Origin of the sequence: Polyangium jinanense, assembly GCF_028435265.1 — a bacterium.
GTDB classification, from domain to species: domain Bacteria; phylum Myxococcota_A; class Polyangia; order Polyangiales; family Polyangiaceae; genus Polyangium; species Polyangium jinanense.
The window spans coordinates 1-57,671 of record NZ_JAGTJK010000022.1; the positions used below are offsets into that span (position 1 = coordinate 1).

Below are 57,671 nucleotides of genomic sequence, written 5' to 3' on the forward strand. Positions count from 1 at the left end.
GCCAGCGCTGCCGGCTTGATGGGCAGGGTCGTCGTTGGTCTTGACCTGGCCTGTTCGATGAACTGCGCATCGCGCAGTTCATCGACCCCGAGTCCAGCGCTTGCGCTGGTCCGGGTCCCGGGGCGGATAGCCCCGGGTGGGGCCTGGGGCAAAGCCCCAGCGCAGCGCCTCCCAGATGAGACCAATGCTCAGGCGCGCCGCTGCGCGCGATACCACGCAATCGCATCCCGCAACGTTTCGTCGAGCGGGCGTACGCCTGCTGCGAAGCGCGTCGTGCCCATCGGCGGGCCCATCGCATACGCGTCGAGCACGAGCAGGAGCGCGAGCGACGGGAGCGGCGAAGGCCGACCGCCAAGCGAAAGCGCCGCCTCCATCCAGAACGCGCCCGTCGCGGAGAGCCGGGCCGAAGCGCGCAAAAGCGGAGGCCGCACGCCCGCGAGCTCGCAGATACGCGCGGCGAGCACGTCGGTGGAAACGTCGTGCCCCGTGATCGGAATCGGCGTGCCGAACGCCTCGGCTTCCAGCGCGCCGCGGATTGCCGAGGCCGCGTCGCGGATGTCGACCACATTGACGACGCGGCGCACCGTGGCCGGGACCTGGCCCGAGAGGAGCTGCGGGACGAGCGCGAGCTCCTGGGGCTTGTCGTCCCAGGGGCCGAGGAACGCCGTGGGATTGGCGAGGACGGCGGGCAGGCCGTGGCGCGCGGCATCGAGGACCATACCCTCCATGTGCGCCTTGACCGTGAAGTACGGATGGCTCTGCCGGCGGAAGTTCGTTTCGAGCGTGGCAAGGCCTGCTTCGTGGCGAGGCAACGTGGTGAAGGAGCCGATGTACACGAGGCGCGCCCCGCTCCGGAATGCAGCGTCGAGGACCGCGCGCGTGCGCGTCACGGCATACCGAAGAGGATCCCGCTCGGCCGAGGATTGCGGGGCGAAGCGGTGGACCGGATAAGGCGCTGCGGCGTCGACGAGCACGTCGTGCCCGCGGGCCCACGCGTCGATCTGGCCCGGCGCGTCCGCGTCGCCGACGGCGAGGTCGACCTCGAGGCCGGCGAGGTTCGGGGGGCTTTTCCTTCGCGTCGCGGCGGTCACCTGGTAGCCGTGCGCGAGCAGTTCGCGGACCATCGCCTGTCCGATATGCCCCGTGGCGCCGAGGACGAGGGCACGGGCGCGGGCGCCGCTCGGTTGCATCGAGCGCGGAAACCATGCCGGCTCGGCGGCGTCAAGCACCCACGCGTCCTATGCGGAGACCCTTCGCGATGAGACTACCCAGGCGGCGGCGCCCTGCGTTACGATGGTCGGCCTCATGCGCGCGGTCAGCCTCAACATCCCCGTGGGCCTTCGACTGGACGAGCCACGGGAGCTCTACAAGTTCGCCACGATGGCGAGCATCGCTTGCGGAGGCCCCGGCGTCGACGAGCGGTCGATCAAGCGCGCGATCCAGCAGGCGAAGGAGTCGTGGGCGAAGATCGTCGCGCTCGTCTCGTTCCCCGCGCACGGCGGGCCGATCGGACCTTCCGTCGAGCCGGAAGAGGTGCGGAGCGTGGTGCGTGATCAGTGTACCGCGATGCTGCGCGTGGCCGAGTGGCAAGGCGCGCGGATCTTCGCGGTGAAGGCGACGGATCCGCTGCTCTTCGCGGCGACGGCGAACCAGCGCGTGGCCGACGCGATCCTCGACGGCGCGTTCGAAGGGTTGTCGATGGACGTGCCCGTGATCGGCCCGTTCGAGGGTCCGATGCTCGACTACGTGCGCACCGGCGGGCTCGATTATCTGCGGGAGGCGTACGCGGATCGGGGCTACCGCGCGGATGGAAGCCTGATCCCGGAAGGCGAGCCGGGCGCGATGGTCGAGAGCGCCGCAGCCGCCGCGGAGAACGCGCTCAGGCTCGCGAGGACGAGTCGGTTCGACGCGATCGGGGTGCACGGAGAAGGTCCGCTCGCGGTGGAGATCGCGGGGGCGGTACGGACGGCGCTGGAGAGTCAGGGGCTCTTGTCGCGGTAGGCGGCGCGCTTCGCGAGATACAGCGGTCGCTCTGCGAGTTACAGCGGTCGCTTCGCGAGTTACAGCGGTCGCTCTGCGAGCTACAGCGGTCGCTTCGCGAGTTACAGCGGTCGTGTCACGAGCCGCAGCGGTCGCTCTGCGAGTTACAGCGGTCGCTTCGCGAGCTACAGCGGTCGTGTCACGAGCCGCAGCGGTCGCTCTGCGACGTACAGCGGTGGCTCCGCGACGTACAGCGGTGATGCCGCGACGCGCAGCGGTGGCTCCGGGGCAGGACGAGGTGACGACCGGACGGACGCAGGTGGTTTCGTGATGCCCCGAAGTTCGTTAGGCTACGCCGCATGCCCATCAATACCGACACAATCCCGAAGACGCGCCGGCTCACGCTCATTCGATTGGGCGAGCAGTTCGGCTCGCAGGACACGCTGGATCAAGCAAACCAGACGCTCGGCGCCTACGAAAAACACGCGCCGCTGCTCAGGATGTCGGGCTTCGGCGCGAAACACGCGGCGGAGCTCGCAGGAGCGCGCGACGGGCTGGTCGAAGCGGGCGTGGGGCGCGAGGCGGCCAAAGGCAAAAAGAAGGTGACGGGCGAGGCCTACGTCAAGGCGTACAACCAGGCGGCGACGGCGCGGATCAACGCGCGCACGGTGCTCGCGGGGGTCAAGGAGGACCTGGAGGCGAGCGGGGAGGCCGAAGAGGCCGCGGCGACCGTTGCGGCGGCGTTGCGGCAGACGCGGTCGGCCGCGAAGAAGGCGGAGCCGCTGGCGCAACAACTCGCGCTGCTCGGCGATACGCTGAAGCACCCGGTGGTGGCGCCGGTGGCGGCGGATCAGGGCGGGCCCGAGGCGCTGGCGGACGTTCAAGCGTCGATCCCGGCGCTGCGAAAAGCCGACCAGGAAGACGTGGGCGGGCGCGGGACGCCCGTGGAGACAGAGACGCTCGACCTGCTCGACGGGATCATCGTGCAGCTCGTGCGAAGGGCGCGGCGGGCGGCGTTGGCAGCGTCGAAGCGGCTCGGGAACCCGGCGATGGCGGAGGCGTTCAAGCTCGACAGGTTGTACCGGTCGAAGGGCGGGAGCGGCGCGGAGGAGGAGGCCGGCGAGGACGAGGACGCGGAGGAAGTCAAGGGGTAAGTGGGGGACGTGGGATGATTCGCCTGCGCCTCGGGCGCGTGGTTCGAGCGACGAGGAGGGTGGGCGCCGCGGCGTTGGCGGCGCTCGCCCACGCCCGCGTCGTCCCTGACGGTACTCAGGTCGATGGCTCGGCGCCCTTGCGCGCTGCTTCGAGCTTGTCCCGGAGCTCGCCCAGGGACTTGATCCATTGTCGGTAGAACCTCGGGGACGGCCCATGGCGGGGGGGTTCGAGCTTCGCGCGGGCTTCGCTCCGTCGCGCGAGCCCTGCTTCGAGCCCACGCTGGAGCTCAGCAAGGAAAGGTTCGAGCACGGCGAGGCCCTCCTCGGGCTTCTGGTTCTCCCCGCAGGACTCCGCGTAGTACGTCGTTTTCCAGCATCGTTCCGAGATGCTCGTGAAGCCCACGCGAACGAGATCGTTCCAGGCCTCCCGGCAGACCTCGAAGGGCTGTTTGAGCCAACAGGCTGCCTGGAGAATATCTTCGGCGATGCGCTGCCTCACGTTGAGCACGAAGGCCTGGAACGCTTGGCCTTCGCCTGCGCGCGCCACAGTGTCCGCCTCGATCCGTTTGTAATCGGCGGCGACCTCGGCGAAGCTTCGATCCTGCGATCGTGCAAAGCTTTTGAAGACGGCCCTGCACGCTTTCCTGAGCTCGTCGTCGATCTCGTCGATTTTCTCTTTTTCCGGGGCCGGCTGGGACGCCTCGTCCATACGCCGCGTCCTTCGGCTCGGGCTGAGCTGGCCCCTTTGCTGGGCCAGGAGCTCGTCACGGAGGTCCCCGTACCGCTCAAGCTCCTCTTCGTAGAAATCCGTGGGGCGCTGCGCCGCCCTGGCTTCTTCGAGCCCGCGCTCGAGTTCGGCGAGGAGGGGTTCGACCACGGCGAGCCCCTCCTCGGGCTGCTCATCATACGCGCAGCAATCTAAATAAGACCAGGTCGTCAGGCACCTTATCCAGATATTCGTAAAGCCGAGGCGAATCAGCTCGTTCCAGGCCCCCCGGCAGACCTCGAAGCGGGGCGCCTTATCCCGTGCTGCGGAGAGAACGTGTTCGGCGATGCGTCTCCTCACCTCGAGCGCGCTGCGTTCGTCGTCGCCTGCACGCGCCACAAACTCGGCTTCGAGCCCGCGGTAGTCGTCGACGACCTCAGCGAACGTTCGGGTCCGCTCCGTCGCTTTCAAGTAAATGGCAACGCTCGCCTCCGCAAACGCCGATAAGAGCTCGTTGTCTTCTTCTACTATTTCTTCGTCCGTGCTCATCACGTCCCACTGTTGCTAATTGGATTTGTAAACACAACTTGCCCATCTGCCGTTCGTAAACCGAACTCCTTTGGGCCATTCTTGCTCAGCCTTACACTTCTCGTGGCACATGAGGCATCTCTTTGAGCCATAGACGGACCCCGGGTCGCTCTGTCTAGACGAATCCAGGCAAGCGTTCAGGTGCTTACCGCATTCTTTCTCCCACTCTTCCTTCTCTCGAACCGTCACCGCAATATCCTTGCTGAGCTCCAGCTCGGCGGCCATCACGATGATGACGGGGCCTACTTCGATGATGAGGTCGGCGAGGGCGATCGCCACGGCCACGAGCACCCCGGGGTTGCCGACGAGGCCACGCTCGGCCGGCGTTTGCCCGTTCGCAGGCGCGGTCGACTCGGACAGGCGCAGCTTGCGCAGCCCGAGTAGCTCCTCGGGGATGGTCATGCCTCGCAGCGCGATCCGCGTACACGCCGCGAGATCCGCGTGGGGCACGCCCTTCGACGCCACATCGACCACGCGGCCCTCTTCATCGACCGTCACCGTGTAGTCGAACGTGTAGTACCCCCGGTGAAGGTCGCCACCGAACTCATCCACGCATTCGCGTAGGCGCTCCGCGGTGGCGTCCGGCACACGCGGGCGGTCGTCCTGCTGCGCCAGTTGTCTGACCGTGGCCCCGCAGCCGAGCGGCACGACCGCCATCGTCGCGCAACCGAGGAACCCGAAGGAGAGGAGGGTGCGCAGGCGCGAAAACTTCATTCTCGGGATGCAATCAGGAAACCTCAAATCCTGGCAAGGATGATCCTCACCCCTTCCCCGCCGCCCGCCGCGCTCGCTCCGCCTCGGCCATGAGCCGCCCATAATCGAGTCGTTCGAGCGCCGCGCGCGCCTCGGCCAGGCTCTCCCCCGCGACGGATGCGCCGAGCCCGAGGACGAGCCTACGCGCGAGCTCCTCGCGGCGCAGCGGGCTGCCGCGCAAAAGATCGAGCGTCACGAGGCTCGATCCCCGCGCGACATCAAAAAGCCCTTCCCGCGCCGCAGTGCGCGCGCGACCTTCGAAGATGCGCTTCAGCAGAGCCTCGGGAATCCCGCGCCGTTCGAGCACGAGCACGAGCAGCGCGAGCCGCTCGATCGCGCCGCGATCAAGCTCTGCGGCGATTGGATCGAGCTCCAGCGGATCGACGGGCTCGATCGCGAGATCCCGGCAGAGGTCCGCGAGTTTGGCCCGCGCGACGTCGACATCCAGCGCGGCGGGCTCGATCTCCGCGAGGACCTGGCCGAGCGCGGCCAGGATCGGCGCGAGGTCGAGAGGCACACTTTCCGGCAGGAGCCGGGCGTCTTGCGTGGCCGGCGCGGTCGTAGGCTTCGCGGTCCAGTTTTTCAGGAAAGACATGGCTCTATCCGCTGGGGTGGGTCGTGCCCGGGTCGTCGAACAAGGAGAAGGCGAGCTCGGCCGCGACACGCGGGAAATCGCCGAGCGCGCGCACGGCGACGACACGCGCCCCGGCCTGCTCGTAGCGACGCACCTTTTCGCGATTCGGCGCGTGCAGGAGGAGCACGAACGCCGGTGAGCGTTCGGCCGCACGCGCAAAGATGGTCGCGTTTTGCCGGTGCGCGTCGTAGTTCGCGTCGAAGTCGCTGTCGGTGATGACAACGCGGATCGGCTGCTCGGAGCGGGTCTCTTCGACGGACGCCGCGAGGACGTCGAATGGGAACTGCGTGCCGCCGCCGATATAGCGCATGAGAAACCTCGAAAGCACACGCTCGGAGCGGCAGAAGTCCCACGCTTTTTCGTGGCCCACCGAATAGACGAGTGCGCGCGCCGCGCCGCCCGCGCGGATCGTGCCGGTCGCGAGGATCTGCGCGGCGAGGGTCATCGCGTTGAGGGCGCGCTTCGGGTCGGGCATGGATCCGCTCACATCGAGGTAAATCTCGGTGCGACCGAGAAACGACGGCGTGCTCTGGCCCTCCTCGTCGGCAATGCGCTCGCGGAGCAGCGGCATCGCGGCGCCGAGGGTCTCGCCGCGGCGGAGGAGCGTGGCGACCCAGTCGATATCGGCGACCGGATCGCCGGGCTCCCATTCGAGGTGCGTGGTGGGCACGAGCGCGTCGGCAAAGACGCGGGCAGGCGGCGGACGAAAAAGGTATTTTTCGGCCTCGCGGCGGTAATGGGCCGCCATGGCCGTCGTGAGCAGCTCGGATTTGCCCGCGCCGTCGCCCGGCATCGCCCCCGCGCGGCGTTCGAGGCTCTGATCGGCGAGTTTTTCCGCGAGGTCCTTCGAAAAAAAACCTTCGCGGATCGCCCGCTCGATTGCCGCTTTTTCGCTCTTCTTCGGCACGAGCGCCGCGGCGAGATCCTCGGCCGAGAGCTCACCTTCGGCGCAGTCGCCTTCGCCCGCGTGTTTTTGCGCGGGGCTCGCCATCGCGTATCGCCAGGCGATGGAGGCGAAATAAAGGTACTGGAGCGTGACGTCGGGCGCGAACGCGAAGAGGTGTTCCGCGACGAGCTTCGCGTCGAGGCGGTGGTCCGGAAAAGCGCGCGCGAAGGCGGCGGCATTTTTCCCGAGCAACTCCCCTTCCCTTCGTTGCCAGAGCTCTTCAATCACGGCGCGCTGGAACGTGAAGAGCACGTCGTCAGGCGCACGCGCGCCGCGCGCCACGAGGATGCGGCAGAGGTCGTCCTCGATCGAGGGCAAACCCTGGCCGAGCCGCTCGTCGACGAGCAGGTCGTAAAACGGGCCCGTGAGCGAGCGCGGCAGGCGCGGCAAAAACGTGCGTTCGAGCAGGAGGAGGCGCGCGTGCTCGACGGGATGGCCCGGGAACGCGACGTGGTGGCCGAGCTCGTGGGCGATCAGCGCTTCGAGCGCGTCTTCGAGTGAAGCCTCGGCAATGGGGCGCGCGCCGAGGCGGATCGTGCGCGAGGCGAGGTCGATGCGGGCGAACGTTTCGCCATCCGGGTCCACGACGGGTTCGCCGATCAGGAGATACGGCGAGTAACGCGCGAGCGCGCGAGGGAAGGCGCGCGCCGCAAGGGATGCAATGCGCTCCTCGGCGCTCAAGGGCTCTCCACGAGCCAGAGGCGTTGCGAGTCGAGCGCGGTCGCGACCACGAGGCCCGCGCGCGAGGCAGCCACGCTGTGCCCGCGTTTCCAGTGCGGAAGTGGGACGCGCGCGTCGCTCACGTACAGGACGGCCTGCCCGAGCGTGACCGTGGGCAAGCTCGGATCGGGCTCGACCTTGTCGGCGAGGCACGGCGAGCGGAACGCGAGGTTCGGGGCGCCACGCGCGCCGAGGAGCACGCCCGCGGAGAGATCGGGCCGCTTGCGATCGTGGACGCAGACGAGCGTGGGCGCGCCGAAATGCACGCGGCCCGGCAAGAACGCGGATTCGACCTCGCGCAGATCGATGGTCCGCACCACGAACGGTCCTTTCCACGTGGAGCGGGCGCGCGGCGCGAGCGCGGCGTCGAGGATACGGAGGAGTCGGCCTTCGAGGTCGAACCGCGCGCCGGCGCTCGCGGAGGCGCTCGGCGCGGCCATCGCGGAAGCGACGCAGAGGTTCAGCCACGGCGGCTCGCCGAACAGGCCTTCGCCGAGGTTCCATGCCTTCGCGAGCAGGCCCATGCGCGCCTCGATCGGGACGGTGGGAAGGGTGTCCGGGAGCATGTCCACGAACAGCCATTCCACGAGGTTTTCCGGCCTGCGCACGCGTGGCGCGTCGCCTTCGCCCACGACGCCGGGCCGGATGTATCCGAGCCCGATCGCCTCGACCACGAGGCCGAGCCAAGCCTCGAACGCGCGAAGCGAGCTCTCGGACCCGTCGAGGCCCGCCGCGAGCCGCTTGCCTGGCCCAGCGAGGAGCGCTTCGAACAGCGCGGCGTCCCAGCGGGAGAACCGGCGTTCTCCCTCCCGTACATGGTGCGTCGCCAGCGCTTCGAGATCACTCACGGGCCCCTCCTTCCAGTCGCTCGGCAGCGGCGAGCCTGCGCTGGTAGGACTCGTGGAGGCTCTTCAGGAGCACGAGATCCTCGTAGATCGGCCCCGACAAATCGGCGCGCTTGAGCAGCTCCTCCATCGCGCGCTGCACCTTGCCGACGCGGCGCTTGAGCTCGGCCGTGGTGGCGCCGAGCGCGGTCGCCTCGGCCTCGGCCTGAAGCTCGCGCACGCTCGCGCGGAGCGGCGCGTAGGCCGCGTGCTGCACGGCCGCTTGATCGAAGAGGCGCGTGATCCACGTGGCCCGATCGAGCAAAAGAACGCGGCTCTCGGCCTTCTGGAAGAACGCGCTCTGCAGGTTCGGCCGGAGTTTTTCGAAGAGCGTGAACGGCAGGACGAGGCGCACGTCGGTCACGGAGACTTCGCTCTTGCCGCGGAAATACGCGAGGGCCTTGGCGAAGAGCAGGATGGCCTGGAGCGCGCGCGCCGAGACGCCATTTTCAGTCTGCGTGCAGACGTGGACGTTCTTGTCGAGCGGGCAATCCTCGTTGCAGACGTGCGCGACCTTCTTGCCCGCGAGGTGGAGCGTGTCCTTGTTGCGGTATTCGAGGACGTCCGAGGCCCTGCGGCAAAAATCGAGCTGGCCCGCGAAAAACCCGAGCACGTCGAGCACACTCTCGGGGACCGGGACGGCGCGGATCTCGGCCTCGGCTTGATCGAGCTCCTCCGCGGAGAAGACGACGTCGGCCGGGATGCGCGTCTCGGGCGGTCGCGCGGTGGCGACACGCTCGGCGAGGGCATCGAGCGAGCGGGCGTGGAACGGCGGCGCGCGGACGACGACGTCGATGCGATCCTTGAGGGCCTCGATGACCTGGAACGTGCCGCCGCCGGAGTCCTCGTTCGCCGTGAGATACCAGGCGGATTTGCCGGCGAGCGCGACCTGCTCGAAACTCTCGGCGTAGCCCTCGGCGAGGAGCGAGAGGAGCGCGGACTGGGTCTTCGTGGGGATGCGGTTGTACTCGTCGATGATCTTGACGCGCTTGCCGATCCAGCGGCGCCACTCGACACGGATCTCACGGGATTCCTCGGCCTTGACGAGGCTACCGGGCAAGGGGCTGCCGAGCAGATCGGCCGTGGTGAGCTGGGGATGGCCGTGCTGGACGATGCGGCGGATCTCGCCCTCCGGGATGCCCGCGAGCGCGGCCATGATCGTGGCCATGGTGGTCTTGCCGCGGCCCGGAGCGCCAACGAAGAGCAGGCGCTGCGAGGTGACGAGGCAAAGGAGCGGCAAGAGGACGTACGAGGCGTGCGCCGCGCGGCCGAGATCGACGCGCGCTTCGCCCTTGCCGAGCGTCGTCGATTCGCCGAGCTCCATGTCGAGGTACGGGCACACGAGAGCTTGCGTGGCGATCCACGTGTAGGCGCGGCGGAGCTTGCCCGAGAGGCCCGCGCTCCTACGCGGCCCGAGGACGAGCGCGCCGTCCTTTTCGACGCGGGCGCGGCCGTCGAGCCACGAAGCGACGAGGCGATGGGGATCCATTCGTGCTCGCGACTATGCCAGAGCTTGTGGCGGGAGCGGGAGGCCAATCGAGCCTCCCGTCGTCGTCGCGCTGAGGATTGGTCTCTTCTTGGGGGCGCCGCGCCGGGGCGCTGCCCCGGGCCCCGCGGGGGCTGTTCGCCCCTCGACCCGAACCAGGGCAAGCCCTGGACTCGTGGTGGAAGAACTGCGCTCCGCGCAGTTCTTCCAACGGGCCGGTGTGGCAAGACCAGGGACAACGTTGCCGGTTGAAATGGCAGCGCGGCTCTCTTGATTGGCAGGGTCGCTCTTGGTCTTGACTCGGCCTGTTCGATGAACTGCGCATCGCGCAGTTCATCGACCCCGGGTCCAGCGCTTGCGCTGGTCCAGGTCCAGGGGCGGATAGCCCCTGGTGGGGCCTGGGGCAACGCCCCAGCGAAGCGCCTCCCAGAGGAGACCCATGGTTTCCCTCCTCGATGGCCGGATCCTGGCCATCCACTGACCACCTGCGGCCATCCGAGAGGATGCCGTTCGTCTAGAGTCGACCTCGGAAGGCCCGGAAGCAACGAATCACCGGCGCTCGAAGCCGGGCGTGGAGGGAAACCATGAAGCAAGGGAGCCTTGGCTTACCCATTTCGCGCGCAGGTCGATGCGCGTTCCTTTTGCTGAGCGCGGTGCTCGGCGGTTGCTCGGACGAAGCGGCGCCGGCTGGCCCGCCCGAGATCTTCGAGAACCCGCCGGAGCTCGCGCCGAACGCGGCGGGGGTCCACGAGCTGCGCCTCGCGCCGAGCGAGGTGACGATCGGCGGAAAGAGGTATTGCCTGCGGACGTACAATGGATCGATCCCGGGGCCGACGATCCGCGTTCCTTCGGGGACCGACCGCAAGGTGCGGGTCAATCTGCACAACGACTTCAAGCGCTCCGATTATCGGCTCGTGGCCGGGGCCGCGAACACGTCCGCCGTCACGTGCCACGATTTCAACCTGACGAACCTGCACGCGCACGGCGCGCACGTCCAGCCGAACTACGCGACGCCCGCGGCGGGGGATCCATGCGAGGGCTCGGGCTGCGGGCCAGACGCGCGGTACCACGCCGACGACGTGCTGCACGAGGTGCCGCCCGGCGAGATGGCGCAATACCGCTGGGATCTCGACGAGGACGGGACGCACCACGCGGGCTTCAACTGGTATCACCCGCACATCCACGGTTCGACGGCCATTCAGGTGACGAACGGCGCCGCAGGCGCGCTCATCTTCGAGGGGGATCTCGACGAGGTTCCCGGGATCGCCAAGGCGAACGAGCGGATCATGGTGCTCGGCGGCGTGCCCATCAACGTCGAATCGACGCGACCGCTCGCGGATGGAGAAGCTTGCTCCGAGGACACGCTGTCGGCGAACGATTTCGAGGCTGCGGAGAACGATACGAAGCCGACGCTCGTGAGCGGCAAGCTCTTGCCGCACATCAAGACGTCGCCGAATCAGGTCGAGCGTCTCCGGATCGTGCACGCCGGCACCCCGAACGAGCTCGGAATGAAGCTCCACCCCTCGGAGGATCCGACTTGCGAATCGTTCGACGTCCTCCATCCGATCGAGATCACGCAGATCGCCCGCGACGGCATCACGCTGCCGAAGTTTTACGTGAGCGATACGATATGGGTATCACCCGGATATCGTATCGAGGCGGTGGTGAAGATGCCCGCCGAGAAGACGACGCTTTGCCTCGTGGGGCGGCGCCCGGCCGATCCGCTCGGGAGTCTCGTGGCGATCTTCGACGTGGATCCGGCGAACGGCGAGCCGACCGAGACGAACATGCCGGAGGAGTCGGCCCTCGCGGCCATCGCGCCGCCGACGACGTTCATGGGCAAAGTCGACGGCCAGACGATGGAAGCGAGCTGCGAATCGGTCGAAAAGGTCCACCAGAAGATCGCGCTGCTCGTCCCCACGCCGGGCGAGGAGCCCGACCCGGAAAAACCCTCCGAGCTCGGCTCGTGCAGTCCGAACGACCACATGCACGGCATCGATCCGGACGCGCCGACGTGCCTCTGCCCCGCCCCGAACATCAGTTGCCGGCGCTTCGACGATCGGCGCGCCTGGGGATATCGCAGCGACCGGGTAATGGAGGTCGGCACGACGGAGAAATGGGAGATCCGCGCGTTCGACGGGCACCCGTTCCACATTCACATCAATCCGTACCTCGTCTGCGCGAACGATTCGAACAAGGAGCCGAATTTCCCGCACTGGCGTGACACGTTCTGGGTGCAGGCGGAGGACGGGCCGCGGCAGATCCTGACGAACTTTCGCAAGTTCACGGGTCAATTCGTGCTGCATTGCCACAAGCTGAACCACGAGGACATGGGCATGATGGAGCTCGTCGAGATCTGCCCTGAGGGCGATACGGCCTGCCTTTGCCAAGGCACGGACGCCGCCGGCAATTGCATCAGCCAGGCCGGGTGCAAGACCGAGGATCTCCAGTGCCAGTTCGCCAAGGAAGCGACGGACGCGTTCCCACTCCCGCCCGCGCCGAATCCCGCACTCTGCGGTCCGTGATCCTCAGCACCCGCGACGTCAGCCCCGGCGCGCCGTATCCCCCACGCGCCGGGCCAGCGCGTCGACCTGGGCGTCCATCTCCTGCCGCTTCTGCATGCCGCGCTTGGTGCTTCGCACCATGAAGACGATCGACAGGACGAACGTCCCGAGGAACGAGAGCCACATCTCGGTGCGCGTGACCTCGGGCCCCTCGGGACGCCCGATGGCGATGACCGTGACCATAGCGGCGAGGATGCCGAAGAACACGAGGAACACCGAAACGCCGACGAGGCGATCCCCGGCGTTCGCAGCCCGATCGTAGCTCTGCGCTTGCTCTCTGTCCGCGCGGTCTTTCGAGGCGCGCGCCTCGCCGAGCAGGCTCGCGGCGAGCGCAAAGGGGACGAGGAGGCGGCTCCGGCAATGCTTGCAATCGGAGACGGCCTCGCCCGCGCGGAACGAATGCATGGCGCCGCACCCGTCGCAGCGGACGATCCCCGTCGCGGCGAGGGTCTCGATGTCCGGAATGTCGTACATGACGCCCCAGCCGCGCGTGAAGGCGGCGAGGGACAAGACCCAGCCGCCGAACAAGATCCCGAAATAGAGAAGCGGCAGGCCCATGTTGACCTCCCCCGTGATGAGCCCCGCGACGAAGGCGAACGTGAGGAACGTGGCGAAGCCAATCACCCCGAAGATGACCGGTTTGGCGGCCTTCGCGTTTTGCTCGTAAAACGCCGCGACGAACCGCGCCTGGAGCTCTTTCTTGGCCACGGCGACGACGTCGCCGACGTAGGCGAGCATGGCCCTGCGGAGCCCTTCGTCGAGGGGCGTGACGGCGCCGCAATGGCGGCAGCGCACGCGGGCGTCGCCGAGCTCGATGGGCAAGGGCGCGCCGCACGCCGGGCAAGTGGGCGCGCGTCCGTGGATGGGCTCCTTGGCTTGCGACGTCATTATGCTGGTTTGGCGTATCACGCAGGTCGCGAGGAGAGCAAGCCGCCTCGTCCCCTACCCTTCCCGCTCGTTCTGGCGTACGCTGGGGCATGCGCCGGATCGGATTCGTTTCGCTCGTGCTCCTCGCCGCGGCCTGCGCCGAGCCGATGGGAGAGCCGGGGACCCCGAGTGTTTTCCAGGAGCCGCCCTGGCTCGTCGTCCGCGTCGACACGGTGGAGGTGACCCCGCTCCGGCCAGGCACGCAGGTGCCCTGGGACGACATCGAGCCCCAGCCGACCGACGGCACGGCGTGCGGCATGCTCGGCCGCATGATGGCCACGACCGATCCGATCACGGGAAAAGGCGCCGAGGCCCTCTGCCCCATCGATCCGCGCCCGCGGCCCGCAAACGCCGACGCGCGGCTGCCCGATCTCGTGGTGCTGCTCGGCGTGGGCAGCGCGGCCCATTACCAGACGCCGACCGCGCACGATACGATGCAAACCACGTTCAACGGCGAATTCGTGATTCCAACGAATTCGATCCCGGCCGAGGGCATCACGCTTGCCGTGGTGGATCGGGACGGCGCCGGGGCGGAGGTGATCGGCGGGGTGAAGCTCGGGCGGCAGGAGCTGCTCGCCGCGCAGGCGACGCGGCCCGTGTTCTCGATGCGCGGCGGAGGCGTGATGCGAATGGATCTCGCCGTGATGGCCGTTGCGAACCCCATGGAGTCGGCCGAGGCGGCGGTGACGGCGCAGGCGGGCGGCACGCTGGTGTCGATGCGGCCGATTCGCGCGGGCGAGGTGGTCGAAATCGCGGCGCGGGGGCAATACCGGATCGGGACGGGGCGCGGCGCGTGGATCGATCCGCGCGGGTATTTCGAGAAGGAACCGCACGACCCGAACTTCGACAACGAGCCCTTCCGGTCCGCGCCCCACGGCGCCGGCATCGCCGCGGTGGGAGGCGGCGACGCGCGAATGGGGGCGATCGTCGCGCCTTGCGCGCGGTTCGTGGCGCGCACGCCCGGGCTCGTCTGGGTGGGGCTGAACGATGCGGATCCGCGCAACAACGAGGGAAACGCGACGTTCACCGTGAAGGTGGCCGGACCGCTTCCGGCCGAGTGGTCCGAGGGGAAGACGTCGACGCCGTGCGGGACGTTTCCGTGAAGGGTCAGCGCAGGGCTTCGTCGACGGTCTTCGCGACGAGCGTCTGATCGAGCCAACGGTCGAGGGTCTCGAGGTCGGTCGTCCCGTCGATGCGCGCTTCCTGGGCTGCGTCGAGCGAGATCCCGCGCTTGCCGAGCTGCCGGCGGAGAACGGCGCGCGCGTGGGCGAGCTCCCCGGCCTCACGCCCTGCATCCCGCACGGCCTCCAGGCTCTCGTAGCCGCGGCGCTGCAAGAGGTTGCGCAGCGTGGCCTCGTGCGCGGCCTCGCGGTCGTACAGAGCCTCGACGGGGACCGGGTTCTTCAGGATCCCCGGCGCCTCGAGGGATTCGCCCGGCCGCACGGTGCGAAGCTTCTGCCCCGGCGCGTACACCTCGACCCTTCGCGGACCCGTGAGCCACACGACCCACACGTACTGCGTGCCCGCCGCGAGGAGCTCGGCGATCTTCGACTGCAGCTCCTCCTCGTCCTGCCCGCGATCCGCGTATTCCACCGCGAGCGGCGGCGCACCCTGCACCCAGCCGGGCACGTCCGGCACGTGGCCCACGGCCACGTCAGGCGCACGCATCGTCCCCGGCTCCGGCGAAAATCCCGCGTCCACGCCCGCCTGCTCGACGGCCGGATCCGTCTCCAGCACCGTGCCGCCGAGCAAGTTCGCCCGCGCGCCGCGACCGCCTGTCGGCAGACACAGGATCGGATGCCCGTTCGAGAGCTCGTACGGGTCCCCCGAGCGGAGCTGCTGGGCCTGAAACGGGCCGGGCGCGAAGAGCTTCGTCGGGTGCATCGTCACGTTGGAGACGATACCACGAAAAATGGCGGGGAACAGGCTGTTTTTGTGACGTCGAGGGTCAAAAAAGCCGAGACAAACGGGCCCGTCGACACACCCCCCTGCTACTTCGGCGGCGCGGGCGTGATCGACTCGACGAAGAGCCGCCCGTCCCGATCCGAGAACGTGAACGACACGTCGTCGCCGACCTTCACGTCGCGCAAAAGCTCGGGCTTGGCGACCTCGAACATCATCGTCATCGCCTTCATGTACCCGGGGATGTCCTCGTGGGCGATCGTGATGTTGTCCTTCTTCTCGCCGATCGCGCGCACCTTGCCGCGCGTCGTGTACGTCGCGCTCGGGGCGGCGGTCGGGACGGCGCCGCTGCCGGAGGGCTCCTGCGAGCGCGAACAGGCAGGCGCGGCCGCGAGCAGCACCGCCGCGACGGTCGCGAGGACCGCCGGGCTCGTTCGATGACTGGAAATCACGCGCATGCGGTTGCTCTACCACCGAGAAGGCAAAAACGGGAGGAGAAGCGAAGGCGACGGCCGACGCGGCCAGCGGGGGCGGACGAGGCTAGGCCCGCGCCGCGGACGCATGCAGGGCAAACGCGGCCCCCTGCGGGTCGTCGCAGACGGCGACACGATCGCCATTCGGGAGCTCACGCGGGGCGAGCACCTTGCCCCCGCGCGCGCTCACCTTGGCGAGCGCTTCGTCGAGATCTTCCACGTGGAAATAAAAGAGCCAGTGCGGGTGGACATGCGGCAGCCGAGCGCTGCTGACCATGCCACCCACGCTCGGCCCGCCTTCGTCCCACGAGAACTTCAAATACGCGCCGAACTCCGGCCCGAAATCCACCGTCTCGGTCGCCTTCCAGCCGAACAGATCCGAATAAAAAGCAAAGGCCCGCGCATGATCTCGCGTGTTGAGGTCGTGCCAAACGACCACGTCGCCGCTCGTGGTGTCGCTCGACGAGACGAGCGAAAGGACCGAGCCGAATGGGTCGCGCAGGATCACGCGCGTCGCGCCACTTTCGAGCGTGCGCGTCGGTCCGAGTTGCTCCCCCCCTTGCGCGAGGATGCGATGCGAAAGGCTCTCGACGTCACGCACGGCAATATGCCCGAGCCAATGCGCCGGCGCGCCCCGGGCCGCGGCGCGCTCGGGCAACGGCGAACATCCGGCGACAGGCCGATCGCCTCGGAAAAACAGGTTGTCCCGCATTCGAAAGCCGAGCACGTCGACATAAAACGCCTGCGCCGCGCCCGTGTCGGTCGTCCTGAGCTCGTACCAGCAAAACCCGTTCATCATCGTCGTTTACCTCGCTCGATCCGCTCGCCGGCCTTGCCTCGACCTGTTCGATGAACTGCGCATCGCGCAGTTCATCGACCCCGGGTCCAGCGCTTGCGCTGGTCCGGGTCCAGGGGTGGACAACCCCTGGTGGGGCCTGGGGCAACGCCCCAGCGTCGCGGTTCGGGATGAGACGATAGCACCGCTTCCTCGCCTGCTTCCGCTCGCGCGCCGGCCATCCCGTGGTATGGGACGGCTTCGTGAGCGCCACCTGGTTCGTCTACAGCCCCCTCTCGCCCCGCGCGATCTCCGCGCTCGCCGACGAGTACGAACGTCATCTCGAGGCCTACATCGACGAACACGTCGATCGGATCGACGAGGACGAGAGCGTGCCCGAGGTCGCCGCTGGCGGCGAAGTCCCGCCCGTCTCGGAGCTCCAGGCCGCTTACGCGCTCGCCAAGCGCCCACTCCCCAAGCCCATCCTCGCGCGCTACCGCGCCTGCAAGTCCGTCCTCACCCTCGACCGGGCCTCGGACCTCGAGGTCGGCCCATGCCGCGGCCTCGTCTCAACCTTGCGGTACCTCCTGCCGCGCGCCGGCGAAGGCGCACTGGTCTTTCCGAACGACGTACCGCTCGTCCCCGTCGAGGAGATGCTCGCCCGGATCGAGGACAAACGTGGCCTGCCCGGGTTCGACGGCGACGAGGACGACGACGAGGACGACGATGTCCCGGCGATGGGGAAACCGATGGGCAAGCCAAAGGACGCGCCGGGCCAGGTGCGCGCGCTCCGCGTGCTCGCCTCCCTCGAAGGGCTCATGAACGATCCGGAGCTCTCCCTCGATCTGCGCGGCACGCTGCAGCGTTCGTCGAAGCTCGCGCAAAGGTACGCGGCCCTGCTCGTGGAGGACGGCGCCGTCTCCGACATCAAGGCGAGCAAGGAGCTCGGCGTGAGCGTGGAGGAGCTCACCAAGATGGCCGATGAGCTCGATCGGACCCTGCTGGCGCTGAAGGACTAGCCGGCGCGCGCGGGACGGCACGAGGACACCTTTCCAGAGACAGTCGCGAAAACGTGGGGTAGGGTCGCGCACCCGCTCTCGAAGTCATGGCCAAGCGTCGCATGCAACAGCTCGACCTCTTCGGAGGTTTCGAGCCCCCCGCCCCGCCTCCTTCCGCGCCGATCAAGAAGGGCCGCGACGAGCCGCTCGTCTGGGTCGCCGAGGTCTGGCTGCTCCGCGACTACGACGCGTCCGAGGCGTCCATCATCCGGCACCTCACGCTGCGCAAAGGCCTGAACGTGCTCTGGGCGCCACCCACGCCCGAGGACATCGAGAACCGGCTCGGCGACGGTCAGATCACGGGGCACACGGCCGGCAAGACCACGTTCTGCCGCATGCTGCGCTACCTGCTCGGCGAGCATCGGTTCGGGACGACGCGCGGGCAGGACAAGATCCGCGAGGCGCTGCCCGACGGCTGGGTCGTGGCGGCGATCGTCGTGGGCGACGCGCGCTGGATCGTGGGGCGGCCGTTCGGGCTCGGCCTGCATCCGTTCGCCGTGCGCGGGATGTCGTTCGCCGAGGCGCTCGCGGAGCGCGGGCGCGGCGGGTACCAGGATTTTCTCGCGGACATCCGGCACGTGGTGATGGAGCCCGTGCCGGTGAAGGAGCTGCCGCATCAGCGGGAGCCGATCGCGTGGGAGCACGTGCTGCCGTGGCTTTCGCGGGACCAGGAGTCACGGTTCGCGGGTCTCGTGGAGTGGCGCGATCCGTCGAGCGAATCGGAGAGTCCGCGGCTCGTGACGGACGATCGGCACGTGGTGCTGCGAGCGCTCTGCGCGCTCATGTCGGACGAGGAGAGCGAGGCGCAACGTCGCTACGAGGATCTCGCGCTGGAGAAGCAGAGCCTCGAGGAGAGGGCGCCAAGGCTCGCGGATCGCGCCGCGGAAGATCGGCGCAGGCTCGCGCGGCTGCTCGGCGTCGAAGACGACACGAGCGACGCAGGGCCGCTGTTCGCCGCGCGCTTCCGCGAGACGGTATCGCGGCGGAAGGAGAGCGTCGCGGCCGCGGAGGAGGCACTCGCGGCGCAGGCGCTCGCGGTGGAGCAAGCCGAGGATGCGGCGCGGCAAGCGGCCGAGGCGTGCGGCGTGCGGGTCGAGGCGCTGCGCGAGGCAGAAGCGCGTCGCGAGGAGGCGAAGCGGCCGAGCGAGAAGAAGCGCGAAGCAGAGGAAGGGGCGAAGGCGTCGCTGCCGGTGCACGCGGGCATTTGCAGCGTGCCGCTCGATGTGGCGATCGCGAAGGGATGTGCACTCGCAGCATCGCATCCGTCCGCGACGCCGATCACGCGCGAAGGGAAGAAGGCGCTCGCCGAGGCGGTGATGGAGGCGAAGCGCACGCTCGCAGAGGCGCGGGCCGCGCAGAAAGAGGCGGCAGCCGAGCATGCGCGGCAGCGGAGCGCGCTCTCCGCGGAGGAGAAGCGCATCGCGCGGGAGCGAGCAGCGATCGAGGAGGTCGAGCGGCTCTACGGCTACATGACGGCAGCCGAGCGCGAGGCGGACGCGAACACGGAGCGGCTCGTGATCGTGACGGACGAGGTGAAAGCCTCGTCGGAGCGTCAAGCCGCACTGCGGCGCGAGCAAGAGGAGGCCGAGGCGCGGATCTCGGAGCGATTCCGCGACGTCGTGCGCGCGCTGCTCGGCGATCACGTGGAGGCACGTGTCGAGGTGAAGGGCCGGCGGCTCGAGCTGCGCGTCGAGGACCGCGGCGAGCGCGACGGCGCAGCGATGCAGACGATCAAGCTGCTCGCATTCGACCTCGCAGCGATGAAGCTCTCGATGGACGGACACGGCCAGCTCCCGGGGCTGCTCGTGCACGACGGGCCCCGCGAGGCAGACATGGACGGGCGCATCTACGAGCGGCTGTTCCTCTACGCGCGGCACCTGGAGGAGAGCTCGAACGGGTCGCCAGCGTTCCAGTACGTCGTGACCACGACAGCGCCGCCGCCAAAGGAGATGCAGAAGGCGCCGTACCTCCTGGAGCCGCTGCTCGACGCCTCGAAGCCAGAGGGCCGGCTGCTCAAGATGGATCTCTAGAGGGGGCGCTGGGAAGCGCAGCGCCGGGGTTTCACCCCGGGCCCGACCAGGGGTTGTCCACCCCTGGACCCGGACCAGGGCAAGCCCTGGACTCGGGATGGAAGAACTGCGCGTTGCGCAGTTCTTCCACGGGCCGGTGGCAAGACCAGGGACGGCGTTGCCCATAAAAACTGTCAGCGCGGCTGTCTTGATGGCAGGGCCTTCGCTGGTCTTGGCTCCGCCTGTTCGATGAACTGCGCATCGCGCAGTTCATCGACCAAAGGTCCAGCGCTTGCGCTGGTCCGGGTCCCGGGGCGGATAGCCCCGGGTGGGGCCTGGGGCAACGCCCCAGCGCAGTGGCGCATCAATGGCTTGCGGCGAAGAGGCCGGCGCAGCAGCCCACCAGGTTGTCGCAGACTGCGGTCGTCGTCGGGGTGCAGGTCCCGACGACCTCACCGTTGAATCGGCAGGTGCACACCCCTCCCGTGTCCGTATTGCAGTCCGATTCCAGAAGCGCACCGCCGCATTCGTTCGTGCAGTTGCAGTCCCCGGCGGAGACGTGGCATTCGCCCAGGCTCGTGCAGGGGGCCGACGCCACGCAGGTCTGGAAGGCCTCAATCTCGTCGGTACATGGCGGCGGCGGCTTGTTGCAATTCGACGACGGCGAGATGTTCTGCCCCAAGCATGTGTATGCCGCGCCGAGGAGCGCGGCGCAGGAGCCCACGGCTCCGAGGCTGTTTTCGCAAGAGCTGACGCACCCGGCCTCCTCCTTGAAGCACCCGAGCGCGACCTCCGCGCTGCAATAGGACGGGCAAACATCGGACGGTTCCTGGTCGATCGGGTCGCTACCGCCTTGTCCGTCGCGATCGATGACGACTTTGCCGCCGCAGGCTGCTTGAAGGACGACGAGAATGCCCAGAAAGAGGATGCGGTGCAGGCTACGCATGGGCGCGCGTTATGACACGCGGCGGACGTACTTCTCCATCGTTTTTTGGCTGGCCTCGAGATATCAGCGCGGCTGCCTTGATTTGGCAGACGCACTCCTGGTCTTGCCTCGGCCCGTTCGATGAACTGCGCATCGCGCAGTTCATCGACCCTGGGTCCAGCGCTTGCGCTGGTCCGGGTCCCGGGGCGGATAGCCCCGGGTGGGGCCTGGGGCAACGCCCCAGCTCAGCGCCTCCCGATCTAAGGATTGTCGAGGATGATTCGTTCGGGCGGCAGATCCGCAGGCTGCTCGGGCGTCGTCCCTTCGGGCTCGGGCAATGCGGGCGGCAGCATGGGCACGTCGGGCTGCACGGGCACCGGGAGAATCGGCCCGGGCGCGGCTGGCGGGGCTTTCGCGTCGACGTATTCCGGCTGGGGCATTTCGGCGCCCCGCGGGCCACAACGGCCGCCGCGGCTGCCCACGGCGTCGTTGTAATAATTGACCGCGTCGACCGCGTGGCCGTGCGCGTCGATCTTCGTGGCGCGACCGGATGCCGTCATCACGAGGCCGATGATCTCGACGCCAATGCCGCTGAGCAAGAGCCCCCACATGAGATCGGGGTTGTTCTGGTAGGCGAGACCGGCGAGACCCGCCATGCCGCCCACGCCGAGCGTGATGCCTGCGACCGTGAGCCCCACGGCCGTGTCGCCCGCGGTCTCGGCTGCGAGCGCGTGCCGCTCGGCGTCGGGCACGCACGCCACGTATTCGGCGAGGCCACGATAACGCACGCCGGTTGCGACGATACCTTGGGGCGAATGAACCTGGAATTCGTTCTCGTAGCGGAGCGAAAGCTCGTGCGGGGCGAGCACGCGCGGCTCGACGGCCGTGAAGCCGGATCCGCATCCCGTGAGCGCGAATGCCGAGAGCCCGAGGACGACGAGAGAATTCCGCGCGCTCATTGGGCCACCTCGGCAGGCTCGACCGCGCACGGCGATCCTGGCAGGCGCGCGAGGTCGTTGTACGCATTGACCTCGTCGATCGCGTTTGCGACGTCGCCTTCGGGCTCCGGACGGGTCAGGCCGAGGCTCAACGTGATGATCGGGAGCGTCAGGAGCGCGACGACCGCGACCACGACCGCCGCTTTGCCCCAGTCGCCGCCGCCTCCCCCGCCCCCGCCCCCGCCCCCACTGCTGCCGCCGCTCTTGCCGCCGCCGCCTCCCCCGCCTGGCCCGCTGATGCTGCCCGATCCGCCGCCCGAGGGGCTGCGGACCGTGGCGTCCGCCGGCGTCCGGTGGATGGTCCGCGGCGCGTTCGAGACGCCGCCGCCGGAGCCCACGATCACCACGGGCGCGGGGCGCACGATGATCCAGGGGCGATAATAGACGACGCCGGTCGATCCGCCGTAATACGTCGAATATTGCGCCGGGTCTGCCGGCAGGTTCCGGATGGCCTCGCTGCAGCCGCGGCCCGAGACCTCGCTTGGCAGGGAGGCGACGACGCGGTCGTCGTCCCAGAGGACGCGGGCGCGTCCGTCCTTCGGCGGCACGTAGTCGGACGTGTAGCTGCCGCAACCGGAAAGGATCCCGAGGGACCCGGCCACGAAGATTGCCTTGCTCGCGCCCCACGGGCTTGCCATCGCCATACCCGGCACCTCTGCAATTGCATGTTTTCGCACCGCCACAGCGCCCCGTAAAGGACAATTTGCCAGATCCGCGCCTCGTCACGTAGACTCGCCCCTCCCATGAAGCTCGGCGCCCGCGCCCTCCTCGCAGCAGGCCTCTTCGTGAGCGCCACGCTCGCGCCCCCGCGCGTCCGCGCCGAGGAGCCCACCGCGACCGCCGAGGCGAAAGCCGGCGCCCGCGCCGCCGCCGAGAAGGGCACGAACGCGTTCAAGGAGTCGCGCTACGACGAAGCCGTCGACATGTTCCTGCGCGCCGAGTCGCTCTTCCACGCGCCCACCCACGTGCTCATGCTCGCGCGCTCGTACGTGGCCCTCGGAAAGCTCGTCCTCGCGAAGGAGGCCTACCACTCCATCGTGCGCGAGGAGCTCGCCCCGAAGGCGCCCGCCGCGTTCAAGCTCGCCAAGGTCGACGCGGAAAAAGAGCTCGCCGAGCTCTCCCCGCGGATCCCTTCCCTCCAGGTGAGCACCACGCCCGAGGCGAAAAACGTCGTCGTCACGCTCGACGACAAGCCGCTCCCCGCGGCGCTGATCGGCATCCCGAGCCCGATCGATCCGGGCACGCACGTCCTCCGCGCGACGGCCGAGGGCATGGCGGCGCCCGAGAAGAGCGTGACCGTCAAGGAAGGCGAAAAAGCGGCCGTGGTGCTGGAACTCGCGCCCGTCGCGAGCGCCGGTCCGATCACGCCGGTGCCGCGGCCCTTGGGGCCGACGGGGCCCAGCGAGGGGCGCGAGCAGCCGTCGGGGAAGACGAGCCCGGGGCGGATCGCGGGCGTCGTGCTGATGGGGCTCGGCGTGGCGGGGCTCGGGGCCGGAGGCGTTTTTGGGGGGCTGTCGCTGGCGAAGCGCGCCGAGGCGGACGAGACGTTCGACGCGTGCGGCGTCGGATGCTGGGGTCCGCCGGCGGACGAGGTGCGCGCGCTCGACGACGATGCGAACAAGAAAGGAAACATCGGGATCATCGGCCTCGCCGCGGGCGGGGCATTGACGGTCACGGGCATCGTGCTGTTCGTCGTCTCGAAACGATCGCCCGGGAAGGCGCAGGCGAAGGCCTTCGTGACCCCGTGGATCGCGCCGCAAGGCGGCGGCGTGGTCGGTCGCTTTTAGGTTTTACGGGGCGAACCCGGCTCAGTACCCGTAGTCCGTGACGATCTTCTTCGTCACGCTCTTCTTCGTGGACGACCCTTGCATCGGCGCGCCAGGCGCGGCGCTCGACGTCGCGGGTTTGCCCCCGACGTCGGCCGAGGACGCGGCGGAGGCGCTCGGCGGAGGCGCGGGCGTGGCCATCGAGGCCGAGGGAGCCGGCGCGGTCTTTTCGGGCTCGGGCGTGGGTGCAGGCGCGGCGGCGACGCTCGGCGGGAGCTCGGGCGCCACGGCTTTGCTGCGCAGCAGCATGTACGCGGCCACGGCCGACACGACGACCACGGCCGCCAGACCCACCGCGACGATCCCTCCCTTGCGTTTGCCCGCGGGCACCGAGGCGCGCTCGCTCTGCGCCCAGGTTTGCCGCGTCTGCGAGGCGCTGTTCGGCGACGAACCCGGGTCGGAGGGGCTGCTCGGCGGACTTACGACGGCCGAGGCGCCGAGCGGCGTCGAGACCGGCGGAGGCTCGGGCGTGAACACGAAGGAGAGAGGCGACGGCGGCAAGGACAGCTCGGAGATCGAGGCGAGCGGCGAACGCTTGAGCTGCCCGGCCGCGCGTTTCTCCTCCCAGGCGACGAGCGCGGCGCGGAACTCACCGGCGTTCTGGAAACGCGCGGCCGGGTCGCGGTTCATGCCTTTGACCACGATGCCGCAGATCTCGTCGTCGAGCATCGGGCTCACGGACTTCGGGTGCGGCTGCGGCTCGAAGACGATCTTGAACATCAGCTCGGCGAACGTCTCGCCGCGGAAGGGCACCTGGCCCGTGAGCATCTCGTAGAGCATCACGGTGATGGAGTAGAGATCGCTGCGCGCATCGACCGAGCTCGCGGCGCGGGCCTGCTCGGGGCTCATGTAGAAGGGCGTGCCCATCACGACGCCCGTGCGCGTGTGCTGCTCGGCTTCGCCGGACATGCCCGAGAACTTCGAGATGCCGAAGTCGAGGATCTTCACCCAGTCGTCGTATCCAGCCCGTTTCTTCTGGAGGAAGACGTTGTCGGGCTTGAGGTCGCGATGGATGATGCCCGCGGCGTGCGCGGCCTCGAGGCCGTCGAGGATCTGCCGGAAGAGCTCGACGATCTTGTCGATCGAGATCCGCCCGCGCTTGGCGCGCTCCTTCAGCGTCTCGCCCTCGAGCAGCTCCATCACCATGAAGCGATCGCCCGCCTCGGTGGTGCCCATGTCGAGGACCTCGACGATGTGATCGGAGCCGATCTGCCCGGCCGCCTGGGCCTCGCGTTCGAAGCGCATGAGCGCGTCGCCGTGTAGCTCCGTCGCGGCGCGTGAGAGCACCTTGATGGCGACCTGGCGCTTCACCCGGAGGTTCTCGGCGACGTACACGACGCCCATCCCGCCGCGCCCGAGCATGCGGACGATGCGGTATTTCTCGTCGAGGATCGCGCCTTCTTCGAGCTTCATCGCGCTCCGCCGGAGGGGGCTATCCCGACCACGCACGTGCCCGCCGAGCAGACGTAGCCGGTCACGCAATCCGCGGGCACCGCGCAGGTCGTCTTGCAGGACGTCGTGCCGCAGACGTAGGGACTACAGGACTTCGTGCCGCTGTCGACACACATGCCGGACCCGCTACACATGTCGACCGTGCTCTCGACGCCGTTCGTGCAGCTCGCCGCGACGCACACCGTGCTCGACGTGTAGAGCTGGCAAGCACCGGCGGCGCAGAAACCGGTCGTGCCGCAGGTCGAAGCCGCCGCGGCGGCGCACTCGTTGTCCGGATCGGTGCCGGTCGTGATGCTGCCGCAGACGCCGTTGGTGCCGCCTTTTTTCGCCGTCGAGCACGCCTGGCAGAGGCCCGTGCACGCGGTGGAGCAGCAGACGCCGTCGACGCAGTAGCCGCTCGCGCACTCGTTCGCGGCGGCGCACGTCGAGCCCGTGTTCTTCTTCGCGATACAGCCTTGCGCTCCCGCGCAGTAGAACGTCGAGACGCAGTCCGCGTCGGCGGCGCACGTGACCTTGCAAGAGGCCATGCTGCAGGCGTAGGGAGAGCAGTTCGTCGTGCCGCCGTCGATGCACGCGCCCATGCCGTTGCACGTGTCGGCCTTCACGAACGTCGAGCCCATGCACGACGCCGCGACGCACGCGGTGCCCGCGGGGTAGAGCTGGCAGCTCCCCGTGCCGCTGCAGAAGCCGTTCGTCCCGCACGTCACCACGCTCTGCTCGCTGCACTCGCTATCCGGATCGGTGCCGACCAGGATCACGCCGCACGTGCCGTCGGTCGTGCCGCCGCCCTTCTTCGTTTTCGAGCAAGCCTGGCAGAGGCCGGAGCAGGTCGTGTCGCAGCAGACGCCGTCGACGCAGAAGCCACTCTGGCACTCGTTCGCCTGCGTGCAGACCGCGCCGAGGGGCTTTTTCGTGCCGCAGACGCCGTTCACGCAGGCGCTGCCCGCCGTGCAGTCGCTGTCGCCCACGCACGCCTGCTTGCAGCTCCCTCCGCCGCAGACGTAGGGCGCGCAGGCCTTCGTGCCGCCGTCGACGCACGCGCCCATGCCGTTGCAGGTGTCGGCGTTCGTCTGCGTCCCGCCCGTGCAGCTCGATCCGACGCAGACCGTGCCCGCGGCGTAGAGCTGGCAGGCGCCCGCGCCGTTGCAGACGCCGTTCGTCCCGCACGAGGGCGCGCCTTCATCGAGGCACTCGCTGTCCGGATCGGTCCCGGCCGCGATGGATCCGCAGACACCGTTCGCGCCCGAGCCCTTCTTCAACGTCGAGCACGCCTGGCAAGCACTGCCGCAGGCCGAGTTGCAGCAGACGCCGTCGACGCAGAAGCCGCTCGCGCACTCGTTCGCGCCCCCGCAGCTCGCGCCCTGCATCTTCTTCGGCAGGCACGCGCCCAGAGCGCAGTACTGGCCCGTCGCGCACTGGAGATCGAACGCGCACATCGAGGCGCAGACGTCGCCGCTGCACGCGTACGGCGCGCAGCTCGCGGTGCCCATGTCGACGCAGCTCCCCACGCCGTCGCAGGTATCGGGGTTCGTCTGCACGCCGGCCGCGCAGCCGCCCGGCGCGCAGATCGTGCCCGCCGGGTAGTGACGGCAGGCGCTCTCCCCGTCACACGTGCCGTCGGTCCCGCACGAGCCCGCGCCCTGATCGGGGCAATCGCCATGCGGATCGGTGCCTCCGAGCGACGCCGCGCATGTGCCGTTCGCGCCGCCCGTGAGCGCCGCGCTGCACGCCTCGCACACGCCGTCGCAGGCCTTGTCGCAGCAGATGCCGTCCGCGCAAAAGCCGCTCTGGCACTGGTTCGACTTGGTCGTCTGGCACGCCTCGCCGACGGCCTTCTTGTCGAGGCATTCGCCGGTGGCGTTGTCGCAGTATTTTCCAGCAGCGCAGTCGCCGTCGTTGCCACAGTCGCTCGCGCAGACGTTGCCCTTGCAGGCGTGCGGCGCGCAATCGACCGTGCCCGTGTCCACGCACGCCCCTTGGCCGTCGCAGGTCTTCGCGAGCGTTTTGGTTTGTCCGTCGCAGGTCTGCGCCGCGCACTCGGTCCCGAGCACGTAGAGCGCGCACGCGCGGCTCCCGTCGCACGAGCCATTGCGCCCGCAGGACTCCGCGCCGTCGTCGGGGCACTCGCTCTCGGGATCGATGTCCGCGAGCACGGGCGCGCACATGCCGTTCGGCTGGCCCGTGTGCGCCGCGCTGCACGCCTCGCACGTCCCGGTGCACGCGGCGTCGCAGCAGACGTTGTCCACGCAGAAGCCGGATCCACACGCGAGGTCGTCGCTGCAAGGCTCGCCGATCGCGCCGCCGCCTTCGCCGCCTACGCCGCCGGCGCCGCCCTGCCCTGCCGCGCCGCCCTCGCCCGCGTCGGGAGGCCCCTTGCCGTACGGCCGGTCAGGCGAGACGCACCCGTACGTGAGCAGCAGGACGGACAGCCAAACGCTCACGATCGTCCACGCCTGCGCCCGTCGCGCGATGAGCGAGCGGCGCTTTGGGCGAGGCCCGAGGGCCGAGCCGGAGACGTGGACGGACATCCTGGGCATCCTACGAGCAGATGCCTTTCGCTCGCAAGACACGAAGGCGCGCCGCGACTTGCATTCGTGAGGGGCTCGGCGGATGCTCGCCCCTGATGTCGACGCTCCCCCTCGCTACGCCCCGGAAAACGCCTCTCCTCCGTCGCCGAGCGACGATCGTGCTCCTCGGGCTCCTCGGCCTCGCCGGGTGCGGCGGCCCGGAGGCCGGCGCGCAGCCGGAGGGCTGGGATTCCGCGGTCGCGATGCGCCCGGCGGTGGACAAGAACGCCGACCCGCGGACCTTCGAGATGGACCTCGAAGCACGCATCGAGGAGCTCGAGCTGCGCGCCGGCACGAAGACGCCCGCGTGGACGTACGACGGCAGCATCCCGGGGCCGTTCATCCGGGCGACCGTCGGCGATCGGCTGATCGTGCATTTCCGTAACGCGCTGCCCGAGCCGACGACGATCCACTGGCACGGATTACGCATCCCGGCGGCGATGGACGGGGCGGCGGGGCACAGCCAGCCGGAGATCCAGCCGGGCGAGACGTTCACCTACGATTTCGTCCTGCCCGACGCGGGATTGTACTGGTACCACCCGCACGTGCATTCGGCCGCGCAGCTCGGCTTCGGCCTCTACGGCGCGCTGCTCGTCGACGCTCCCGACGAACCCGCGGACATCGGCGACGAGCTCGTGCTCGTGCTCTCGGACATCGCGATCAAAGACGACGGCTCGCTCCAGGATCCGCAGACGGGCCTCGATTTCGGCACGCTCTTCGGGCGCGAGGGGGATCTCTTGCTCGTGAATGGGAAGAAGAACCCGGTAATCCAGGCGCGCGCCGGCCGGAGGCAACGCTGGCGGATCGTGAACGCCGCAAAGAGCCGGTATTTCCAGCTCGCGATGAAGGAGCACACCTTCACGCGTTTCGGCGGCGACGGCGGCTTCATGGAAAAACCCGTGGAGTCCGCGGCGATCGTGCTCACGCCTGGCGAGCGCGCCGACGTGATGGTCGTGCCCCGCGGCGCGCCCGGATCGACGCTCTCGGTGCGCTGGGTGCCCTACGATCGCGGCTACGGAACGACGTTCAATCGGCCCGAGGAAGAGGTCTTTCGTGTGCGCCTCTCGGACGAGGCCGAGGTCACGGAAACGCCGCGGCCGAAGACGGATCGCGTGATCACACCGCTGGATCTCGCGGGCGCCACGCCCATCGCGCTGGAGCTCACGCAAGGCGAGATCGACGGCAAGATGGTGATGGGCATCAACGGCGTGCCCTCGTGGGAGGCCGCGCCCATCCCGGCGACGGTCGGCGAGACGCAGGTGTGGACCGTGAAAAACACGATGGATTTCGCCCACCCGTTCCATTTGCACGGCTTCTTCTTCCAGCCGCTCGACGAGTCGCTCGCCCCGCTCCACCCGATGGAGTGGAAAGACACGGTCAACGTGCCCGTCGACGGAACGGGCCGTTTCGCCGTGCGATACGATGATCGGCCGGGGATGTGGATGTTCCATTGCCACATACTCGATCACGCCGACGCCGGCATGATGGGCGTGCTCGATCTGCAAGGCGGATCCGGGCATTCCGCGCACTGACGGATCGGCCTCCAGGGGACTTCGCGGCCTTGCGGGCGCGGCCGGCGGGAAGGCCGCCGAGGGACGGCGCGAGATGCTCGCGCGCGCCAACGAGGTACGCGTCCGCGTTTTCAATCTGGTTCTCCGCGCCCAGCGCTTCGAGTTCGATCTCGCTCGGCTCTCCGTCGGAAGTCCCCAGGCAGGGCGAGCCGATGAACGGCGGCGAGGAGGGAGAAGACGTCCCCGCGCAGCCCGCACGCGTCGAAGCAGCGGGCCCGGACCGTGCCGCCCTGTCATGACGCGCACCGTCACCCTTGACTTCGCCGGGCGAAGGAGCGAGGTGTGCAGGATGCACGCTCCCATTGCCCAGGACAAACGCTCCCTCGCGTGCCGGCTTTCCGGCGCTCTCCTCGCGATCGCCGTGCTCGTCGGCCCCGCCTCCGCGGCCGCGGACTTGATCGGACCGGCGGAAGAGGCCTGTCAAAACAAGGCCGCCGGTGATGCGTGCGCCGAGCCCGCAGGCGCGGCCGGCACGTGCGTCGCCTCCGAGGCCCTCGGGGGGCGGCAGCGGCTCCGCTGCGTGGCGGGCGCGAATGCCCCGACGGGGGCGAAGACCGCGACCCCGCAGCCCGCCGACGCAAAAACGCCGGCGCCTACGCCGTCCGCCGCGACCGCGTCCGTGGCCGAGAAAAAGGGCTGCTCCGTGTCCGCCGCGGGAAGCTCGAACGAAGGCGCGCCGCTCGGGATCACCGTCGCCCTGGCCGCGCTCGCCCTTTGCCGAGCGAAGCGCCGCGCGCGGCCCGCGGGGTGAGGGAGCCTCCACGACCTCGTCGACGTCCTCCACGACATCGTCGACCCCCTCCACGACTTCGTCGCCGACCTCCACGACTTCGTCGCCGACCTCCGCGACATCATCGACGCCCTCCAGGACATCGTCGACGCCCTCTAGGACATCGTCGACGCCCTCCAGGACATCATCGACGCCCTCCAGGACATCATCGACGCCCTCCAGGACATCGTCGACGGCCTCGGCGACCTCGTCGACGCCCTCGGCGACCTCGTCGACGGCCTACGCGACATCGTCGACACCCGACGACGACATCGTCGACACCCGACGACGACATCGTCGACACCCGACGACGACTTCGTCGACACCCGACGACGACTTCGTCAACGAAAACGGGGACCTCTACCTAAGAGGGTGTTCCACAGGCATCCGGACCTCACCCACCCCAACCCTCCCTCTCCACACAGTGGAGAGGGAGGGAATTTCCGGCTCGATCCAGAGTCATTCCCCCTCTCCGCCGCGCGGAGAGGGGGTTGGGGGGTGAGGTTCTCTGGGGCCGACGACGCCTGTGGAACCCCTCTGAGCCGCTGGCACGTCCAAGCGTGGTAAGCTCCACGCCGATGCGCGGACCTCGCTCCCCTCGGATGATGGGCGTGCTCGATCTGCAAGGCGGATCCGGCGCGGGTCCCTGAGATGCGCCGCGCGGGCATGTCGCTCCCGGAGCTCGCCGCGTTCGAGGCCGCGCGGGCGCAGGGTTTTTCCGAGGCCGCCATCGTCACGGCCCAGGGACTCGACCGGAACAAACTCCGGGCCGCGCTCGCCCAATGGAAAATCACGCTCGCCGGGGATACGGCCCTCCGCGCCACATACGAGGTCGAGCTCGCGCAGGCCGAGGATCGCCTCACGCGGCGCGTCCCCCCGCTCGACGAGAACCTCGAGGCCTGGGTGGCCTTCCTCGCCGTGTACGCCGCCCATCCTGCGCCCTTCGTGCTCCTCCGCGACCTCGGCCTCGCCCTGCCCGATCTCTCACGCCTCGGCCGCCTCTGGGCGCGCCGCCTCGACGCCGCGCCCGCGCTCCGCGACCGCGCCGCGCGCCTCACCGCCGAGACCCCTCCCCGCGCCCTGCCCGCCATCCGGCCGGCCGAGCCCGTGCTCGTCCCCCCGAAGCTCGCGCGTTCCGAGCCCCCCGCCCGAGCCTCCGCCACGCCTCCCCGCGCCGAGCCCGAGCCACGCCTGCCGCCGCCTCTGCTCACGCTCGAACAACACGCGTCCTTGACCGTCGAGCTCGCGATGGCTCCGGACAAACGGCCCGAGATCCTCGCGCGGTATCGCCTCACGCCGGAGCAGACATTCGAGCTCGATCGGCACTACGAGCGCCTCGTCCAGACGGACGCGTCGAAGCACGCCGCCTGGCACGCGGCCTATCGCGCCTACCACGCCTGGCTCGTCTCCACGGGCGGGCGGCCTTGAGCTTGTGCCCCTGGCGTCTCCTCGTGGATGATGGCTCGCACCGATGCGCAGCCGCCCCGACGTCACCGTCTACCTCGACCCGGCCGAGCCGAGCGCCGGCGAGAGACTCCGCGTCCACGTTCACCTGAAAGCCAAGACCGAGACGCCCTTCGACGCGATCGACGTCGAGCTCGTGGGCCGCGAGTCGCGTTATCGGCGCACGTCCTCCAACGGAAAAACCTCCACCCGCAAATACCATCGCCGCGAGATCGTGCGGCTCGGGAAGCGTTTCCCCGCGGGCGTCCTCCAGCCGGGGACCTGGGAGCAGGCGATCGATTTCCCCCTCCCGCCGGACCTCCCGCCCACCTATCGCAGCGGATACACCACGATCGAGTACGAGCTCTCGGTCCACGTCCACATCCCGTGGTGGCCCGATCGCCACGAGGCCTACGTCATCCCGATACGCGTGCCGACCACGAGCGCCGCGCCCCCAGAGCCGCGCGTGTTCACGAGCCAGGCAGGCGAGCACCGCGGTGAGGACCCGGTGATCGAGCTCTCCGTCGAGGATCAACGCTTGCCCCTCCTGGGCACCCTCGCGGGCGCCGTCGCGTTCACGGGCCTCGGGGATCGGAGGCTTCGGCGTGTCGAGCTGGCGACGAGCGTCGTCGAAACCGCGCTCGTCACCAGCAGCGCCGGCCCCGCCGAGATCGATCGACGCACCTGGACGCTCTTCGAAGGCACGCCCGAGGAGGGCGCCTCGATCCCGTTCCGGATCGGCATCCCGCCCGATCTCGTGCCCACGTTCCATTCGCCCTTCATCCGCGTCGATCATGCGCTCGAGGTCACGGCTGTCGTGGCCTTCGGCCGCGATCTCTCCCTGCGCGTGCCCGTCGTCGTCGAGCGCCAGAGAGGCCCGCGCAAGTCCGCGAAGGGCCTGCCGCTCGTCGGCAAACAGCGCCATCTGTCCGTGTGGCGCGCGGTCGCCGATTCGGCCCGGGCCGCGGGCTCCACGGTCGTCGACTTCGACCCCGAGCAGGCCGTGCTCGTCCTCGACGTGCGTGGCATCCGCGTCGAGGTGACCGAGGAGCACCGCGAGGGTCTCGGGCCATGCGTCGTGGCCGAGCTCGCGTTCCCCGCGCTGGGCCTCGATCTGCGCCTCGCCGAGCGGCGATGGACCGATTTCGGCGCGAAGCTGCCCGGCCTCGACAAGCGCCTCGCGAAGCGCTTCACGGTGCAGGCGCGCGAGCCCATGCAGGCGACGAGCTTGCTCGACGCCGAGGTGCGCGAGGCGCTCGACGTCTTCGACGAGGCGGCGCTCGACGACGAGCACGCGGTGGTCGTGCAGAAAGGCGGCGTCTACCAGGTCTCGGGCCTCGAGCGGTTCCTCGCGCGGGCGCAGATGCTCGCGCATCGCCTGGCGAAGGCGATCGCCGCATTGCCCCCGCCCACCGCGCTCGCGCCGTATCTGCCCGCCTTCCAGCAGTTCGCCGAGGAGCGCGGCGCGCGCCTGCGGGTCGGCGATCTCGCGCTCGAGAACTTCTCCCGCGCCGGGATCGTGATGTCGCTCGATCACCGCTGGGAGGAAGATCGTCCAGCCGAGAGCCGGCTCTGGTCGCCGCGGCCCGAGCGTGATCTGCCGGCCTCCTTTCGCGAGACGCTCACGAAGGCCACGGGACGCGAGCCCTTGCTCGAAGAGACCCGCCTCGGCATTCGCTTGCCGCTCGTACAGGACCCCGAGGAGGTGCTCGGCACGGCCGACGCGTTCGCCGCCGCGGTCGCCTCGCTCGCGGGCGCAACAAACCTCGGGCCCTACCGCTGAGCCCGACCGCGCGTCAGGGCGCGGGTGTGGGTGCGGGCGCCGGCGGCCGCGCGGACCGTTCGACGGCCGCGAGCTCGATGCGCCGCAAAAGCTCCACGCTCTGCGCATTTCCGGGCGTGGCGTCGACGAGCTTGCGCGCGTGGTGCTTCGCCTCTTCGAGGATGCCGAAGCGCAGCGTCAGGAGCGCGAGGTTCCGACGCGCGGCCGTGAGGCCTGGATCGGCGCGCAGCGCGGCGAGGTACCGCTCGCGGGCGCGGTTGTAATCGTTCTTCTTGTCCGCGACGATCCCCAGATCGAAGAGCGCCTCCGCGTCGTTCGGCGCTTCCTTGGGGATCGGCGCGAGGACCTTCTCCGCGCCGTCGAGATCGTTCTCGCGGATGAGCAGCGCGCCGAGCAGCACCGCCGCGTCGCGACCGACGCCGCCCTCGTACGCCCGCCGGGCGGGCGCGACGGCCTCCGCCGAAAGGCCTTGCTGATCGAGCGCGAGCGCGAGCGCGTACTCGAGCAGCGGCTCGCTCCCGTCCACGAGCGCCGCGCGCGCGACCTCCTCGGCCCGCTTCCCCTCGCCGTTCGCCGCGAGCGTTGCTGCAAGTGCAGCATGCACGAGCGGATCGGCCGGGCACTGCGTCGCGGCGGCCTGCGCGGCCTCGAGCGCGCGGGGGAGGTCTCGCAGGTGCAGCACGACGAACGCGCGACGCGAGGCGCACGCGCAGCTCGCGGGCTTCAGCGTGAGGCATCGATCGACCACCGCGAGCGCGGCGGCGTGATCACGCGCGCGCGCGTGCGGCTCGATGATCACGTCGAGGGCGCGCCGCGCGTCGCCGTCGCGGAGCACGGTCTGCCACCACATTTGCCGCGTCGAGAAGAGCCACTCGGCCGAAGCGCCGAAGAGCACGAGGCCGAGAGCCACGACGGCGAACGCGACGAGGCGCGCGTTCCTGCGCGGAGCCACGATCGCGGCGCACGCGGCGAGGCCGGTCCAGAGCGGCACGGCCACGAAGAGCACGCCGCGACCGAGCGGCGCGCGGGGGCCGCGGAGGTACGCGCCGACGACGAGGGAAGCGACGACCGAGAGGACGAGCGCGGCGGCGGCGATCCTCGCTTCGGTCGAGCGGACGCGGGCGGCGAGGCGGAGCGCGCCAAAGACCACGGCCGCGAGCACGATGGTCGCTAGAAGCGCGCCCGTGATCGAGCCGGGCGCGGGCTCGGGCGCGAAGAGCGGCGGCGCGATCGCCAAAGCGAAGACGTGCGCCGCGCGCGTGACCGTTTCGACGAGGAGCGAAAGGATGGACACGACGAACGAGGACGCCCGTCGTTCAGTTGGTCACCATGACCCAGCCGTTGATCGCGTCGTTCGAGTTCAGCGCGGTGGACGACACGTTTCGCACGCAGAACCCGACGTTGTACGTTCCTGCCGCGAGGCCCGACACCGTGCCCGCCGCGGCGAACGGCGCGCGCGCCGAGATGCTCGCGGTGATGGTGTACGAGGCCGGGTAGAACGTGATGATCGAGCCTCCTGCGGCCTGGTAACACAGGCCGAAGCCCACCGACGTGGCCGAGCCCGAGCTCGTCCCGAGGATGGCCACGGCCGAGCCCGTGATCCGCTGCCCGGCCCCGACGGTCACGCTGACCGGCGTCGCCGCCCAGGCGAACGCGAGCGAGCTGCCGTTCACGGTGATGCCCGGCGCGTCGAGGCTCGTCGTCGACACGACACCCGTGGCCCCCGTCGCGCCCTTGGGGCCCGTCGCGCCCGTCGGGCCCGTCGGACCTGTCGGGCCCGTATCGCCCGTCGCGCCCTTGGCGCCCGTCGCGCCCGTCGCGCCCTTCGGCCCCTCTGGACCCGTCGCACCGGTCTCGCCCTTCGGCCCCTGTGAACCCGTCGCGCCCGTCGCGCCCGTCGTGCCTTTCGCGCCGGTCGCGCCCGTATCGCCCTTCGGACCCTGCGGACCCGTCGCGCCGACCGGACCTTGCGGACCCTCGGGACCCACGAGCCCCGTCGGATCGCCGACCCACTTGCCCGTCCCGTCGATCACGATCGTCCCGTCGACCCAGACCGACGTCGGGTGGATATCGCCGATCGCGTCCCCGGCGACCATCGCGTACGGCACGCTCTGCACCGGAGCGCGCGGCGTCATCTCGGGATCGTCGCCGACCGTCACGCCGAGATAACGTACCGAGCCGTCGAAGACGTTCTTCTCGAACGGCGTGAGCGTCCCGAGGTTTGCCGAGAAATACCCCTCTTCGAACGTGATGTCGTGCGCCTCGGACCAGATCGGGTCGACCGCCGCGGGATCGGCGTAGAGGGCGAACTTCACCTTGAGCGTGCCATTTACCGGGGCATTGTCGGCGTCGTAGAGCCGCCCCTGGTGGGTGATGGTCTGCGGCACCGCGGCCTCTGCGGCGACGGCGCCGGCAGAGAGCGCGAGAGCGCAGGCCGAAGCCGAGATCAGACGCGTGATCATCCCGTTGCTCATGGCAAGCTCCCGTTCGCTCCAATGAGTCCGCCCTGCATCCGATAGCTGGGCGATGTCGTCTTCGACTGGTTCTGCGTGGGCTGCCCGAGCGTGAAGACCATCTTGTACCTCGGGCTCTTCAGCACGTCGCCGGCGCTCACGGTCTCGTTCCCGGGAGGCCCTGGCGGGACGAGAGGCCTTCCGCCGGCGCCGCCTTCGCCTCCGGTGCCGCCACCGCCACCTGTGCCGGCCGTGGATCCCGGCGTCGTCCCGGGCGCGTCTTCGCCGCACGCCGCGACCATCCCCAAAAGGAGCAGCGCCGAAAGATACAGAGCCCCTTGTTTCATCCGGTTCATGGACGGCCTCGCGGTGGTACGCCTCGGGTCGAGCATTAAACAGCCGTTCAGGCTGGAAATACAAGCGTGATTTTCAGCTAAGCTCCGCCTTCGTGACAGCGTTCATCGCGCCCACGAGGCGGCCATCGATACCCGGACCGGCCCTCGCTGCCGCGGCCTTCCTCCTGCTTGCCACGCGCCCCGCCGCCGCCGACGACGACGCCCCCCGAAAAACCGACGCGCCGGCCGCCGCGAAAAACGACGCGCCTCCCGCTCCGAAGACCTCACCGAATCCCGCCCCCACGAGCGCCCGCAAGGCCCTCGCCGTCGCGGGATCCTTCGTCCCCGGCGCGCTCGTGCATGGCACCGGACACCTCGTCCTCGGCCATACCCGCACCGGCCTCGTGCTCCTCGGCGCCGAGGGCCTCGGGCTCGGGCTCATCGTCGCCGGGCTCGGCGGCGCGGCCGCGACAGGCGCCACCCGCAGGTTCATCGGCCCGATCATCCTCGGCACCGTCACCGGCGCTGCGTTCTTTTTCCTCTCGGCCCTCGCCGACGTCTACGGCGTCCTCGCGCCCGAGGGCGGCACCGGCAGCCCCCCGGTTTATCTTCCCTCGGTCGAAACCCAGCTCGGCGTCACGTTCGTCCACGACCCGAACTTCGCCTACAACGCCTTCCTCACGCCCGGCGCCGATCTCCGCGCGGGCTCGTTTCGCCTCTCGGCGCTCGGCTTCTTCGCGCTCGACGACACGAACGCTCGCACCCGCATCTCCGCCGCGTATCGCTTCTTCGGCCCGCGCCCGAGCGGAAGCGAGCGCGCGCGCGACGGCTCGTACCTCGACGTCGAGTTCGCCTTGACGAACCACAGCTACGGCACCGAGGGGTTTTCCGTCACCACGGGCGAGGTGAACCTCCTCGGCCGGCTCGATCTCGCCCGCGTCGGCCCCACGCTGCGCGGCTCCTTCGCCGAGCTCGGCCTCGGCCTCGCGTATGCCGCGCATCGTTATCCGGGCATCGGGGTCGAGGCGAACGACCTCCTCACCCCGCGCATGGCGTTCGGCATGTACCTCGGCCACAGTGGATATCCGCGCGGCGAGGCCATGGCTTATTACGAGCACCGCCACGACGGCTTCGCCGGCGGGTTCAAGAGCCCCGGCCTCGGCAGCGGCATCGCAGGGCACTTCGGCGCCCAGACCCGGCTCTTCTTCACGCCCCGCTGGGGCGCGTTCTTCGACGTGCAGGGCGGATCGGCGCTCGTCGGCCGCGCCTCGCTCCTCTTTCGGTACGGAGGGAACCCGTGAAGCCCATGCAATCGTTGTTCGCCGCGCTCCTCCTCGCCTCCGCGGCGCCGCTCTTCGCCTCTTGCCTCGACGTCGCCGAGGGCCGGGCCCGCCGAGATCTCGAAGTCGGCCGCGCCTCGCAGGGCGACGTCGGCGTCGAGATCGCCGAAGGCCTCGCGGCCGTTCGCCGCCTCGGCGCCCGCGAGCTTCACCTCTGGGCCTCCGCGCCCACGCTCTCGATCCGCCTGACCACGGGCGCCTCCGGCGGGGGCACGTGGAACGTTCGTATCGAAAACCTCCTCCCCGACGCGGAGCTCGTCGCGGAAACGAAGGCCGGCGCGCCCCTCGCCGTCGAAATCGAAGGCACGCCTTTCCCCACGGAGCGTACGTTCCGCCTCGAGCTCCCGGCGAACGAGGAGATCACGCTCTCCCTCCGCGCGCCCGATCGGGCCTTGCTCACGCCGTGGCGCTTCGCCGTCTTTGCGGACGTCCAGGAGGCCATCGACGGCGTCCAGGACATCTACACGAAGATGAACGCGACGCCCGGGATCCGCTTTGCGCTCATCAGCGGCGATCTCACCTCGCAGGGCACGGTGGAGCAGCTCGAGACCTTCCAGCGCGAGATGAAAGCCCTCGCCTTCCCTTGTTACTCGACGCTTGGCAACCACGAGCTCGGCACGCGGGACGACCTCTACCACGAGTATTTCGGCCGCGGAAACTACACCTTCGATTTCCGCGGGGTGCGCTTCACGCTCCTCGACTCGGCGAGCGCCACGCTCGATCCGCTGGTCTACATGTGGCTCGACGGCTGGCTCGAGGGCAGTCGCGACCGCTTGCACGTCGTCACGATGCACATCGTGCCGATCGATCCGGTCGGCTCACGCAACGGCTCGTTTGCGAGCCGTGCCGAGGCCGACAAACTCCTCTCGCAGCTCGCCCGGGGCGGGGTCGACCTCACGTTTTACGGGCACATCCATTCGTATTACGCCTTCGAGAACGCGGGCATCCCGGCGCACATCACGGGCGGCGGCGGCGCGATCCCGGAGCGGATGGATGGCATCGGCCGGCATTTCCTCACGGTCGACGTCATCCCGCCCGGCGTGATCGAGCAGGTGGCCATCGTTCGCGTCGATTGATCACGCGAACAAAAAGAAAAAGCGCCTACTCGACGGCGGGGGGGGGAACCGGAGCAGGCGCTCGCGGGGGATGAGAGCAACCCGTATACCAACCTCGGGAGCCCCCTGATTCGCGAAGATCCGCGTCGGATCGACCTTCCCACATCGCAATGTTGCAAGGATGCGTTGCATCCGTGCGAGGCGTCCTCGCCCCGGCCAAACATTGGCGATACCGATTACAATTGCGAGCGATGGATAAAAAAAGAGCGCCTACTCGACGGTGGGGGGGGACCGGAGCAGGCGCTCGCCCATCCTTAGGAGCAACCCGCGGGCCAATGGGATCACTTCGCCCTTTCCAATACTTACGTACCCCCTGCCCCCCACACATCTCAATTCTGCAATCACCGGCGATCAATTCTGCAGCCGCAGAACGTGCACGTTATCACAAACCGCAAGATTTCAACGTGATTTTGACGTCCCGCGTTGCGCCGCGTGTGCCCGTTCAGAGCGGATACGGCAAGGTCGCGCCGAGCACCGTCACGAGGATCAGCACAATGGGGAGCAGGACGAGGAATACGATGAACGTGTAGCCCATCACGTCGCGCGCCCGCAGCCCAAACAGGCCGAGGATCGGCAGCATCCAGAACGGCTGCACCAGGTTCGCCAGCGCCTCGCCGAGATCGTAGACGGCCACCATCCACCCGAGGTGCACCTTCAGATCATGCGCCGCCTGCATCACGTACGGCGCCTCGATCACCCATTTCGACCCCCCACTCGGCACGAAGACCCCGAGCACCGCCGAGTACACCGCCACGATCGCGGGATACGTCCGGGGCGTCGAAAGCCCCACGAAAAACCCCGCGATTGCCTCATTGAGGTGCGTCTTGACGATCAGCGCCGCGATCCCCGCGTAAAACGGGAACTGCAGGATCACGCCCCACACGCCCGGCGTCGCCTCCTTCACCGCGCGCATCAGCCGCGCCGGCGTCCCATGCAGGAGCACCCCGAGCGTCAGGAAGATCAGGTTCACCGTGTTGAGGTTCAGCGCATTGAGCCCCTGCCCGCTCGACGCGAAGTACCCCACGAGGTACGCGCCCGAAAGAAGCACGAAAAGCACGCTCGGGATGGGCGAATGTTCGAGCCACTCCCCCGGCGTCGCCTTCCGCGGCGGCTCGTCAGCTTCGAGCGGCGAACGCCCGAGATCGATCCCGAGGTCCGAAGCACTCCGCGCCCGCGCAGCCGAAGGCGCGTAGAGGTACACGAGCGCCGTCACGATCACGATCTCGACCACGACGGACACGAGGCTCTGCCACAGGAAAATCGTGCTCGACAGCGGAATCACGCCGCCCGGCACTTTCCCGCCCGCCTCGACGATCGCGCGTGTCGCCGGCTGCATCGCGCTCGGCGTCGCCATCTGCAGGGCCGCGCTCCCGCTGAGCCCCTGCGCCCAGATGCTCCCGAGCCCGAGGAACGCGCTCGCAGCAACGGCGCGATAATCGACGCCGCGCACGCGTCGCGCCGTCTCCTTCGCGAGCATCGCGCTGAAGATCAGCGAAAACCCCCAGTTGAGCCACGACGACAGCATCGCGAAGAGCGCAACCCACGCGATCGCGACCTGCGGCGAGCGCGGGACGGAGGCGAGCGCGCGGATCAGCCGGTAGACCGGCCGCGTCGTCGCGACGACGTACCCCGTGATGATGACGAGCGCCATCTGCAGCGTGAACGGGATGAGCTCCCAGAACCCGCCGCCCCAGATCGCCGCGACCTCGGCAGCCGCACTCGCCGCGCCCCGCTTCTGCGACAAGCTCACCCACGCAACGATCACGACGAGGAACGTGGCCACGAGCGCGAACACGAACGCATCGGGGATCCACCGCTCGGCCCACGCCGTGAACCGCGCCGCAACCCGCTCGAGCGCGCCCGCGGGCGGATCGTCGTCGGACGGCAGGGGAGCTTTGGGCTTGTCGAGAGAGCTCGGCAGCTCGGCACCGGACATGCGGCGGAGGGTACTCGCCTCGCGCGTGGCTGTCGCGTCTGGACCTCCTTCACCGCCCCATCTGAGCATGGGTCTCATCGGGGAGGCGCTGAGCTGGGGCGTTGCCCCAGGCCCCACCAGGGGCTGTCCGCCCCTGGACCCGGACCAGCGCAAGCGCTGGACCCGGGGTCGATGAACTGCGCGATGCGCAGTTCATCGAACAGGTCGAGGCAAGACCACGAACGGCGCTGCCAACCAAGACCGCCATGACTGGCAACGCTGTCCCTGGTCTTGCCACCGGCCCGTTGGAAGAACTGCGCATCGCGCAGTTCTTCCACCCTCGGTCCAGGCCGTGCCTGGTCCGGGTGCAGGGGCGGATAGCCCCTGCCGGGGTCCGGGGCGGCGCCCCGGCGCGGCGCCCCCATGGTGCGATTTGTCAACGTGCCCCTCATGAGGCACGATGCATCGGAACTGGGGGACAAAAACCGTGGCCATCCAATTCAACCACACCATCGTTCTCTCGCGCGACCGGGAGAAATCCGCTCATTTCCTGGCCGAGATCCTCGGCCTTTCGGTGAGCCCGCCGTTCGGGCCCTTCCTGCCCGTCGCCACCGCCAATGGCGTCACGCTGGATTTCCTGACCGTCGACATCGACATCGCGATACAGCACTACGCCTTCCTCGTCTCCGAGGAGGAGTTCGACCAGATCCTCGCCCGCCTCGTGCAGCGCCAGATTCCCATCTGGGCAGATCCGCACGGCCGGGAGCCGGGGCGGATCAACCGCAACGACGGCGGGCGGGGCGTGTACTTCTTCGATCCCTCGGGTCACGGCATGGAGGCCTTCACCCGCCCGTACGGCAGCGACCCGTCCTCCAAGCTGAACGGCGTCACGGAAGGGGTCCCAGGAGCCGCGGTTTCGAGCACATTCCCTCGCTGAACGCGCCCTGCCCGCGCTCGCCCTCGAACCCGGCGACTCGACTCACCGCCCCACGTTCTCGTAGAGCGTCGCCGCGAGCCCATCCACGGCGAGGTGCACGATGGTCCCGTCATCGCCCACCAGGAAGCCGTCAGCCCCTTCGAACACGACGCCGTGAAAATCGACGCGGAATGGCACCACGAGCCGCTCGACGGTCCGTTTGCCCTTCTCCATCGAGCTGCGCCATACCGCGCCGCCGCGACCGACCAAGAGGTTGTCGCCGGATTCGTTGTTTTCCCAGGCGGCTTCCATGGCATCGGCAGGCGGCGCGGAGCTGCCGTCGCGGAGCCACGTCTTCCAGACGGACAGCGGGTTCGCCCCATCCGTCGATATATCGCGGCTGATCACCACGTTGGGGTCCCTGTGAATGACATCGATGAAGTCCGCAGGCAGATCCCCGCCGGCGTAGGACGGCCTCGGGGTGCAGGAAACCTCCCCTTGGGGCTGGTCGCATTCGACGATCGCGCCTCCGGAGCCGAGCACGCACAACCGATGAGGATGGCAGGGATTGAACGCGTGGAGATCTGCCGTGCTGTTCGAAGGCACCGGCCGCCATGTGCCATTCCCGACGCGCTGCAGGATCACCCCGCCAGCGCCGAACGCCAGCGTGAGCGCCCGGTCGTGATACAGGCCCAGGAGATCCTTGTCCGTGCCCGTCTCCTCGATGCGCCAGGTTCCATCGGCCATGCGTGCGATCGCGGTGCCGTGCGCGCCGACCGCGACATGCAAGTCAATCTCGCCCATCGGCTGCGTCGGTGCGCCCACGATTGCGTAGAGGTCCTTGGTGGTGCCCGTCGCCTCGCGCAACCAGCCCTTCCCGGAATCACGCCGAAGTGCCACACCGCGGTCGCCAACGGCGAAGACCTGTTTCTGTCCCATGCTCACCGCGCGCAGCGGGACCGTCGTGTCCGACGATTCCCGCTCGAAGCGGTACACGATCGGCTTCGGCGCATCACACGCGTGCATGTCGCGTGGCGTTCGCGCCTCCAGCCGGAAGGGCGCCGGATCCTGGCTGAGCGAGGGCATCGGCGTGATCCGGACAAGACCGCCCTTCGTGCACGGCTCCGTCGACCGGTCCGCCGGCGTCATGGGCTGGGCGCAGGATGTGACTGCGAAAAGGAAAACGCCAAGCCATGGAGAGAGGCGAGCCGGATGTGTCATCGTTTGCACCATCTCCGGGGACCCAGTACACCGACTTCCTGTCAATAAAAAACGCCGGGGTTTCACCCCGGACCCGAGCAGGGGCTATCCGCCCCTGCACCCGGGGCCTGCGCAAGCGCTGGACCCAGGGTCGATGAACTGCGCGATGCGCAGTTCATCGAACAGGCCGAGGCAAGACTGGCGACACCCCTGCCAGCCAAGCCAGCAGCGCTGACCTTTCAATCGGCAACACGGCCCCTGGTCTTGCCACCGGCCCGTGGAAGAACTGCGCAGCGCGCAGTTCTTCCATCCCGAGTCCAGGGCTTGCCCTGGTTCGGGTCGAGGGGCGAACAGCCCCCGCGGGGCCCGGGGCAGCGCCCCGGCGAAGCGGCCCCAGGAAGGATCCAACTCTTGGGGAACTTTGCGCGTCCAAGCATGCTCGGAGTCCCTCGATGCCGCCTGCTCGCCTGCTCACCGTCCTCGCCTCGCTCCTCGTCGTCTCCTGCAGCCGCAGCTCCGCGCCCCCGCCGCCCGAACAAGTCGCCGCCCCTGCCCCGCTCGGGCTCGCTCGCCAGAACCTCGAGACCGTCCTGCTTGAAGGCATACCGCACGTCCGGCAAAAGCCTGATTTCTGCGGCGAGGCTTGCGTCTCCATGGCGCTCGCGCGGCTCGGCCGCCCGCTCGACCAGGATGAAATCTTCGCGCGGACTGGCCTCGATCCGGCGCTCGGCCGCGGCGCCTATACCGCCGAGCTCAAACAGGCCGTCGAGGCCGTCGGCTTTGATCCTGGACCTGTGTGGATCCGCATCGACGCCGCGAAGGCCGACGAAGCGCTCGGGGCCGAGCTCGCCGCGCTCCATGCCGATCTCCAGAAGGGCATCCCCTCGATTGTCTGCATGCATTACGACGAGACCCCCACGACCACGGAGCATTTCCGACTCGTCGTCGGTTATGACTCTTCGCGGGACGAAATCATCTACCACGAGCCCGCCGAGGACGCGGGCGCGTATCGTCGCATGTCGCGGTCGCGTTTCCTCTCGCTCTGGCCGCTCAAATACAACAAGGACGCGTGGACCGCGATCCGGCTGCGCCTCGCCCCGCGTGATCTCGAGCTCGCCAAGGCGACGCCGCGCAAACCTGGTTTTTCCCCGGCCGATTACGCGCAAAAGGTGATGGAGGTCAAGCAAAAGACCTCGCGCTTGCGCGGCACGTTCACCGTCTTCGTCGAGCCCCCGTTCGTCGTCGTCGGCGACGGCGCCGCGCCCCAGGTGCGCAGGGGCGCCGAGGGCACCGTCCGCTGGGCGACCGAGAAGCTCAAGAAAGACTATTTCGCCAAGGACCCGTCGCGCATCCTCGTCGTGTGGCTCTTCAAGGACGCGCCGAGCTACGAGCGCAATGCCATCACGCTCTTTGGCGAGAAGCCGACCACGCCGTACGGGTATTACACCTCGAAGCACGGCGCGCTCGTCATGAACATCGCGACGGGCGGCGGCACGCTCGTACACGAGATCGTGCACCCGTTCATCGAGGCGAACTTCCCCGACTGCCCGCCCTGGTTCAATGAGGGCCTCGGCTCGCTCTACGAGCAGAGCGGCGAGGTGGACGGCCGGATCTACGGCTACACGAACTGGCGCCTGCGCGGCCTGCAATCTGCGATCGCCGAGAACCGCGTCCCCTCGATCCGCGCGCTCACCGCGATGAACGACAGCGCGTTTTACGAGGGCGATTACGGCGTCCATTACGCCGCCTCGCGTTACCTGCTTCATTACCTCCAGGAAAAGGGACTGCTCGTCCGTTATTACCACGCGTTTCACGCGAACCGCGAAAAGGACCCCACGGGCTACGACACGCTCCGCCGCGTGCTCGGCGAGGAGGACATGGCGGCCTTCAAGAAGCGCTGGGAGACCTACGTGCTCGGGCTGTCGTTTCCGTGAGGATCAGACGAGCGGGGCGAATCTGCGCCCGTTACCATGGATCCATCACGCGAACCGCCGCGCCCGTCGCCGCGCGAGCGCCTCGCGCGCCCGCTTCTCGGCCGCGTCGAGATACGTGTAGATCACCGGCGTGATGTAGAGCGTGAGGAGCTGCGACACCACGAGACCGCCGACGACCGCAATGCCGAGCGGCCGCCGCGACTCGGCGCCCGCGCCGAACCCGAGCGCGATCGGCAAGCTGCCCGCGAGCGCCGCCATCGTGGTCATCATGATCGGCCGGAAACGAATCCGCGCCCCGAGCACGATCGCCTCCGCCGCCGGCTTTCCCTCCCGCCGCTCCGCCTCCAGCGCGAAATCGATCATCATGATGGCGTTTTTCTTGACGATCCCCACGAGCAGGAGGATCCCGACGAACGAATACACGTTGAGCTCCTGCCCGAGGACGAGCAGCGCGAGCAGCGCGCCGAACCCCGCCGAGGGCAAACCCGAGAGAATCGTGATCGGGTGGACGAAGCTCTCGTAGAGGATGCCGAGCACCACATAAATCACCAGGATCGCGAGCACGAGCAGAAACCCGAGGTTTTTGACCGATTCCCGGAACACCTCGGCGCTGCCGAGAAACTGCGTCCCGATGGTGTCGGGCAATCGCTCCCGCGCGAGCGCCGACACGTGAGCGACCGCCTCCCCGAGCGGCGCGCCCGAGGCCAGGTTGAAGGAGATCGTCACGGAGGGCAATTGCCTGAGGTGATTGACGCTGAGCGGCCCCGCGCCCTCCTCCGTCCGCGAGACCGCCGAGAGCGGCACGAGCTCGCCGCTCGCCGCCCGCACGTACAAGAGCCCGAGCGCGCTCGGATCCTGCGTGAAGCGCCGATCGAGCTCCAGGATCACCCGATACTGGTTCGTTGGCGCGTAAATCGTCGAGACCTGCCTCCCCGCGTACGCCGAGAACAGCGCCTCCTCGATGCTCTGCGCCGACACGCCGAGCGTCGCCGCGCGGTCCCGATCGATGACGAGCGTGGCCTCAGGTGTCCTCCGTTCGAGATCACTCGTCACGTCGATGAGCCCCGGGATCCCGCGAATTGCCTGCTCGAGCTCCGTCGCCGCGTCGTAGAGCTCGTCCACGTCCGCGCCCGTGAGCGTGAATTGATAAAGGGCGCGGGAGAGCTGACCGCCGAGGCGAATGGGAGGCGGGTTCTGCAGGTACACTTCGAGCCCCGGGATCCTCGCGAGCTCGGGCCGGAGCTCGGCGATGATCTGCTCGGGCTTCTTGCCGTCGCGCTCGTCTCGATCCTTCAATCGAATGAAGAACCGGCCCGTGTTGCCCGCTCCGCTCGGCCCGCCGGCGCCGTGGCTCGACATCACCGACGCCACGCCCGGGTGCGCGCGCACGATGTCCGCCGCGGCCGCTTGATACCGGCTCATCGCCTCGAACGATGTGCCCTGCGCGGCGCGCGTCAGGGCGAAGATCTGCCCCGTGTCCTCGCTCGGAAAGAGGCCCTTTGGCACGATGACGGCGAGCACGATCGTCCCCCCGAAAAGCACGAACGAGGCCATCAGCGTGGCGAAGCGGTGCCGGAGCACCCAGCCGAGGCTACGCGAATATGCGCGATCCATCCGCCCGGACGGCGCGTCGTGCGCCGCGTCTTTTTTCTCGTTTTCGTCCACCTTTTTCGGCCGCAAGAACCGGCTCGCCAGCATGGGCGTGAGGAAGAGCGAGACCACGCCCGAGACGAGGATCGCGATACTCATGGTCACGGCGAACTCGCGGAGCAGCCGCCCCACGATCCCGCCGAGGAAGAGCACCGGGACGAATACCGCGACGAGCGAGGTCGTCATCGATACGACCGTGAAGCCGATCTCCCCCGCGCCGTCGAGCGCGGCTTTCAGCGGAGGTTTTCCCATTTCGAGGTGTCGAAAAATGTTCTCCAGGACGACGATCGCGTCGTCCACGACGAACCCCACGCAGAGCGTGAGCGCGAGCAGCGAGAGGTTGTCGAGGCTATAGTCGAGCGCCCACATCCCCGCGAACGTGCCGATGAGCGAGACGGGCAACGCCACGCTCGCGACGATCGTGGAGCGTAGATCCCGCAGGAAGACGCCGATCACCAGCACGACGAGGCCGATCGTGACGAGGAGCGTGTGCTCCACGTCGGCCACCGATTCGCGGATCGAGATCGACCGATCGTAGAGCGTCGCGACCTCGACCGAAGCGGGAATCTCGGCGCGGAGCTGGGGCATGAGCGCCCGCACGGCGTCGACCACGGCGACCGTGTTCGTCCCCGGCTGCCGCTGGATCGCGAGGACGATCGCCCGCTTGCCATCGTAATGGCTCTCGACGCGATCGTTCTCCACGCTGTCGAGCACCGTGCCGAGCTCCTCCAGCCGGATGGGCGCACCGTCGCGATACGCCACGATGATCGGCCGGAACGCGCTCGCCCGATAAAGCTCGCCGCTCGCCTGCACGACGTACGTGCGCGCGGGTCCTTCGAGCACGCCCGTCGGCAAATTCACGTTCTCGCGGGCGACGGCCGTGGCGACCTCGTCGATGCCGATCTCGCGCGAGGCGAGCGCCTGCGGATCGAGGCGAATGCGCACGGCATATTTCTGCGAGCCGAAGACGAGGACCTGCGCGACGCCGCGGATCATCGAGACGCGCTGCGCGATCGTGGTCTCGGCATATTCGGAGACCTCCGACATGGGCAGCGTATCGGCGTGCAGCGCGAGGTACATGATGGGCTGCTCGGCCGGGTTCACCTTCTGAAAGCTCGGCGGCGCGGGCATGTTCGGCGGCAGATCCCGCGCCGCCCGGGAGATCATCGATTGCACGTCGAGCGCCGCCGCGTCGATGTCGCGCGAGAGATCGAACTGGAGCACGATCTGCGTGTTGCCGAGGCCCGACGTCGAGGTCATCGAGTCGATGCCCGCGATGGTCGAGAACTGCCGCTCGAGCGGGGTCGCCACCGCTGCGGCCATCGTTTCCGGGCTCGCGCCCGGGAGCGACGCGCTCACTTGAATGGTCGGAAAATCGACATTCGGCAGATCACTCACGGGGAGCGCGCGAAAGCCCGCGATGCCGAAGATCACGATGGCCAGCATGGAGAGCGTGGTCATCACGGGCCGCGTGACGAAAGGCCGGGAGACGTTCATCGCGCCTCCTGCCCCGGCGTCGCCGCGCCCGCGCGGATTCCTGGGCCTTCGCCCACGATGGTGACCTTCGCGCCCGGCCGAATGCGCAATTGCCCATCCGTGACCACGCGCTCGCCGCCGGAGAGCCCCGATTGCACGATGATCCGCCCGCCGGCGACACGTTCGCGCGCCTGCACGGGACGCATCTCTGCGGTCTCGTCCGCGCCGACCACGAAGACGAACGTGCCCGAAGGCCCGGTTTGCAATGCCTCCGACGGGATGACCACCGCGCCCTCCTGCACACCGAGGCGCACGGTCGCCTGCACGAATTGCCCCGGCCAGAGGGTTCGCGACGTGTTCTCGAACGTCGCCCGCAGGCGCAAGGTCCCGGTCGCGCGATCGATGGTGCTGTCGATGAACGAGAGCGTCCCGTGCTCGCCATTGCTCGGGGCCCCCGCGTCACCCGACGGCGCCGCCGCCGCGGAGACGGGGAGCGGCCCGGACGAACTCGCCATCGCTTGCTGCAAGGTCGGCACGCTCGCCTCGGGAATAGCGAACGAGACGAACGCAGGCGCGAGCCGGACGATCTCCACGAGCACCGTCTCGTTGGCCCGGACGAGATTGCCCTCCCGCATGAGGATAGAGCCCGTTCGCCCGGTGATCGGCGCGCGAATCGTCGTGTATTCGAGGTCGAGCCGCCGCGTGACCGTGGCCGCGCGAAATGCATCGACCTCCGCGGCCGCGGCTCGCGCCTCGGCGCGCCTCTGCTCGGCGTCCTGCCGGGTCGCCACGCCCGCCCTCGCGAGCTCCTCGTATCGCTCGGCCTCCGCAGCCGCGTTCGCCGCCTGCGTGCGGCTGCGCTCCAGGTTCGACTCGGCCTCGCGCAAGGCGACCTCGAAGGGCCGCTTATCGAGGAGGAAGAGCACGTCCCCCTCGGCCACATCCGCGCCCTCCTGGAATTTCACGGCCGTGACGAGCCCGGTCACCCGCGGCCGCAGCGCGACGCTCGCCGAAGGCTCGACCGTGCCAATGGCGGAGAGCTCGATGGGCACGGTCGCCACCTCCGAAAAGGCCACGCGAACAGGCGCTCTCGGCGGTTCGGAAGGGCCCTTTCGCTCGCGCGAGCAGGCAGGCCCGAGGAGGACGATGACGAGGACGAGCAGGAACGCTCGCATTCGCGCGGCGTATGGGTGGAGGTGAAGGGAGATCACGGGCTCGCACGGAGTCCGATGCCGCGCGGGACGGTATGGATGCGCGGCCGGGCGAGCGGAGCGATTCCCCCGCGCGCCGGATCAGCGAACCATCGCGAGATACCTCGCCGCACGCCTGTCCCCTGCGTCGGCGCAGGAAAGGAACAGGCGGCGCGCATCGATCTTGCGGCCTGCGAAATGGGAGACGAGCGCGCGCGCGAAGAGGGCGTTCGGATCGGATGTTTCGGCCGCGTCCCCGAGCCAATCGTGCCAGGCGAGCGCCAGATCCCAGAACCCTTCGGCGTACACCTCGGGCTCGTCCTCGCACACGAGCAGGCCCTCGAGATCGTGCTCCACCGCGTGGCAAAGGACCGAGAGGCCCATGAACGGGAGATACTCGATCTTGCCGCGCAGCGACGACCATTGCGGCCCGAGCGCCCCCGGCCCCTTGCCCGTCGCCTCCCGCAACATGCCGAGGTCGAGCCGCTTCGTGCGCGGCAGCGACTCGTTGACGAACACCAGCATCTTGGGCCAGTCGGCCCGCGGCAGACGGTAGCCGGACTTTCCCGCGAGCGTGAGCTCGACGAGCGGGCGCTCGGCCTCGGCGTCGATGCGCTCCACGATCGCGACCACGTTCTCCGCCATCGCATCCTGCACGAATTCGAGCGGGACGTGGTGCGGATCGTCGACGCGGAGGAAGTCGCCGTCGAGCTTGCGCAGGAGCGCGCCGAGCTCGCCTTGCCGGCTCGCCTTCCCGCGCTCGACGAGCGCGCGCCCGAGCGCGAGACAGCTCCACGCGACGGGAGTCTCGTCCCCGGAGACGAGCCCCACCATCTCGGGCACGACGAGCGACATCCCCGCGCCGGAGACGGCCGCGAGGTAGAGCAGGTTCACGGGCTGCTCGTCCTTGACGTACGTGTAGGAAAAACCCTTTTGTCCTCGAATGGTTCGTCCCATCGCTCGCTCGCTCGGGAAGCAGCGTCGGGCGAAGAGGGCCCCCTCGTCAAGCCAAAGTCACGATCGCTCGGCGCGCTTCGCCCATTTCTTGCGGAAATGGACCCACGCCGCGATGGCCACGGTGACGATCGTCAAGGGCAAGGCGTGCTCGACGACCTGCTCCCGGAGCGCCGCGATCCAGTGGAGGAGCGCCTCGCCGAAGAAGCGGCAGAAGCCGACCCAGAGGGTCTGCGACACGACGATCGCGGGCACGAGCAGGCGCGCCGGGGCGGCGAACGCGCCCGCGAGGGTGCTCGCGATGGGGCCCGGAATGGCGAGCACGAGCAGGGGCGCGCTCATCCGCACCGGCTTCATGAGACGCTCGACGCGCCCTTCGGAGGCGACGCCCCGCGCGACGAGCCAGCGCAGGGCGCGCGTTCCCTCGGAGCGGCCGAACAGGTACGCGAGCAAGCATTGCCCGGCGCAAATGGGCCATGCGACGGCCCAGTACGCGATCGGCGAGGAAACCCCCGCGACGAGCACGAGGTGGGCGGGCACCGGGGAGAGCGCGAGGAGCGCGAGCGGCGCATGCGCGAACAGGACCGGCGACAGGGCAGCCCCGACGATGCGGCTGCCCATGATCAACACGAAAGCCGTGGCCAGGTACGGCCGGCGTGTTGCAAGTACGTCGTTCCCCGGGCCCTCGCTCATTCAATCGTCCTCGTCGTCCCCCTCGTCCTCGTCGTCGTACCCGTCTTCGTCGCCGTACCCGTCCTCGTCGCTCTCGTCCTCTTCGCCCTCGCCGGAATCGTCGTCCTCGGAATCGTCGTCCTCGTCGCCGTAACCGAGACGCCGATTCATCTCGCTGTCAAGGTACGGATTGCCGAACGGATCGCGCTCCCAGGGCGGTGGCTCGTCGCTCTTCGCCTTCGAGGGCTTACCCTGCTCGTTCTGCGGCCCTTTGTTCTCGACGGAAGCGGCGACGGAGGCGAGAGCGAGCTCTTGCAGGTCGTGCAGCGTCTCGTCGAGCGTGCGCCCGCCGGCCTCGGCCGTTTGCAGCGCCATGAGCGTGACCACGATGTTGGTGCCCTGGGTCGTGGCGATTTCCTGGACGAACCCCGAGAGCGCTTCGGTCGCACCCGCGACGCGCGCAACCGCGGGCGGAGGCGGCTCGCCCCGCAACGCGTCCTTGAGGCGCGCCAGGATGAAGTCGTCGCCGAAGCCGGCCTCACGCAGCGCTTGCAGCCCGGCACGAATGCGCGACCAGCGGGCCCGCGATTCGAGGACCTCCGTCGGCTCCTTGGGCAGGACCGCGTCGGCCAGGGCTGCGAGGGTATCGAGCGCCCCTGCCACCCCTTGTTCCGCGAGCGATTGCAGGGTTTGCGCGATGGAGTTGCGGAGATTCGGGTTGATACGCGTGCCCAGATGAACGGCCTCGGCGACCGCGCCCCGTGCCGCTTCGATCGCGGGCTCGTGCTCGCCACCCCGCGCGTGCGTGAGGAGCAGGTTCCCGTACACCGTGAGCAGATCCGCGCGGGCCTCGACCAGCGTATCGTCGTCCGCCGCGCGTCCCTCGGCCAGGAAACCCGCGATCACCTTTTCGAGGATGGATCGCGCCCTCTCGAGCCGCTCGATTCCCTCGTCCCTCCGGCCCGCGCCGAGCGAGAGGCCGGCCATGTCGCCCCAGCTCTTCGCCGCCATCGCGCTCTCGACGCCGTCGTGTTTCTCGCGGAGCGCGAGCGCCTTTCCATAATAAAGCTCGGCCCCCGCGCCGTCCCCCGTCATCCCGAGGGCGCTTCCGAGGTGGTGATAGGCCTCCCCGGCCTCACGCGATTCGGCGTCGATTCGCTCGCGCATGGCGACCGCGCGGCGGAGCGCCGTCGCGCCCTCCTTTGCATCGCCGCCCCAGGTCGCGGCAAACCCGAGGTTTTCGAGGCATGTCGCAATGCCCGGATCCTCGGGCGGGAGCGCCTTCTCGGCCTTGCGCAAGGCCTCACGCCCGGCCGCGATCGCCTCCTCGTACCGCCCCACGAACGAGAGCCCCTTGGCGCGGTCGGCGAGCGTCTTCCAATCGAACGGCGAGCTCTCCGGCGGCAGCTCGTACGTCCCCGTGAGGATCCCCTCGAAGCGCGCATCGTCACGGACCGAATCGAAATAATCGTCGGCCCGCGCCTTCTCGATCCATTCCTTGTCTTTTGCGACGGCGGTGGCGAGATCTCTGAGCGCGTTCTCGTGATCGCCGGTGATCGCGCGCTCGCAGGCCCGGTTGAACCAGAGGACGTCGTAGCTGCCGCCGAGAAGCACCTTGCCGTCCTTGTCGACGCGCGCGATCGCCTCGGTGTACGCCGCGATCGCGTCCGCGTGGCGCTTCATCGACGTGAGGATGAAGCCCTTGTCCATCCACGCGAGGGCCGAATCCTCCGCGGCGATTGCGCGCTCGGCGGCGTGAAGCGCGCCCTCGTTGTCGCCGCGCTTCTGCAGGATCCGGATGTGCCCGCGGATGAGATCCTTCGGCTTTCGCGCCTGGTACGCGAGAATCCCCTCGGCCCACGCGTCGAACGAGGCGTTCTCCGGCGAAGGCGGATCGGCCTTTCCTTTGGCCGCGAGCTCGCGCTGGGCCATGGCCGCCGCGAGCGCCTCGGCGTCCGCGAGCGCCTCGTCGTCGACGTCGTCGAATCCATGGAGATACGAGAGGAGCGCGAGCGGCGTGATCGCGCCGGGCAAGAGGTCCCGGAGCTTCTTCGCGAGGGGCCGTCCTTCGGGCCCGTTGCGCAGCGAGATCGCTCGGAAAAGGAGCCGCTCGACCTCGAGGTTTTTCACGTGCGCATCCATCGCGTCGAGCGCGCGATCGCAGGCCGCCGTGTAATCGTCGTTCAATCGGTCCCGCACGATCCAGAGGATCGGGTGCAGGTCCTCCCGGGTCGGCAGATCCTCGCGCGTGGCCAGCGTCGGCTCGATCTCGGCGCGTACGACGGCCGCGAGTCCCTCCTCCCCTCGCGAGCGCTCGATCTCCGAGACGAGCAGCGCCGCGAAATACGCCTTCCAGACGCGCCCCGTCGCCGCCATCGCCTTCGCCCACGCGGCCGCGGCTTCGAGCTCGTAAAGCGGCAGCTCCTTCCACAGGAGCCGCGCCGCAGCGACCTCCACGCGGCGCCACTTTTTCTCCGTCAGATCCCGCCGGAGCGCGTCGCGCAGGTAATCTTCATTGTCCGTCTCGAGATCGTCGGTGTAATCGCCGCGCACGGCCCTCACCGCGAGCTCGTGGAGCTCCCGCGCCCATGCCTCCATGTCCTCGGGCACGGGCCCGCCCGCGAGCATCTCGCCGAGCGTCTGCTCCAGCGACGCGTCCGACAGCGTCACGACCGACTTGTGCGCCATCCAGCGGACGGCCTCCTCGGAATCACGTAGCCTCGCCGCGAGGGCGGCGCGAATGCCGTCGGGCAGATTCGGCGCGAACGCCGCGACGGCCTCGCAAAGCGTGGCGATCTTTTCCTCGGGCGTCTTTGCCTCCCGGGCCCGCGCCGCGAGCTCGTCGGCGGTGCGACGTACGACCGAGGATTCGAGCCACGCGGGCATCGGCTTTCCGCTCTTCCAATCGATGAACCGGACGCCGAGGAGCCCGGAGTCGACGAGCAGCATGTACCGCCCCTCGCCCATGTCGATGGTCCAGAACGGCGACGCGTCAGCCCGGCGCGGCGCGCGCCTTACGACCTGAAAACCCTCACGGGCCACGCCCTCGAAAATCGAGGGAAGCGAGACGTCCTCGCGCAGAAAATACACGACCTGTTCGCTCATGGTTTCCTCGAAGGGTCAAGGGCGGAGGGCGTTCTTCAAGGCCTCGCGTTTGTCCGCGTCCGTCTCGCGAAGCAGCGCCTCGTGGAGGAATCGCTTGTACCGCGCAATGGAAGCGAGCTGGTAGCCGAGGTCCCGCTGCCGCGGATCGCCGCGGCCGCCGAGCTCGGCGAGCAGCGTCCGCACGGCAGCGCCGTCGTCGCCCATCGTCGCGAGGCACGCCATTCCGTAATAGCCGAGCGACGGCTCCTCCTCCGGGTTTCGGACAAATCCGAGGAGCTCGTCCGCCTGATACCCACGAAAACGTGCCACGACCGCGAGCGCGTCGGCGGGCATATCCGAGGGCAAACCCTTGGGCAAACCCGGCAGGATCTGCGTGAGCAGCGGCAGGATGCTGTCATGCGCGATGGGGGCATAACGGACCTCGAGCACGCAAAACTTTTGCTGCGTGGAGATCGAGATCGCCGCGCCGAGGCGGCGCGACCGCATCGTGATGCTCGTCACGGCGCCGTCGGCTTGCTCCATGTTCTCGGGCATTCGATATCCGGCTCCGACGAGCGCGATCCCCGTGGGGTGATCGGGCCACGGATCCGCGACAAACCGTGTCCCCCAGGGCAGGCTGTCGGTCATGGGCAGGCCCTGGAAGAAGCGCACGATGGTGTCGAAATCAGCGCCCATTTCGGTCTCGGTGCCGAGGAAGATCCGGACGCTCCGGGGCAAACCGACCACGGAGGGCAATGGATCCTGCGTCTCGGGCCACACGTACGGCGCGAACGCCGCGGCAAGCGAGTCGGCCGTCGTGCCCGCGGGAATCCAGAGCGGCGGCGGCGCGGTCTCGTGCAGCGCGATCCAGAGCTGCTCGGGCCGCGCGGGATCGCCGAACAACGTGGGATTGTGGATCTTTCGCATCCAGCGATCCCCGCGCAGCTCGCCGCGCGTCGCCAGCGGGACGACGCCTTTGAGCATCTCGAAGCACGCCTCGTGCGCTTCTGCAGGAATCCACGCGCCGAGCGGCGCCTCCTCGCTCTCCTCCGTGCTCTGGATCCGCGCGGACGCCTCGCGGCTCTGCTGCTCGCTCAGCCACACCCAGCCGGTTTTGCCAGGCTGCCCCGAATCCCCTGCGGTCTCTGCGAAGAGCGCGTCGAGGAAAGGTTTTTGATCCTTCCACCAGTGCGAGGGCAGACCCATGCCCGGGACGCTCGCATGACCTCGGCGCGAGGACAACGGGAAAGCAGCCCTGCCGTATGTCCGCCTTCGTTTTGCGAGGGCCCCGGGTTCGTCAGCCGAGGCTGCCCAGCGCCCAGCGCTCGGCGGACTCGACGTCGGGGAACATGCGGTAGGGATAGGGCGGCGTCGTCATCCAGAAGATCGCCGTGAGCGCGCCTTTGGGGAAGGCCGCGTCGACGACGAAGGCGCAGCAGGCACAGCGCCGATAGACGTCGAGGTTCTGGGCGAGGTGGTCCGCCATCGTCTTGCGTTGCTTGGGCGAGAGCTCCTTCGTCCCGCGATAATCGTGCAAGAGCGCGAACTTCCCGGCCCGGCTGCGGAGGACGAGGCCGAGGTTCTTCACGAACTGCTCGGTTTGTGCCTCGTTCGCGCGTGGGTGATTGACCAGGACGACGAGCGGCCAGCGCGACACGTCGAGCACCCCCCCCTCGAGTACGCCCTGACCTCCCGAAAGCGAGGCGAGGCGGCCCGTGTCACGCGGCGCCGACAGGCCTCCCGAAAGCGAGGCGAGACGGCCCGTGTCGCGCGGCGCCGCCAGGCCTCCCGGAGGAGGAGCCACCGAAGCACGGCCGCTGCTCGGCGGAGCCGGAGGTGGCGTGGACTTGAGGATGAACGACATCCAGGCGAAGATACCACCCTCGCTGCGAAACTGCTACAGGGACGTCCGTCACAATCTCGTCTGATGCGGGCTTGCAAACATGGACGTGTCCGTGCTGCGCGCAACCTCGCCGCGCGGGTGGATCGTCGCCCCATCTGGATCCATTTTGATCCACCGCTTCGCTCCTTGGACGTATCGAATTTCGAGCCGCATCGCGACACGACACGCTGGCCCAGCCATTGCTATCGCGGCGGGCATGCCTGGTAAGTTTCTTGGTTTTGCCTCCGTCGTGACTCCCATCATGCTCTTGTTCGGCGCTGGATGCGTCGCCGAGACGGAAGAGGAGACCGCCCTCGAAGAGAACCCGATGATGGAGGATTTCGCGATTGGTGATTTCGATCGCCACGGGATCATCCCCGACGCGGAGATGCTCGACGCGGAGGCGTTCACGGCCGCGGAGGTGGACGCGTTCCTGAAGAAACCCTACCCGCACCTGCACAGCGCGGGATCGTGCCTGTCGCGCATGACGTTCGGCGGGAAAACCGCAGGGACCGTGATCGCCGAAACGAGCAAAAAATACGGACTGAACCCACTGTTCGTCCTGACGCACCTGCAAAAGGAGTCGTCCCTCATCGGCAATACCTCGGCGACGTGTCCGAAGAGCCGACTCGACAAGGCGTTCGGCTGCGGCTGCCCCGACAACGCGCCGTGCAGCGCGACGTACGCGGGGTTCGACAAGCAGCTCGATTGCGCGGGGAAGCTCACGCGGAGCTACCTGGATGATCTCGCGGCCGGAGGCACGACGATCGCCGGGTGGAAGGTGGGCGTGGGGAAGAAGACGCTCGACGGATACACGATCACGCCGAAAGGAAAGGCCGCCGCGGTGCTGTACACGTACACGCCGTGGGTCGGCGACAAGGCCTCGGGTGGCAATGCGCCGCCATTCGGGAATTATCTGTTCTGGAAGGTGTGGGGCGGGTACGCGAAGACGCTCGGGTACGACGGGCCAGGGCCGGCCTGCGACGCGGTGTTCGTGGACGTGTGCGGATCGGTGCATCGGCCGGACATCGAATGGCTCGCCGAAACGGGTCTCACGAGCGGGTGTGATGCGACGAAAAAGCTCTTTTGCCCGGAGGCGAACGTGACCCGCGGGCAGATGGCCGATTTCCTGGCGCGGGCGCTGCAATTGCCCGCCGGGCCCGACGCGTTCACGGACGACGACGGGTCGCCCTTCGAGGCCTCGATCAACGCCGTCGCCGCCGCCGGCATCACGTCGGGTTGCAGCGACGACGGGCCGCGGTTCTGCCCGAACGACGCGATCACACGCGGGCAGATGGCCGCGTTCCTGACGATGGCGTTCAAGCTCCCCGCCTCGTCGGTGGACGCCTTCACGGACGACGAGACCTCTCCGTTCGAAAGCTCAATCAACGCGCTCGCCGCCGCCGGGGTCACGTCCGGCTGCGACGCGGCGAAGCAGCTTTATTGCCCCGATCTTCCGGTTTCGCGCGCGCAGATGGCGACGTTTCTCCACCGCGCGATGCAATAGCCAAAAACTGCCCGAGCGAAAAATCCACGCCGTTGATCCGGAGCTCGATCCGGTGCTCGCCCGGGTAATGGCGGCGCGTCGTCAAATCGACGAGTTTCACCCGGCCCTCGATCCGTTCCCGCCCCGACGGCAAGAGCTCGATCTTGCGCAGCTTGAAGACCTTGGGGCGGGATTTTCCGGTCGCGCCGGGATAATGAATCACCGCGTCGACGACGAGCTTTTGCGCGCTCCGCGCGCGCGAGACGAGCTCGCAGGAGAATCGCGCCTCCTCGCCGAGCGAGACCTTCGGCGGCGTGACGCTCGCGCATTCGAGCACGATCTCGGGCGCGGCCGAGGCGCCGAAGAGCGCGAGCGCGCCAGGATGACCGCGCTTGACGAGCCAGCGGAGCGCGTGCTGGACGATCCACGTGCGGCCCGGCCCCGCGCCCTCCATCCAGCGGCGGCACAAGGCGACAACCCGATCCGGATGATCCTTGGCGATGTCGTTGAGGTTGTTCGCCACGCTGTTGCGAACGTACGCCTCGGGATCGTCCTTCAGGAGCTCGAGCAGCTCGAGGACGGGCGTGGGATCCTCGATGAACGCAGGCAAGCGCTCGGCCCAGGGCAAACGCGGGCGCGTGCCCTCGGAGACGAGGCGGCGCACGTGGGTGCTCGGGTCGGTCGCCCAGGTCCGGAGCCGCGCGAGCGTGCGCACAGGGTCGCGGAGGAGGAAGGGCCGGATGGAGAACTCGGCCGTGAACACCTGGGTGAGCGCGTGCTGGGCCCGCATCGAGGCCTCGAAGTGATCGAGCCCTCGCTCCGCCACGAAGGTCAGGTGCGGGAGGTAGAAGAAGCTCGACATCGCGCCCTCGTCGCGGGACGCGGGCGTGGCGAGCGAGCGGAGGAGGATGTCCACGGCGCGTTCGAAGTCGTCCGGCAAGGCGCGCCCGAGCGCCGCGGCGATGTGGCGGCCGCGCGCCTTGAGCTCCTTGTCGTCGAGCCCAGCCCTTGCCTCCGCGATGAACGAACGCGCTGGAAAATCAGGCCAGGCGGCCTGAATCGAGGCGGCGATGCGGCGCACGAGGCGTTCGTCGAAGAAGTTCTTGAGAGGCTCGGCCATGGAGGCGCCGCGATGACACGTGGAAGTCCTGGTGGAAAGTCCGAAGGGCAGCCCGG

The 57,671-nt window shown here is 68.8% G+C and carries 45 protein-coding genes; 16 read left to right on the top strand and 29 right to left on the bottom strand.

Going from position 1 to position 57,671, the window contains the following annotated elements:
* Window positions 1–188 precede the first annotated feature (188 nt).
* Entirely contained in the window at window positions 189–1,229 is a 1,041-nt protein-coding gene (locus KEG38_RS31305; protein ID WP_272423598.1) for an NAD-dependent epimerase/dehydratase family protein, read from the bottom strand.
* A gap of 76 nt (window positions 1,230–1,305) precedes the next feature.
* Here KEG38_RS31305 and KEG38_RS31310 point away from each other — a divergent pair, with 76 nt between their 5' ends.
* Both KEG38_RS31310 and KEG38_RS31315 read left to right on the top strand, forming a co-directional pair.
* Window positions 1,306–2,001: a LamB/YcsF family protein gene (locus KEG38_RS31310; RefSeq protein WP_272423599.1), complete on the top strand. Its 696-nt coding sequence runs from the start codon at window positions 1,306–1,308 to the stop codon at window positions 1,999–2,001.
* Between the two features lie 338 nt (window positions 2,002–2,339).
* Window positions 2,340–3,134, top strand: coding sequence for a hypothetical protein (locus tag KEG38_RS31315; protein WP_272423600.1), 795 nt, complete (start codon window positions 2,340–2,342; stop codon window positions 3,132–3,134).
* A gap of 115 nt (window positions 3,135–3,249) precedes the next feature.
* On the opposite strand, the gene KEG38_RS31320 is transcribed toward KEG38_RS31315, so the two are convergent.
* The 6 genes from KEG38_RS31320 to KEG38_RS31345 are packed head-to-tail and all read right to left on the bottom strand — an operon-like array spanning window position 3,250 to window position 9,854.
* Window positions 3,250–4,389 (bottom strand): hypothetical protein, encoded by a 1,140-nt coding sequence (locus tag KEG38_RS31320; protein WP_272423601.1) that lies wholly within the window; start codon window positions 4,387–4,389, stop codon window positions 3,250–3,252.
* Window positions 4,390–4,404: 15 nt separating this feature from the next.
* On the bottom strand, window positions 4,405–5,142 hold the full coding sequence (locus KEG38_RS31325) for a hypothetical protein (RefSeq protein ID WP_272423602.1): 738 nt from the start codon (window positions 5,140–5,142) through the stop codon (window positions 4,405–4,407).
* A gap of 46 nt (window positions 5,143–5,188) precedes the next feature.
* Window positions 5,189–5,776: a hypothetical protein gene (locus tag KEG38_RS31330; protein WP_272423603.1), complete on the bottom strand. Its 588-nt coding sequence runs from the start codon at window positions 5,774–5,776 to the stop codon at window positions 5,189–5,191.
* Window positions 5,777–5,780: 4 nt separating this feature from the next.
* Window positions 5,781–7,442 carry a hypothetical protein gene (locus KEG38_RS31335; RefSeq protein ID WP_272423604.1) on the bottom strand — a complete coding sequence of 554 codons (1,662 nt, stop codon included), beginning with the start codon at window positions 7,440–7,442 and terminating at the stop codon, window positions 5,781–5,783.
* Window positions 7,439–8,329 (bottom strand): hypothetical protein, encoded by an 891-nt coding sequence (locus KEG38_RS31340; RefSeq protein WP_272423605.1) that lies wholly within the window; start codon window positions 8,327–8,329, stop codon window positions 7,439–7,441. Before KEG38_RS31340 ends, KEG38_RS31335 begins: the two co-directional genes overlap by 4 nt.
* The gene (locus KEG38_RS31345) at window positions 8,322–9,854 is read right to left on the bottom strand and encodes an AAA family ATPase (protein ID WP_272423606.1); all 1,533 of its coding nucleotides are present in this window, start codon (window positions 9,852–9,854) and stop codon (window positions 8,322–8,324) included. The genes KEG38_RS31340 and KEG38_RS31345 overlap by 8 nt, the downstream gene beginning before the upstream one ends.
* 581 nt (window positions 9,855–10,435) lie before the next feature.
* Here KEG38_RS31345 and KEG38_RS31350 point away from each other — a divergent pair.
* Window positions 10,436–12,376, top strand: a complete 1,941-nt coding sequence (locus KEG38_RS31350) for a multicopper oxidase family protein (protein WP_272423607.1) — start codon at window positions 10,436–10,438, stop codon at window positions 12,374–12,376.
* A gap of 18 nt (window positions 12,377–12,394) precedes the next feature.
* On the opposite strand, the gene KEG38_RS31355 is transcribed toward KEG38_RS31350, so the two are convergent.
* Window positions 12,395–13,303, bottom strand: coding sequence for a zinc ribbon domain-containing protein (locus KEG38_RS31355; protein ID WP_272423608.1), 909 nt, complete (start codon window positions 13,301–13,303; stop codon window positions 12,395–12,397).
* A gap of 89 nt (window positions 13,304–13,392) precedes the next feature.
* Here KEG38_RS31355 and KEG38_RS31360 point away from each other — a divergent pair, with 89 nt between their 5' ends.
* A complete protein-coding gene (locus tag KEG38_RS31360; RefSeq protein WP_272423609.1) occupies window positions 13,393–14,445 on the top strand; it encodes a C2 domain-containing protein in 1,053 nt (350 codons plus the stop codon).
* A gap of 4 nt (window positions 14,446–14,449) precedes the next feature.
* Here the strand turns inward: KEG38_RS31360 and KEG38_RS31365 are convergent, their stop codons facing one another.
* From KEG38_RS31365 to KEG38_RS31375, 3 genes are all read right to left on the bottom strand, one after another.
* Window positions 14,450–15,226: a Uma2 family endonuclease gene (locus tag KEG38_RS31365; RefSeq protein WP_272423773.1), complete on the bottom strand. Its 777-nt coding sequence runs from the start codon at window positions 15,224–15,226 to the stop codon at window positions 14,450–14,452.
* 107 nt (window positions 15,227–15,333) lie between these two features.
* Window positions 15,334–15,702 (bottom strand): copper-binding protein, encoded by a 369-nt coding sequence (locus KEG38_RS31370; RefSeq protein ID WP_272423610.1) that lies wholly within the window; start codon window positions 15,700–15,702, stop codon window positions 15,334–15,336.
* Window positions 15,703–15,784: 82 nt separating this feature from the next.
* The gene (locus tag KEG38_RS31375; RefSeq protein WP_272423611.1) at window positions 15,785–16,516 is read right to left on the bottom strand and encodes a VOC family protein; all 732 of its coding nucleotides are present in this window, start codon (window positions 16,514–16,516) and stop codon (window positions 15,785–15,787) included.
* 239 nt (window positions 16,517–16,755) lie between these two features.
* Here KEG38_RS31375 and KEG38_RS31380 point away from each other — a divergent pair, with 239 nt between their 5' ends.
* On the top strand, window positions 16,756–17,511 hold the full coding sequence (locus tag KEG38_RS31380; RefSeq protein WP_272423612.1) for a hypothetical protein: 756 nt from the start codon (window positions 16,756–16,758) through the stop codon (window positions 17,509–17,511).
* A gap of 86 nt (window positions 17,512–17,597) precedes the next feature.
* Complete coding sequence (locus KEG38_RS31385; protein WP_272423613.1) at window positions 17,598–19,580, top strand: hypothetical protein; 1,983 nt, start codon at window positions 17,598–17,600, stop codon at window positions 19,578–19,580.
* Between the two features lie 343 nt (window positions 19,581–19,923).
* On the opposite strand, the gene KEG38_RS31390 is transcribed toward KEG38_RS31385, so the two are convergent.
* The 3 genes from KEG38_RS31390 to KEG38_RS31400 all read right to left on the bottom strand — a co-directional run bounded on the left by KEG38_RS31390 (window position 19,924) and on the right by KEG38_RS31400 (window position 22,126).
* A complete protein-coding gene (locus KEG38_RS31390) occupies window positions 19,924–20,505 on the bottom strand; it encodes a hypothetical protein (RefSeq protein ID WP_272423614.1) in 582 nt (193 codons plus the stop codon).
* A gap of 239 nt (window positions 20,506–20,744) precedes the next feature.
* On the bottom strand, window positions 20,745–21,443 hold the full coding sequence (locus KEG38_RS31395) for a hypothetical protein (RefSeq protein WP_272423615.1): 699 nt from the start codon (window positions 21,441–21,443) through the stop codon (window positions 20,745–20,747).
* Window positions 21,440–22,126, bottom strand: coding sequence for a hypothetical protein (locus tag KEG38_RS31400; protein WP_272423616.1), 687 nt, complete (start codon window positions 22,124–22,126; stop codon window positions 21,440–21,442). The genes KEG38_RS31395 and KEG38_RS31400 overlap by 4 nt, the downstream gene beginning before the upstream one ends.
* Window positions 22,127–22,225: 99 nt before the next feature.
* Here KEG38_RS31400 and KEG38_RS31405 point away from each other — a divergent pair, with 99 nt between their 5' ends.
* The gene (locus tag KEG38_RS31405) at window positions 22,226–23,269 is read left to right on the top strand and encodes a peptidase associated/transthyretin-like domain-containing protein (RefSeq protein ID WP_272423617.1); all 1,044 of its coding nucleotides are present in this window, start codon (window positions 22,226–22,228) and stop codon (window positions 23,267–23,269) included.
* Between the two features lie 21 nt (window positions 23,270–23,290).
* Here KEG38_RS31405 and KEG38_RS31410 read toward each other — a convergent pair whose 3' ends face one another.
* Both KEG38_RS31410 and KEG38_RS31415 read right to left on the bottom strand, forming a co-directional pair.
* On the bottom strand, window positions 23,291–24,721 hold the full coding sequence (locus KEG38_RS31410; protein WP_272423618.1) for a serine/threonine-protein kinase: 1,431 nt from the start codon (window positions 24,719–24,721) through the stop codon (window positions 23,291–23,293).
* Window positions 24,718–27,288, bottom strand: coding sequence for a hypothetical protein (locus KEG38_RS31415; protein WP_272423619.1), 2,571 nt, complete (start codon window positions 27,286–27,288; stop codon window positions 24,718–24,720). The genes KEG38_RS31410 and KEG38_RS31415 overlap by 4 nt, the downstream gene beginning before the upstream one ends.
* A 95-nt stretch (window positions 27,289–27,383) precedes the next feature.
* On the opposite strand from KEG38_RS31415, the gene KEG38_RS31420 reads away from it, so the two are divergent.
* The 4 genes from KEG38_RS31420 (at window position 27,384) to KEG38_RS31435 (ending at window position 32,893) form a co-directional block, all read left to right on the top strand.
* Window positions 27,384–28,859 carry a multicopper oxidase family protein gene (locus KEG38_RS31420; RefSeq protein WP_272423620.1) on the top strand — a complete coding sequence of 492 codons (1,476 nt, stop codon included), beginning with the start codon at window positions 27,384–27,386 and terminating at the stop codon, window positions 28,857–28,859.
* A 328-nt stretch (window positions 28,860–29,187) separates the two neighbouring features.
* A complete protein-coding gene (locus KEG38_RS31425; protein ID WP_272423621.1) occupies window positions 29,188–29,649 on the top strand; it encodes a hypothetical protein in 462 nt (153 codons plus the stop codon).
* A gap of 684 nt (window positions 29,650–30,333) precedes the next feature.
* Window positions 30,334–31,095 carry a hypothetical protein gene (locus KEG38_RS31430; protein WP_272423622.1) on the top strand — a complete coding sequence of 254 codons (762 nt, stop codon included), beginning with the start codon at window positions 30,334–30,336 and terminating at the stop codon, window positions 31,093–31,095.
* Window positions 31,096–31,138: 43 nt separating this feature from the next.
* Window positions 31,139–32,893, top strand: coding sequence for a hypothetical protein (locus KEG38_RS31435; protein ID WP_272423623.1), 1,755 nt, complete (start codon window positions 31,139–31,141; stop codon window positions 32,891–32,893).
* A gap of 13 nt (window positions 32,894–32,906) precedes the next feature.
* Here KEG38_RS31435 and KEG38_RS31440 read toward each other — a convergent pair whose 3' ends face one another.
* The 3 genes from KEG38_RS31440 to KEG38_RS31450 are packed head-to-tail and all read right to left on the bottom strand — an operon-like array spanning window position 32,907 to window position 35,702.
* On the bottom strand, window positions 32,907–34,187 hold the full coding sequence (locus KEG38_RS31440; RefSeq protein ID WP_272423624.1) for a hypothetical protein: 1,281 nt from the start codon (window positions 34,185–34,187) through the stop codon (window positions 32,907–32,909).
* Between the two features lie 22 nt (window positions 34,188–34,209).
* Window positions 34,210–35,367, bottom strand: coding sequence for a DUF8740 domain-containing protein (locus KEG38_RS31445; RefSeq protein WP_272423625.1), 1,158 nt, complete (start codon window positions 35,365–35,367; stop codon window positions 34,210–34,212).
* Window positions 35,364–35,702 (bottom strand): hypothetical protein, encoded by a 339-nt coding sequence (locus tag KEG38_RS31450; RefSeq protein ID WP_272423626.1) that lies wholly within the window; start codon window positions 35,700–35,702, stop codon window positions 35,364–35,366. The genes KEG38_RS31445 and KEG38_RS31450 overlap by 4 nt, the downstream gene beginning before the upstream one ends.
* Before the next feature lie 92 nt (window positions 35,703–35,794).
* Here KEG38_RS31450 and KEG38_RS31455 point away from each other — a divergent pair, with 92 nt between their 5' ends.
* Together KEG38_RS31455 and KEG38_RS31460 are read left to right on the top strand one after the other, a co-directional pair.
* Window positions 35,795–36,982 carry a hypothetical protein gene (locus tag KEG38_RS31455; RefSeq protein WP_272423627.1) on the top strand — a complete coding sequence of 396 codons (1,188 nt, stop codon included), beginning with the start codon at window positions 35,795–35,797 and terminating at the stop codon, window positions 36,980–36,982.
* Window positions 36,983–36,987: 5 nt separating this feature from the next.
* Window positions 36,988–38,097: a metallophosphoesterase family protein gene (locus tag KEG38_RS31460; protein ID WP_272423774.1), complete on the top strand. Its 1,110-nt coding sequence runs from the start codon at window positions 36,988–36,990 to the stop codon at window positions 38,095–38,097.
* A 481-nt stretch (window positions 38,098–38,578) separates the two neighbouring features.
* On the opposite strand, the gene KEG38_RS31465 is transcribed toward KEG38_RS31460, so the two are convergent.
* Complete coding sequence (locus tag KEG38_RS31465; RefSeq protein WP_272423628.1) at window positions 38,579–40,072, bottom strand: short-chain fatty acid transporter; 1,494 nt, start codon at window positions 40,070–40,072, stop codon at window positions 38,579–38,581.
* 439 nt (window positions 40,073–40,511) lie between these two features.
* Here KEG38_RS31465 and KEG38_RS31470 point away from each other — a divergent pair, with 439 nt between their 5' ends.
* A complete protein-coding gene (locus KEG38_RS31470; RefSeq protein ID WP_272423629.1) occupies window positions 40,512–40,988 on the top strand; it encodes a VOC family protein in 477 nt (158 codons plus the stop codon).
* A gap of 42 nt (window positions 40,989–41,030) precedes the next feature.
* Here the strand turns inward: KEG38_RS31470 and KEG38_RS31475 are convergent, their stop codons facing one another.
* The gene (locus tag KEG38_RS31475) at window positions 41,031–42,053 is read right to left on the bottom strand and encodes a beta propeller repeat protein (protein WP_272423630.1); all 1,023 of its coding nucleotides are present in this window, start codon (window positions 42,051–42,053) and stop codon (window positions 41,031–41,033) included.
* 566 nt (window positions 42,054–42,619) lie between these two features.
* Here KEG38_RS31475 and KEG38_RS31480 point away from each other — a divergent pair.
* Window positions 42,620–44,101: a C39 family peptidase gene (locus KEG38_RS31480; RefSeq protein ID WP_272423631.1), complete on the top strand. Its 1,482-nt coding sequence runs from the start codon at window positions 42,620–42,622 to the stop codon at window positions 44,099–44,101.
* A gap of 45 nt (window positions 44,102–44,146) precedes the next feature.
* On the opposite strand, the gene KEG38_RS31485 is transcribed toward KEG38_RS31480, so the two are convergent.
* The 7 genes from KEG38_RS31485 to KEG38_RS31515 form a co-directional block, all read right to left on the bottom strand.
* Entirely contained in the window at window positions 44,147–47,248 is a 3,102-nt protein-coding gene (locus tag KEG38_RS31485) for an efflux RND transporter permease subunit (RefSeq protein WP_272423632.1), read from the bottom strand.
* Window positions 47,245–48,402: an efflux RND transporter periplasmic adaptor subunit gene (locus tag KEG38_RS31490; protein ID WP_272423633.1), complete on the bottom strand. Its 1,158-nt coding sequence runs from the start codon at window positions 48,400–48,402 to the stop codon at window positions 47,245–47,247. Before KEG38_RS31490 ends, KEG38_RS31485 begins: the two co-directional genes overlap by 4 nt.
* Before the next feature lie 117 nt (window positions 48,403–48,519).
* Window positions 48,520–49,374 (bottom strand): hypothetical protein, encoded by an 855-nt coding sequence (locus KEG38_RS31495; RefSeq protein ID WP_272423634.1) that lies wholly within the window; start codon window positions 49,372–49,374, stop codon window positions 48,520–48,522.
* 57 nt (window positions 49,375–49,431) lie between these two features.
* Window positions 49,432–50,064, bottom strand: coding sequence for a hypothetical protein (locus KEG38_RS31500; protein ID WP_272423635.1), 633 nt, complete (start codon window positions 50,062–50,064; stop codon window positions 49,432–49,434).
* Window positions 50,065–53,148: a tetratricopeptide repeat protein gene (locus KEG38_RS31505; protein WP_272423636.1), complete on the bottom strand. Its 3,084-nt coding sequence runs from the start codon at window positions 53,146–53,148 to the stop codon at window positions 50,065–50,067.
* A gap of 15 nt (window positions 53,149–53,163) precedes the next feature.
* Window positions 53,164–54,333, bottom strand: a complete 1,170-nt coding sequence (locus KEG38_RS31510) for a hypothetical protein (RefSeq protein ID WP_272423637.1) — start codon at window positions 54,331–54,333, stop codon at window positions 53,164–53,166.
* Between the two features lie 91 nt (window positions 54,334–54,424).
* Window positions 54,425–54,991 carry a hypothetical protein gene (locus KEG38_RS31515; protein ID WP_272423638.1) on the bottom strand — a complete coding sequence of 189 codons (567 nt, stop codon included), beginning with the start codon at window positions 54,989–54,991 and terminating at the stop codon, window positions 54,425–54,427.
* Window positions 54,992–55,226: 235 nt separating this feature from the next.
* Between KEG38_RS31515 and KEG38_RS31520 the strand changes: the two genes are divergently transcribed.
* Window positions 55,227–56,516 (top strand): S-layer homology domain-containing protein, encoded by a 1,290-nt coding sequence (locus KEG38_RS31520; RefSeq protein WP_272423639.1) that lies wholly within the window; start codon window positions 55,227–55,229, stop codon window positions 56,514–56,516.
* On the opposite strand, the gene KEG38_RS31525 is transcribed toward KEG38_RS31520, so the two are convergent.
* Window positions 56,419–57,615, bottom strand: a complete 1,197-nt coding sequence (locus KEG38_RS31525; protein WP_272423640.1) for a DNA alkylation repair protein — start codon at window positions 57,613–57,615, stop codon at window positions 56,419–56,421. The two genes, KEG38_RS31520 and KEG38_RS31525, sit on opposite strands and share 98 nt — an antisense overlap.
* Between the last annotated feature and the right edge of the window lie 56 nt (window positions 57,616–57,671).

Coding starts and splice junctions, on each gene's coding strand:
- KEG38_RS31435 (WP_272423623.1), top strand. CDS start 31,139: ATGCGCAGCCGCCCCGACGTCACCGTCTACCTCGACCCGGCCGAGCCG.
- KEG38_RS31320 (WP_272423601.1), bottom strand. CDS start 4,389: ATGAGCACGGACGAAGAAATAGTAGAAGAAGACAACGAGCTCTTATCG.
- KEG38_RS31520 (WP_272423639.1), top strand. CDS start 55,227: ATGCCTGGTAAGTTTCTTGGTTTTGCCTCCGTCGTGACTCCCATCATG.
- KEG38_RS31400 (WP_272423616.1), bottom strand. CDS start 22,126: ATGGCGATGGCAAGCCCGTGGGGCGCGAGCAAGGCAATCTTCGTGGCC.
- KEG38_RS31485 (WP_272423632.1), bottom strand. CDS start 47,248: ATGAACGTCTCCCGGCCTTTCGTCACGCGGCCCGTGATGACCACGCTC.
- KEG38_RS31475 (WP_272423630.1), bottom strand. CDS start 42,053: ATGCCCTCGCTCAGCCAGGATCCGGCGCCCTTCCGGCTGGAGGCGCGA.
- KEG38_RS31405 (WP_272423617.1), top strand. CDS start 22,226: ATGAAGCTCGGCGCCCGCGCCCTCCTCGCAGCAGGCCTCTTCGTGAGC.
- KEG38_RS31345 (WP_272423606.1), bottom strand. CDS start 9,854: ATGGATCCCCATCGCCTCGTCGCTTCGTGGCTCGACGGCCGCGCCCGC.
- KEG38_RS31350 (WP_272423607.1), top strand. CDS start 10,436: ATGAAGCAAGGGAGCCTTGGCTTACCCATTTCGCGCGCAGGTCGATGC.
- KEG38_RS31430 (WP_272423622.1), top strand. CDS start 30,334: ATGTCGCTCCCGGAGCTCGCCGCGTTCGAGGCCGCGCGGGCGCAGGGT.
- KEG38_RS31425 (WP_272423621.1), top strand. CDS start 29,188: ATGCACGCTCCCATTGCCCAGGACAAACGCTCCCTCGCGTGCCGGCTT.
- KEG38_RS31315 (WP_272423600.1), top strand. CDS start 2,340: ATGCCCATCAATACCGACACAATCCCGAAGACGCGCCGGCTCACGCTC.
- KEG38_RS31385 (WP_272423613.1), top strand. CDS start 17,598: ATGGCCAAGCGTCGCATGCAACAGCTCGACCTCTTCGGAGGTTTCGAG.
- KEG38_RS31365 (WP_272423773.1), bottom strand. CDS start 15,226: ATGCACCCGACGAAGCTCTTCGCGCCCGGCCCGTTTCAGGCCCAGCAG.
- KEG38_RS31505 (WP_272423636.1), bottom strand. CDS start 53,148: ATGAGCGAACAGGTCGTGTATTTTCTGCGCGAGGACGTCTCGCTTCCC.
- KEG38_RS31500 (WP_272423635.1), bottom strand. CDS start 50,064: ATGAGCGAGGGCCCGGGGAACGACGTACTTGCAACACGCCGGCCGTAC.
- KEG38_RS31490 (WP_272423633.1), bottom strand. CDS start 48,402: ATGCGAGCGTTCCTGCTCGTCCTCGTCATCGTCCTCCTCGGGCCTGCC.
- KEG38_RS31390 (WP_272423614.1), bottom strand. CDS start 20,505: ATGCGTAGCCTGCACCGCATCCTCTTTCTGGGCATTCTCGTCGTCCTT.
- KEG38_RS31355 (WP_272423608.1), bottom strand. CDS start 13,303: ATGACGTCGCAAGCCAAGGAGCCCATCCACGGACGCGCGCCCACTTGC.
- KEG38_RS31310 (WP_272423599.1), top strand. CDS start 1,306: ATGCGCGCGGTCAGCCTCAACATCCCCGTGGGCCTTCGACTGGACGAG.
- KEG38_RS31330 (WP_272423603.1), bottom strand. CDS start 5,776: ATGTCTTTCCTGAAAAACTGGACCGCGAAGCCTACGACCGCGCCGGCC.
- KEG38_RS31450 (WP_272423626.1), bottom strand. CDS start 35,702: ATGAACCGGATGAAACAAGGGGCTCTGTATCTTTCGGCGCTGCTCCTT.
- KEG38_RS31325 (WP_272423602.1), bottom strand. CDS start 5,142: ATGAAGTTTTCGCGCCTGCGCACCCTCCTCTCCTTCGGGTTCCTCGGT.
- KEG38_RS31470 (WP_272423629.1), top strand. CDS start 40,512: ATGCATCGGAACTGGGGGACAAAAACCGTGGCCATCCAATTCAACCAC.
- KEG38_RS31515 (WP_272423638.1), bottom strand. CDS start 54,991: ATGTCGTTCATCCTCAAGTCCACGCCACCTCCGGCTCCGCCGAGCAGC.
- KEG38_RS31445 (WP_272423625.1), bottom strand. CDS start 35,367: ATGAGCAACGGGATGATCACGCGTCTGATCTCGGCTTCGGCCTGCGCT.
- KEG38_RS31465 (WP_272423628.1), bottom strand. CDS start 40,072: ATGTCCGGTGCCGAGCTGCCGAGCTCTCTCGACAAGCCCAAAGCTCCC.
- KEG38_RS31525 (WP_272423640.1), bottom strand. CDS start 57,615: ATGGCCGAGCCTCTCAAGAACTTCTTCGACGAACGCCTCGTGCGCCGC.
- KEG38_RS31360 (WP_272423609.1), top strand. CDS start 13,393: ATGCGCCGGATCGGATTCGTTTCGCTCGTGCTCCTCGCCGCGGCCTGC.
- KEG38_RS31510 (WP_272423637.1), bottom strand. CDS start 54,333: ATGGGTCTGCCCTCGCACTGGTGGAAGGATCAAAAACCTTTCCTCGAC.
- KEG38_RS31370 (WP_272423610.1), bottom strand. CDS start 15,702: ATGCGCGTGATTTCCAGTCATCGAACGAGCCCGGCGGTCCTCGCGACC.
- KEG38_RS31460 (WP_272423774.1), top strand. CDS start 36,988: ATGCAATCGTTGTTCGCCGCGCTCCTCCTCGCCTCCGCGGCGCCGCTC.
- KEG38_RS31410 (WP_272423618.1), bottom strand. CDS start 24,721: ATGAAGCTCGAAGAAGGCGCGATCCTCGACGAGAAATACCGCATCGTC.
- KEG38_RS31495 (WP_272423634.1), bottom strand. CDS start 49,374: ATGGGACGAACCATTCGAGGACAAAAGGGTTTTTCCTACACGTACGTC.
- KEG38_RS31480 (WP_272423631.1), top strand. CDS start 42,620: ATGCCGCCTGCTCGCCTGCTCACCGTCCTCGCCTCGCTCCTCGTCGTC.
- KEG38_RS31420 (WP_272423620.1), top strand. CDS start 27,384: ATGTCGACGCTCCCCCTCGCTACGCCCCGGAAAACGCCTCTCCTCCGT.
- KEG38_RS31395 (WP_272423615.1), bottom strand. CDS start 21,443: ATGAGCGCGCGGAATTCTCTCGTCGTCCTCGGGCTCTCGGCATTCGCG.
- KEG38_RS31375 (WP_272423611.1), bottom strand. CDS start 16,516: ATGATGAACGGGTTTTGCTGGTACGAGCTCAGGACGACCGACACGGGC.
- KEG38_RS31415 (WP_272423619.1), bottom strand. CDS start 27,288: ATGTCCGTCCACGTCTCCGGCTCGGCCCTCGGGCCTCGCCCAAAGCGC.